Origin of the sequence: Methanobrevibacter sp. (assembly GCF_045646045.1) — an archaeon.
Classification (GTDB): Archaea; Methanobacteriota; Methanobacteria; order Methanobacteriales; family Methanobacteriaceae; genus Methanocatella.
In genome coordinates, this window is the sequence record NZ_JAZRJY010000008.1 from 1 (window position 1) to 53102 (window position 53102).

At 34.1% G+C, this 53102-nt stretch carries 44 protein-coding genes; 18 read left to right on the forward strand and 26 right to left on the reverse strand.

Annotated elements, in window-relative coordinates:
• Positions 1 to 150: 150 nt before the first annotated feature.
• Both ACKI5C_RS00415 and ACKI5C_RS00420 read right to left on the reverse strand, forming a co-directional pair.
• Complete coding sequence (locus ACKI5C_RS00415; protein WP_407430922.1) at positions 151 to 666, reverse strand: flavodoxin family protein; 516 nt, start codon at positions 664 to 666, stop codon at positions 151 to 153.
• A 1-nt stretch (position 667) separates the two neighbouring features.
• On the reverse strand, positions 668 to 1135 hold the full coding sequence (locus ACKI5C_RS00420) for a flavodoxin (protein WP_407430924.1): 468 nt from the start codon (positions 1133 to 1135) through the stop codon (positions 668 to 670).
• A gap of 131 nt (positions 1136 to 1266) precedes the next feature.
• Here ACKI5C_RS00420 and ACKI5C_RS00425 point away from each other — a divergent pair, with 131 nt between their 5' ends.
• The 6 genes from ACKI5C_RS00425 to ACKI5C_RS00450 are packed head-to-tail and all read left to right on the forward strand — an operon-like array spanning position 1267 to position 7037.
• Positions 1267 to 2040, forward strand: a complete 774-nt coding sequence (locus ACKI5C_RS00425) for a uroporphyrinogen-III synthase (RefSeq protein ID WP_407430926.1) — start codon at positions 1267 to 1269, stop codon at positions 2038 to 2040.
• Positions 2030 to 3133: a glycosyltransferase gene (locus ACKI5C_RS00430; RefSeq protein WP_407430928.1), complete on the forward strand. Its 1104-nt coding sequence runs from the start codon at positions 2030 to 2032 to the stop codon at positions 3131 to 3133. The genes ACKI5C_RS00425 and ACKI5C_RS00430 overlap by 11 nt, the downstream gene beginning before the upstream one ends.
• Before the next feature lie 4 nt (positions 3134 to 3137).
• Positions 3138 to 4232, forward strand: a complete 1095-nt coding sequence (gene glf, locus ACKI5C_RS00435; protein WP_407430930.1) for a UDP-galactopyranose mutase — start codon at positions 3138 to 3140, stop codon at positions 4230 to 4232.
• Positions 4232 to 4498: a signal recognition particle subunit SRP19/SEC65 family protein gene (locus tag ACKI5C_RS00440; protein WP_407430932.1), complete on the forward strand. Its 267-nt coding sequence runs from the start codon at positions 4232 to 4234 to the stop codon at positions 4496 to 4498. Before glf ends, ACKI5C_RS00440 begins: the two co-directional genes overlap by 1 nt.
• 5 nt (positions 4499 to 4503) lie before the next feature.
• A complete protein-coding gene (locus ACKI5C_RS00445) occupies positions 4504 to 6183 on the forward strand; it encodes a DHHA1 domain-containing protein (RefSeq protein ID WP_407430934.1) in 1680 nt (559 codons plus the stop codon).
• Between the two features lie 50 nt (positions 6184 to 6233).
• A complete protein-coding gene (locus tag ACKI5C_RS00450) occupies positions 6234 to 7037 on the forward strand; it encodes a winged helix-turn-helix transcriptional regulator (RefSeq protein ID WP_407430936.1) in 804 nt (267 codons plus the stop codon).
• Here the strand turns inward: ACKI5C_RS00450 and ACKI5C_RS00455 are convergent, their stop codons facing one another.
• Complete coding sequence (locus ACKI5C_RS00455) at positions 7038 to 8309, reverse strand: DEAD/DEAH box helicase (protein ID WP_407430938.1); 1272 nt, start codon at positions 8307 to 8309, stop codon at positions 7038 to 7040. It lies immediately after the preceding gene.
• An 85-nt stretch (positions 8310 to 8394) separates the two neighbouring features.
• Here ACKI5C_RS00455 and ACKI5C_RS00460 point away from each other — a divergent pair, with 85 nt between their 5' ends.
• Both ACKI5C_RS00460 and ACKI5C_RS00465 read left to right on the forward strand, forming a co-directional pair.
• Positions 8395 to 8979, forward strand: a complete 585-nt coding sequence (locus tag ACKI5C_RS00460) for a hypothetical protein (protein ID WP_407430940.1) — start codon at positions 8395 to 8397, stop codon at positions 8977 to 8979.
• An 11-nt stretch (positions 8980 to 8990) separates the two neighbouring features.
• Positions 8991 to 9674 (forward strand): PD-(D/E)XK nuclease family protein, encoded by a 684-nt coding sequence (locus ACKI5C_RS00465; RefSeq protein WP_407430942.1) that lies wholly within the window; start codon positions 8991 to 8993, stop codon positions 9672 to 9674.
• 1 nt (position 9675) lies between these two features.
• Here ACKI5C_RS00465 and ACKI5C_RS00470 read toward each other — a convergent pair whose 3' ends face one another.
• From ACKI5C_RS00470 to hypE, 3 genes are read right to left on the reverse strand one after another with little or no spacing between them, the layout of a single operon-like run.
• Positions 9676 to 10317 carry a hypothetical protein gene (locus ACKI5C_RS00470; protein ID WP_407430944.1) on the reverse strand — a complete coding sequence of 214 codons (642 nt, stop codon included), beginning with the start codon at positions 10315 to 10317 and terminating at the stop codon, positions 9676 to 9678.
• A 9-nt stretch (positions 10318 to 10326) separates the two neighbouring features.
• Entirely contained in the window at positions 10327 to 10731 is a 405-nt protein-coding gene (locus tag ACKI5C_RS00475) for an RDD family protein (protein WP_407430946.1), read from the reverse strand.
• Between the two features lie 11 nt (positions 10732 to 10742).
• Entirely contained in the window at positions 10743 to 11762 is a 1020-nt protein-coding gene (hypE, locus tag ACKI5C_RS00480; RefSeq protein WP_296795187.1) for a hydrogenase expression/formation protein HypE, read from the reverse strand.
• Positions 11763 to 12155: 393 nt separating this feature from the next.
• Between hypE and ACKI5C_RS00485 the strand changes: the two genes are divergently transcribed.
• A complete protein-coding gene (locus tag ACKI5C_RS00485; protein ID WP_407430949.1) occupies positions 12156 to 12989 on the forward strand; it encodes an alpha/beta hydrolase in 834 nt (277 codons plus the stop codon).
• Here ACKI5C_RS00485 and ACKI5C_RS00490 read toward each other — a convergent pair whose 3' ends face one another.
• The 5 genes from ACKI5C_RS00490 to ACKI5C_RS00510 form a co-directional block, all read right to left on the reverse strand.
• The gene (locus ACKI5C_RS00490) at positions 12990 to 14033 is read right to left on the reverse strand and encodes an acyltransferase (RefSeq protein ID WP_407430951.1); all 1044 of its coding nucleotides are present in this window, start codon (positions 14031 to 14033) and stop codon (positions 12990 to 12992) included. It abuts the gene before it with no gap.
• A 304-nt stretch (positions 14034 to 14337) separates the two neighbouring features.
• The gene (locus ACKI5C_RS00495; protein WP_407430953.1) at positions 14338 to 14715 is read right to left on the reverse strand and encodes a 30S ribosomal protein S8e; all 378 of its coding nucleotides are present in this window, start codon (positions 14713 to 14715) and stop codon (positions 14338 to 14340) included.
• Between the two features lie 163 nt (positions 14716 to 14878).
• Positions 14879 to 15250 (reverse strand): hypothetical protein, encoded by a 372-nt coding sequence (locus ACKI5C_RS00500; protein ID WP_407430955.1) that lies wholly within the window; start codon positions 15248 to 15250, stop codon positions 14879 to 14881.
• Between the two features lie 28 nt (positions 15251 to 15278).
• The gene (locus ACKI5C_RS00505; protein ID WP_407430957.1) at positions 15279 to 15539 is read right to left on the reverse strand and encodes a hypothetical protein; all 261 of its coding nucleotides are present in this window, start codon (positions 15537 to 15539) and stop codon (positions 15279 to 15281) included.
• Between the two features lie 10 nt (positions 15540 to 15549).
• Complete coding sequence (locus ACKI5C_RS00510) at positions 15550 to 15894, reverse strand: hypothetical protein (RefSeq protein ID WP_407430959.1); 345 nt, start codon at positions 15892 to 15894, stop codon at positions 15550 to 15552.
• 420 nt (positions 15895 to 16314) lie between these two features.
• Here ACKI5C_RS00510 and ACKI5C_RS00515 point away from each other — a divergent pair, with 420 nt between their 5' ends.
• Together ACKI5C_RS00515 and ACKI5C_RS00520 are read left to right on the forward strand one after the other, a co-directional pair.
• Positions 16315 to 16983 carry an Ig-like domain-containing protein gene (locus tag ACKI5C_RS00515; RefSeq protein ID WP_407430961.1) on the forward strand — a complete coding sequence of 223 codons (669 nt, stop codon included), beginning with the start codon at positions 16315 to 16317 and terminating at the stop codon, positions 16981 to 16983.
• A 256-nt stretch (positions 16984 to 17239) separates the two neighbouring features.
• Positions 17240 to 17920 carry a DNA polymerase domain-containing protein gene (locus tag ACKI5C_RS00520; RefSeq protein WP_407430963.1) on the forward strand — a complete coding sequence of 227 codons (681 nt, stop codon included), beginning with the start codon at positions 17240 to 17242 and terminating at the stop codon, positions 17918 to 17920.
• Here ACKI5C_RS00520 and ACKI5C_RS00525 read toward each other — a convergent pair whose 3' ends face one another.
• Genes ACKI5C_RS00525 through ACKI5C_RS00535 form a run of 3 tightly spaced genes read right to left on the reverse strand, consistent with a single transcriptional unit; the run spans position 17921 to position 20950 of the window.
• Positions 17921 to 18622 carry a TIGR02253 family HAD-type hydrolase gene (locus ACKI5C_RS00525; RefSeq protein ID WP_296795153.1) on the reverse strand — a complete coding sequence of 234 codons (702 nt, stop codon included), beginning with the start codon at positions 18620 to 18622 and terminating at the stop codon, positions 17921 to 17923.
• A 1-nt stretch (position 18623) separates the two neighbouring features.
• Positions 18624 to 19409, reverse strand: coding sequence for an exodeoxyribonuclease III (locus ACKI5C_RS00530; protein WP_407430965.1), 786 nt, complete (start codon positions 19407 to 19409; stop codon positions 18624 to 18626).
• The gene (locus tag ACKI5C_RS00535; protein WP_407430967.1) at positions 19409 to 20950 is read right to left on the reverse strand and encodes a phenylalanine--tRNA ligase subunit alpha; all 1542 of its coding nucleotides are present in this window, start codon (positions 20948 to 20950) and stop codon (positions 19409 to 19411) included. Before ACKI5C_RS00535 ends, ACKI5C_RS00530 begins: the two co-directional genes overlap by 1 nt.
• Before the next feature lie 166 nt (positions 20951 to 21116).
• Here ACKI5C_RS00535 and ACKI5C_RS00540 point away from each other — a divergent pair, with 166 nt between their 5' ends.
• Entirely contained in the window at positions 21117 to 22493 is a 1377-nt protein-coding gene (locus ACKI5C_RS00540) for an MATE family efflux transporter (RefSeq protein ID WP_407430969.1), read from the forward strand.
• A gap of 63 nt (positions 22494 to 22556) precedes the next feature.
• On the opposite strand, the gene ACKI5C_RS00545 is transcribed toward ACKI5C_RS00540, so the two are convergent.
• From ACKI5C_RS00545 to ACKI5C_RS00565, 5 genes are all read right to left on the reverse strand, one after another.
• Positions 22557 to 23111, reverse strand: coding sequence for a manganese efflux pump MntP family protein (locus tag ACKI5C_RS00545; protein WP_407430971.1), 555 nt, complete (start codon positions 23109 to 23111; stop codon positions 22557 to 22559).
• A 72-nt stretch (positions 23112 to 23183) separates the two neighbouring features.
• Positions 23184 to 23912 carry a flavodoxin family protein gene (locus ACKI5C_RS00550; protein WP_407430973.1) on the reverse strand — a complete coding sequence of 243 codons (729 nt, stop codon included), beginning with the start codon at positions 23910 to 23912 and terminating at the stop codon, positions 23184 to 23186.
• Positions 23913 to 24524, reverse strand: a complete 612-nt coding sequence (locus ACKI5C_RS00555) for a GNAT family N-acetyltransferase (RefSeq protein ID WP_407431005.1) — start codon at positions 24522 to 24524, stop codon at positions 23913 to 23915.
• Between the two features lie 13 nt (positions 24525 to 24537).
• Positions 24538 to 25146 (reverse strand): TetR/AcrR family transcriptional regulator, encoded by a 609-nt coding sequence (locus tag ACKI5C_RS00560; protein WP_407430975.1) that lies wholly within the window; start codon positions 25144 to 25146, stop codon positions 24538 to 24540.
• A gap of 90 nt (positions 25147 to 25236) precedes the next feature.
• On the reverse strand, positions 25237 to 32760 hold the full coding sequence (locus tag ACKI5C_RS00565) for a right-handed parallel beta-helix repeat-containing protein (protein WP_407430977.1): 7524 nt from the start codon (positions 32758 to 32760) through the stop codon (positions 25237 to 25239).
• Positions 32761 to 33080: 320 nt separating this feature from the next.
• Between ACKI5C_RS00565 and ACKI5C_RS00570 the strand changes: the two genes are divergently transcribed.
• Together ACKI5C_RS00570 and ACKI5C_RS00575 are read left to right on the forward strand one after the other, a co-directional pair.
• Positions 33081 to 37349, forward strand: a complete 4269-nt coding sequence (locus tag ACKI5C_RS00570; protein ID WP_407430979.1) for an AMP-binding protein — start codon at positions 33081 to 33083, stop codon at positions 37347 to 37349.
• Positions 37346 to 40021, forward strand: a complete 2676-nt coding sequence (locus ACKI5C_RS00575; RefSeq protein ID WP_407430981.1) for a condensation domain-containing protein — start codon at positions 37346 to 37348, stop codon at positions 40019 to 40021. The genes ACKI5C_RS00570 and ACKI5C_RS00575 overlap by 4 nt, the downstream gene beginning before the upstream one ends.
• Positions 40022 to 40094: 73 nt before the next feature.
• Here ACKI5C_RS00575 and ACKI5C_RS00580 read toward each other — a convergent pair whose 3' ends face one another.
• From ACKI5C_RS00580 to ACKI5C_RS00590, 3 genes are read right to left on the reverse strand one after another with little or no spacing between them, the layout of a single operon-like run.
• Positions 40095 to 40967, reverse strand: coding sequence for a triphosphoribosyl-dephospho-CoA synthase (locus tag ACKI5C_RS00580; protein WP_407430983.1), 873 nt, complete (start codon positions 40965 to 40967; stop codon positions 40095 to 40097).
• Complete coding sequence (gene hemB, locus ACKI5C_RS00585) at positions 40964 to 41968, reverse strand: porphobilinogen synthase (protein ID WP_407430985.1); 1005 nt, start codon at positions 41966 to 41968, stop codon at positions 40964 to 40966. Before hemB ends, ACKI5C_RS00580 begins: the two co-directional genes overlap by 4 nt.
• Before the next feature lie 19 nt (positions 41969 to 41987).
• Positions 41988 to 42683, reverse strand: a complete 696-nt coding sequence (locus tag ACKI5C_RS00590; RefSeq protein WP_407430987.1) for an endonuclease III domain-containing protein — start codon at positions 42681 to 42683, stop codon at positions 41988 to 41990.
• A gap of 38 nt (positions 42684 to 42721) precedes the next feature.
• Between ACKI5C_RS00590 and aroC the strand changes: the two genes are divergently transcribed.
• A complete protein-coding gene (gene aroC, locus ACKI5C_RS00595; protein ID WP_407430989.1) occupies positions 42722 to 43816 on the forward strand; it encodes a chorismate synthase in 1095 nt (364 codons plus the stop codon).
• Here the strand turns inward: aroC and ACKI5C_RS00600 are convergent.
• Both ACKI5C_RS00600 and ACKI5C_RS00605 read right to left on the reverse strand, forming a co-directional pair.
• Positions 43813 to 44742: an MBL fold metallo-hydrolase gene (locus ACKI5C_RS00600; protein ID WP_407430991.1), complete on the reverse strand. Its 930-nt coding sequence runs from the start codon at positions 44740 to 44742 to the stop codon at positions 43813 to 43815. The genes aroC and ACKI5C_RS00600 overlap by 4 nt on opposite strands.
• A gap of 10 nt (positions 44743 to 44752) precedes the next feature.
• The gene (locus ACKI5C_RS00605) at positions 44753 to 45667 is read right to left on the reverse strand and encodes a DUF2121 domain-containing protein (RefSeq protein WP_407430993.1); all 915 of its coding nucleotides are present in this window, start codon (positions 45665 to 45667) and stop codon (positions 44753 to 44755) included.
• Between the two features lie 256 nt (positions 45668 to 45923).
• On the opposite strand from ACKI5C_RS00605, the gene acs reads away from it, so the two are divergent.
• The 3 genes from acs to ACKI5C_RS00620 all read left to right on the forward strand — a co-directional run bounded on the left by acs (position 45924) and on the right by ACKI5C_RS00620 (position 50615).
• Complete coding sequence (acs, locus tag ACKI5C_RS00610; protein ID WP_407430995.1) at positions 45924 to 48020, forward strand: acetate--CoA ligase alpha subunit; 2097 nt, start codon at positions 45924 to 45926, stop codon at positions 48018 to 48020.
• A 139-nt stretch (positions 48021 to 48159) separates the two neighbouring features.
• On the forward strand, positions 48160 to 49824 hold the full coding sequence (locus ACKI5C_RS00615; RefSeq protein WP_407430997.1) for an Ig-like domain-containing protein: 1665 nt from the start codon (positions 48160 to 48162) through the stop codon (positions 49822 to 49824).
• 164 nt (positions 49825 to 49988) lie between these two features.
• The gene (locus ACKI5C_RS00620; RefSeq protein WP_407430999.1) at positions 49989 to 50615 is read left to right on the forward strand and encodes a DUF447 domain-containing protein; all 627 of its coding nucleotides are present in this window, start codon (positions 49989 to 49991) and stop codon (positions 50613 to 50615) included.
• 28 nt (positions 50616 to 50643) lie between these two features.
• Here ACKI5C_RS00620 and ACKI5C_RS00625 read toward each other — a convergent pair whose 3' ends face one another.
• A complete protein-coding gene (locus ACKI5C_RS00625) occupies positions 50644 to 51615 on the reverse strand; it encodes an ABC transporter substrate-binding protein (protein WP_407431001.1) in 972 nt (323 codons plus the stop codon).
• 172 nt (positions 51616 to 51787) lie between these two features.
• Positions 51788 to 52729 (reverse strand): ABC transporter substrate-binding protein, encoded by a 942-nt coding sequence (locus tag ACKI5C_RS00630; protein WP_407431003.1) that lies wholly within the window; start codon positions 52727 to 52729, stop codon positions 51788 to 51790.
• Positions 52730 to 53102 lie beyond the last annotated feature (373 nt).

Below are 53102 nucleotides of genomic sequence, written 5' to 3' on the forward strand. Positions count from 1 at the left end.
ACTTATTTAAGTAATTTACTATTTTTTATCAATTTATATTAAAATTAAAGAAAAATTGGAATGAATTTCATCGAAGTAAAACTTCAAGTGTAAAAAAATTAAATTTTAAAAAGCCTATAAAATTTTACAGACTCAAAAAAATAAGAAAAATCAGCAGTTTTTACCTGCCTCATAAACTTCACTGCGGATGTCATCCTGCTGGGTTACATCCCCCACAACAGTAAAGACAGCTTTTTCAGCTGGATTTTGAGAAAATCCTATAAAATCACGAATACCTGTTAAAGCGTTTCCGTTTGATGATCCGACAGCTGTGATGATGTAGTAATCCTTGTTTTCAAGGTGATTGAAAATCGGATAGCATCTGTCAAAGAAGCTTTTCAATGTTCCGGTCATTGAAAAGTAGTAAATAGGTGTTGCATATACAATAACGTCAGCATCCATCATATCATCAAGGATTATGGATATCTCATCTTCCTGGAAGCATTCCCTTTCAGGTGTTTTACAGGCCATACAGGCTTTGCATGAACCGAATTCAATATCTTCCAAAAAGTATTTTACTGCCTCATTTCCACCGTCGATAGCTCCCTTTACAAATTCATCACATAAAGTATCGGAGTTTCCTCCTTTTCTTGGTGAAGAACTTATTACAACAACTTTTTTTGCCATTTTATTCACTAATCCACTCTTTAATTTTTTCACTACTCTCAGCGCCGGTCAGTCTTAAGCCTTTTGCAAAGTTCAAATCGGGATATGTGTCTGCAAGGTCATCTACGCACTTGTCAATGCCTGAACCTCCTGAAGTACAGAATGCCTTAATCGTTTTTCCGCTTAAATCAACACTTTCAATGAATGTGTTGATAATTGTAGGTGCTGTATACCACCATACAGGAAAACCTATTACAACAGTGTCATATCCACTTACATCAGTGCTTTCAACTATTGGCGGCCTGAAAGATTTGTCATTCATCTCTTTGGTTGATCTGGAGTTTTTGTCTGTCCAGTCCAAATCCGCCGGAGTATATATTTCCTGCGGAACAATTTCAAAGATATCATAATCATTTTCGCTGGCTATTTTCTCTGCAAGATTTTTCGTTACTCCACTTGCAGAAAAGTATGCAATTAAAACTTTTGACATTTTTTCACCTATATACTTATTGATTTTAATTATATATAATTGTTTACTTCCGCAACAATTAATACTACACAAATAATATAAGCAAACAAATTCAAAATATATAACATTATAAGTTATTGAAGGTAAATATAATGAAAAAACCCGTTGTTGCAATTACAAGACCTGCCGATAGAGCCAAAAAAGCTTGTGAAATTGTAGAGAAATTAGGTGGAAGCACAGTGCTTGCACCGACACTGGATTTAAAACCTATAAATACCGATTCATTAAAGGATTTGGTAAAAAACAAAGATACTCTTGATTGGATTGTCTTCACATCCCCAACAACAATAGATTCTTTCAACATCTTTTATCCGGACTTTTTTGATGAGCTTAACTGCAAAGTTGCAGTCATCGGAAACAAAACCGGCTCACTTCTTGAAAAGCAGGGCGTTACACCGGATTTGATGCCTGATGATTTTACGGCTGAAGGACTTGTTGAAGAGTTTACAGAAAGAGAAATAAGAAATCAGACCATAGGCATACCAAGAACAGCTTCTGCAAGAGATACACTGCCTAAAGGACTGGAAAAGCTTGACAATAATGTTATAATAGCTGAAGCATACCAGTCACTCTTTCCGATGGATGATGAAAGCGTAAAGGAATTGATTTCAAAGATTGAAAACTCAGAAATTGATGCAATTACATTTACAAGTCCTCTGACAGTACACAATTTCTTTAAAATTTCTGAAAACAATGAAAAACTGGCTGAAATGTTATCAGATAAGTTATTAACAGTTGCAATCGGCCCCATTACAGGCAAGGTCCTTGACGAATACGGAGTTGAATATATTTACCCTGACACTTACACAGTTCCAGACATGATGGAATTATTATTCAGCACATGGAGAGATTCTAATGGAAGATAAAATAAGTATTATCCTACCAATATTCAATGTTGGCGACCACCTTAGGGGAGGAATCGACTCTTTAATCAACCAGACAATAGGAAATGAAAATTTGGAAATTATCATGGTCAATGACTGCTCAACTGACGGATCAGACAAAATCATAGATGAATATGCTCAAAAATATGACTGCTGTATCGCAATTCATCATGAAAAAAACTCAGGAGCAGCATATACGCCACGTAACACAGGAATTGATGCCTGTACAGGTGACTACATAATGTTTCTTGACCCTGACGACAGATACGTGCCTGACTGCTGTGAAACCCTATACAATGCAGTTACCGAAAACAATGCCCAGATGGCTTTTGCAAGGTTCAGGAGAATATTTGAATATGGAGGATATGTCCAAAAGTGCTATTCACCATATGAGGATGATTTGGAACATGCATATCCCGACGAAACCTTTGAAACCGCCAACTTTTTAAACGTTTCCGATTTCGTATGGGACACATTCCTTGAAAGAATGGTTTATGGAAAAGAGGTGAAAGGAACATACAGCAGAAATGGACCTATTGACACAATAATCATAGACAATATTGAAGAAGAGCCTGACCTTTTGAAGATGGCACCTTCCGTATGGAGTAAAATTTTCAGAAGAGATTTGATTATGGACAACAACATCCGTTTCCAGCCGTTCATATCCGGAGATGATTTGGCATTTACCCTGGAAGCCTTCCTAAATTCCAAAGGAATCGTCTATCTGAACAATTACATGTGCTACGATTACTACATAAGAGACCTGCCTGACGACAAGTCAATTACCAATAATGTCAATGTCAGACTGCTTGATGAACTGATGGAGTCCTACATCTACTGCAGCAGAAAAACAAAAGAATTTTCAAAAAATATCCAGAACATTTCAGTAAATCCCCACCTCCTGCACTGGATGAACACATGGAGAACTTCACCGTTTACCAAAGCGGAAAACAGGCTTCTTTTAAAAAAGGTAAATAAACTTAAAAAAATACATCAGACTGATATGAAAACCAAAATGCTGATGTCTTCAATGACAACTGCAATAGAATCTTCAATCTATACTTCAAAAGCGTGATATAATGGAATATGATTATGTAATAGTTGGAGCCGGCTTATCCGGCCTTACAATAGCGGAAAGAATAGCTAACGAACTGGATGAAAAGGTACTTATTATTGAAAAGAGAGACCACATCGGAGGAAATGTATATGACTTCTATGATGACGGCCTTTTAATTCAAAAATACGGACCTCATATATTCCACACAAAAGAAAAAAAGGTTTATGATTACCTATCAAAGTTTACCGAATGGATCGACTATGAACACAGGGTTTTAAGCTATGTTGACGGCAAGCTGGTGCCTATGCCCATATGTATAGATACGTTAAACAAGCTATACGATTTGGATTTGGACGAGGAATCAATGCGCAAATGGATTGATGAAAACAAAGAAGACATTAAAGAAATAAAATCCTCAGAAGATGTTGTTCTTGCAAATGCGGGACGTGACATTTACAATAAACTATTCAAAAACTATACAGAAAAGCAGTGGGGAACATCAGCTGCAAACCTGAGCCCTGCAGTCATTTCAAGAATCCCATTCAGGTTTAATCATGACGACAGGTACTTTGAAGATGCATATCAGGGAATGCCTAAAGATGGCTTTACGAAAATGTGTGAAAGGATGATTGAATCCGACAACATACATGTCGGGCTCAAATCAGACTACAAAAAATACATTAACAGAATCAAATATTCAAAAAAATTAATTTATACAGGTCCTATTGATTACTTTTACGATTATAAATACGGAGAATTGCTTTACAGATGTCTGAATTTTGTTTATGAAATTCTGGATGAGGATTCCTATCAGGAAGTGGCGGTTGTCAACTATCCGAACGACCCTTACTTTACAAGAATTACCGAATTCAAGAAACTTACCGGACAGGACATCAAGGATAAAACTGCAATCATGAGAGAATATCCTGGTTTCAACGGCGAGAAATGTTATCCTTACCCGACACAGGAATATCTTGACAAATTTAAATTGTATGAAGCTGAAATGGAAAAAGAGGAAGACGTTATCTTTGCAGGACGTTTAGCCAAATATAAATATTATAATATGGATTTAGTTGTTAAAGATGCACTTGAAATATTTGAAAAGGAGATTAAATAATGATTACTATCTGGCCACAATACTTAAACAAAAATTTATCCCTGTCACAAGGAAGAAAAATATCAAAAGAAGATGCGGTTTCAGACCCTACACTGTCAGAAATTGAAAAAGCCCTAAAAAGACTTGGCTTAACATATACAGTTGACAAAAACAGAGCATATCCAGGAAAATGGTATGAAAAATCCGGCCGCGTTTTGGTCGAATATGACAAAAGCAAGTTAGAACTCATAAGAGAGGTTAGTTTAAAAATCAAAGAAAGGAGGTAAATCAGATGGAAATTCCTCCTTTAATGTCTGAACTATATAAACAGGCAAAAGAGCTGATTGAAAAGTCATCCGACATCAAGATTTATACTCACATTGACTGTGACGGAATTTGTTCAGGAGCAATCCTTTCAACAATCCTTGACAGGCTTGGAAAACCTCATGAAATCAGCTTTGTCAATCTGGACGTTCTGGACAATATCGATTTAAAACATGAACTTACCATCTTTTCAGATTTGGGTTCAGGACAGTTAATTGACACCAAAGCCACCGGCAAGAATAACATTCTAATCCTTGACCACCACCCCCCATTAAGAGACCTTGACTACGGAAAGGGCAAGGACTATACCTATCTTGAAATCAATCCCATCCACCACAGCATTGACGGATCATACTTTGTCTGCGGCGGAGGACTGTGCTATTTTCTTGCAAAGGAATTCGGATACACTGACCTGAGCTGGATTGGAGTACTTTCAGCAATAGGAGATATGCAGAATACCCACACAGGACATTTTGAAGGATTAAACGACCTTATCCAGTCAGACTCCCTTGAGGAAGGATATCTTGATTTGATAAGAAGTGACCTGAATATTTACGGACGTGAATCCAGACAGCTTTTTATTGCGCTTTCATATTTCAGTGACGTCAAGCTTCCTATAACAAACAATCCAAACAACGCAAAACTCCTTCTTGACAATCTTGGAATCGATTCAACATTGAAAGAGGTACTCCCCGAAGAGCAGGAAGTTCTTGAAAAAATAGGAATCATATGCGAAGCGGGAAAAAGCTTTACATTCGACAGACATGACAGGCGCCTCTTAAGAGAAGAGCTTAAAAGCATTGAAGACAACATGACAAAGGAATACTATTCCCTTAGCCCTGATGAAAGAGATAATGCATCCATCGACATTTCAAAACTGCTGCCGTCATATCTCAACAAAGAGGAATACGAACTTCTCAAAGAAATCAAGGAAGAAAAGATTCAGCGGAAAACACTGTCTGATTTGACCAACGAAGAAAAGGGCAAGCTGTACAATGCATTATATAAAATGATTAAAAAGGAAATTCCTAAAAAATACCACAAGCACATTAACAAGGTTTTAATTGGAGATTCATATACTTTCCTTTTAGAGGATGACGGATTTTTAAGAGACGGTTCTGAATTTTCAACTGCAATGAACGCATGCGGCAGAAATCATCAGGAAAAAATAGCTATGGAAGTTCTCAAAGGCAACCGTGACTGGGCTCTTGCAGAACTTATGGACATAAGCAAAATGCACAGAATGAACCTTTCCAAGGCAATAACAAAAGTTACCGAAGAAAACAAAATCATCGAGCTTGAAAATATGCAGTATTTTGACGGAACAGGCATCAAGCCGGAAATTGTCGGAACGGTTACAGGGATGATTTTAGGCTACTGCAACTGGAAAAAACCTATTATCGGCTTTACAGAGGTTGAAGACAGTGATGATTTAAAGGTATCACTTAGATGTTCACGTTTCCTGACATATGCCGATGATGATGGGGAAGGAATCCATTTCGGAAATATGATTCGCGAGGTATCCCGTGAAATTGGAGGTACCGGAGGTGGACATGCAATGGCATGTGGTGCATATATTCCTCTTGACAAAAAGGATGAATTTATACAAAAGTTTAATATATCATTAAATCAAAAAATATCAATATAATTTTATAAATTTATCAAAAAGAATTTAAAAAATTATAGGGGAATGAAATTATGAAAGCTTTTAAGAAAAGAGGTGCGCTAACACACTTCCAAATCCTCAGTGAAATCTCTAAACAAGACCCGCACCTAAAACAAAAAGATTTGGCTCAGAAATTGGGCATTACTATCCAGGCTGTTTCCGAAAACATCAAAACTTTAATAGAGTTAGGCTACATCACCTCAAAAGACGGAAGATCACCTTATAAAATAACACAAAAAGGTATCGATAAAGTAAAAAGAGATGCAATTAGCTTAAGAAAATATTCAGATTCCGTATTGGAAACAATGAATCATTTCAAAACAATTTGGCCAGCTATTGCTGCTGAAGATTTGGAAAAAGGGAAAATCGTTGGTCTTTATATGGAAGACGGTGTTTTATATGCCCACAAACAGGATGAAAACGCTAACGGTATTGTTCTGGAAGCTGCTGAAGCAGGATCAGATGTTGCTTTGACCAATTTAACAGGTCTTATTGACATGACTGTCGGAGAAGCTACCGTAATTAACCTGCCGACAATCAAGGAAGGCGGATCAAACACTACCAATTTGGAACTTATTAAAGACGTTTATGAAAACGGTACAAAAAGCGGTGTCAAAATAGACAAGGTAGCTGTTGCAGGTACTATTGCAAGAGTAGTTGCATCAAAACTTGCTTTGGATATTGACATTGAATTTGCAGCCCCACAGGCAACTGCAAATGCTGCACGTAAAGGATTGAATGTCCTGGCGTTATGCGTTGGAGACATGACCAAATCATTTGTACGCGAACTCGAAGCTGAAAAAATCAAATACAATATTATAGATGGAAGAAAATAATTATTCTTCCCTTATCATTTTTAACAATGCGGCTGCAATTTCTGCAGCATCCATTTTAGATGATGTTATCACACGGACATAATCGTCCAGGTCATTATTTTCTATAAGGACACGAACATCATCCATTACTTTTTTATTTTTAATTCTCTCAATTTCCTCATGACTTGGAATCTTTTCGTTTTTTATGTTTATGTTATATTTCTTTCTTATCTTAACAAGGTCATGGGATTCATAAGGAGCTACAATGTTAAATGCGTAGCCTGAATCTCCAGCACGGGCAGTGCGGCCGATTCTGTGAATATAGTCTTCAGGATTTTGAGGAATGTCATAATTTACGACAACATCAATTTCGCTGACGTCAATTCCTCTGGCTGCAATGTCGCTTGCAACAAGAATGGAAATATTTCCGTTTCTAAACTTGTTCATTACCTTGTCCCTGACCTTCTGGGTCATGTCACCGTGAATGCTGTCAACCTTATATCCTCTTCTTTTAAGATTGCGGTAGACAAAATCAACACGTCTTCTGGTATTGCAGAATATCAGCCAGAGATTAAAGTCATGATATTCAATCAGCCTGCACAAATCATCGATTTTATCCCGGTCATCGCTTTTGAAATAATACTGCCTGATTTTGGGAATGGTTTTTCTTGAATCGGAAATCTTGATGAACTTTGGATTGTTCTGATAGAGTTTGGTAATTTTCTTGATTTCATCAGGCATTGTTGCTGAAAAGAGCAGGGTCTGTCTTTGCTTTGGAGTGTGTCTTAAAATAAGTTCAATATCATCTCTAAATCCCATGTCAAGCATTTCATCTGCCTCATCCAAAACAACAGTTTCTATGCCAATCAAATCAAGAGTTCCCCTTTCAATGTGATCTATTACACGGCCAGGAGTTCCCACAACAATATGAACTCCCTTGTTCAGCACACGAATCTGCCTTCCGATGGCCTGGCCGCCATAGACAGGAAGAATCTTTACCTTGTCCATATCGCGAGAGAGTTTTTTTATCTCGTCTGCAACCTGAATGCACAGTTCCCTTGTAGGACAAAGTACAATTGCCTGAGGAGATTTGTCCGGCGTAAAGATTTTATTTAATATGGGAATTGAAAAGGCAAGGGTCTTTCCGGAACCTGTCTGAGCCTGTCCTATAATATCCCTTCCAGCCAATGCATCTGGAATAGCTTTTGTTTGAATAGGAGTTAACTTTGAAAAACCCATTTTATCAATAGCACTTTTAATATCATCATTTATTTTTAAATCATCAAAATTCATTAGTTAAATATTTGAAAAAATTATTATTTAAATTTTAAATATTTTAAAAATCTAATAGTATATTACAAAATTGGGAGATATTTTTATGGATAGGACATCACTGGAAAATATTGTAAATGATATAAACACTGAAGAGATGCTCAGACAAAAGTTAGAGGAAAAAATTTCTAAAGAAATAGATGCAAGAATTGCCTCAGGTTCATATGATGCGTATATCAACAGGGAAGTCGAGCGCAGAATGCAGACCGACGAGGTTAAAAAGATAATTCAGAACCAGGTTGAGGAACAAGTTAAAGTCAAACTGGCTGAGGAAATGGCTGAACAGGTTGTTGAAGATGTTGATGAAATTTTATACACTCGTGAAAACGGTGAAACAATAAACGAACGTGGAATCGACATCGGTTTGGCCCAGGGCCGTCAGGAAGGTATTGAAATAGGTTTCAAACAGGGTTTTGAAAAAGGCCGTGAAGAAGGTATTGAAATCGGACGTGAATCAGGCTATGAAAAGGCTCTTGAAGAATCAGGAGAGGGTTCATACCAGAAAGGACTTGAAGACGGAAGAAAACAGGGTCTTGAAAGGGTTGCACGTACAATGTATAAGGACAGCTATCCTCTCGAAGAGATTACAAAACTGACAGGACTCATATTGAAAAGACCTGCCAAAAAATAGAAAGATTATCCATGAAAAATAAACTAATTTTAATGCAAAAGTACTCCCAGCAGAATCATCCTACAATCAAAAGTATTCAAATAATTGAAGGTAAAAACAATTTCCCCATTAGCTGGTTAAACCAGCAGGGATATTGTGAATACCAGATATATCTCGAATACATGAAAGGTATAAAAACACCAGAAACCAAGTCAATGAGAAAGGGAACAGACATCCACAATGAACTTGAAGAGAAATTCATCGAAAGTGCAACACCGGCAACATTTGATGATGTGGTTGAAATGTCAAAAAGCGAAGCGACAATTTCAAGGGAATGCTTTGTGATTTCAGCTGAGGACGGAATAAGAGGATTCATTGATGAAATATGGATGATGCCAAATGAAATTGTAATAATCGATGATAAACCGGGCACAAGAGCATATCCGTCAACCATAAATCAGGTAAGGGCATACTGCCTTGCATTCAAAAACATGACCGATGATGAAAGACCTATCAAAGGAGCTTTAAGAGAAAGAGGAACAGAAAACATTTTCTGGAGCGAAGAATTTGACGAAAATGCTGAAAAAGAAATCAGATATAAAATAAATCGTATGCACGCCCTTCTGGATGGACAAAAGCCTTTCATAGCTACAAAAAACAAAAACAAGTGCAGGCCATGCAGATTCAGTGCCTGCTGTAAAGAGTGCAAACTATAATCTAAATTGCACGGTTCAATCCTAAATACAATTTATTTTTCTTATACATTTTGTCCAGAATTTCATTCCATTCTTCAACACTTATTCTTCCCTTATTTGGAATTAATGAATCAAGTGATGCCTCGTTAATATTTAAAATGTCAGATAAAATATGTGCAAGTGTTCTTCCGGTTAAGGACAGTTCGTACGGATCGTATCCTGTTACCATCAGTACCCATACATTATCCCTTGAAGAACTGTTGTATTCTTTTTTAAGGGTATCATACCAGTGAGTGATTACGTTTTGGCTGTCGCCGATTTCCCCGTCACCTACTGAAATGTAGTATCCCTCTTCAGTAAAATCAATTGTTTTTATTGCATCAGCGATTTTAGAGTTAAGTTCCGGTGAGTCCAGTTCCAGTTCGAACTCGTTGTTTGTAATGTAGTTTCTGAGATAATTTTCCACTTCTTTTCTGCTTATAAAATATCCTACAGGCTCCAGCCTGTCAGGATCCCGGTCACACAAATCATATATCAAATCCTCATCAACGTCACAGATTTCATATCCGTCAAGCTTGTGTGACTGATACGGTTTGAAGTCAAGACAGTAATTTTCCAAATCGTCCTTGTTTAAATACCAAAGAACTTGAACTCTTTTTATCATATGTATCCTTTATTCTATTTCGTTAACTACAACGGTTTTAGTGAAATAACCTAATATTCTATCATTTCTTTTTAAAAGCCTACCTATAGCCCAATCAAAAATAATCGGGAACCAGAATATTTTTGTTAAGTTTCTAATGAATGCCTGAAGCCAGGAAATTCTATATCCATTTCTGGAAAGCACACGCAAATACATTAAAGACTTGCCCACAGTTGAGCCTTTAGTTTTTTCCAGTACAGTGAAATAAAGCATGATTAATATTGGAACTACAAACTGGAAATAATAAAAAATCGTATACATGCTGTATGGATTGACAAACAGTGAAAGTAAATATGAAACAATCCACATGAACGCAGAAACTACAAAAAAATCTATAATATAAGCAATTACTCTTCTTGTAAACACACTAGCCATTTTAAAACACCTCAGCAGACTCTTGGCACTGGATCAGCTATAGGGGCCTCCAAAATACGTTCACCACCAATCGGAGTGTTGACAATTACATATTCGCCTTCAACAACTTCACCGATAATGGCTGCATTTTCACCGTATTTTTCACCTTTGATGGCTTCAAGGACTTCTTCAGCCTTGTCAGGTTTTACACCCATTACGACCTTACCTTCATTGGCAACTTCAAATGGGTCAATACCCAGCATTTCACTGACGGCATGGACTTCTTCCCTTATTGGAATTGCATCCTGTTCGAGAACAATACCGTTACCTGATTTGGAAGCCATTTCATTGATGGCATTGGCAAAACCTCCACGGGTAGGATCCTTCATTGCCGTAACTCCTCCGACATCAAGAGCTTTCTTAATGATATTCCACATTGGAGCCACATCAGATTTCAAATCAGTATCGAATCCGAAACCTTCCCTAAAAGACATTAAACTCATACCGTGGTCACCCAGGCTGCCTGTAACAATAATCTTGTCTCCAACTTCCAGACCACTGTCACGGACTACTTCACCTTTTTTAGCTATTCCAATACCTGTTGTAACCATGACTATACCGTCAAGCTTGTCCTGAGGCATAACTTTTGTATCACCCGTAATGACTGCAACGTCAACCTCTTCACAGGTTTCATTAAGGGATTTCATTATCCTGTCCAGGTCTTCTATAGGAAAACCTTCCTGCATAATGATTGCATTGGAAATAGCTAAAGGTTTAGCTCCCATTACTGAAACGTCATTTATTGTTCCGGCGGCTGAAATTCTACCGATATCTCCACCGGGGAAGAATAACGGGTCTATTGTATGACCGTCTGTAGTCATGACAATTTCATAATCCCCCAATGGAATGGATGCACCATCATCCAAAGCATCTAAACTGATACCGCCATTCACACTTTTTTTAGTAATATTATCTAGTATAGTGGATGCGATTAAATTAGCCATCACTTCTCCACCAGCACCATGATTCATATTAATTTTATCATCTGACATATTTTATCGCCTTAGGAAAATATATATTAAAACAAGTATATTAAATTAGTCATGGCTTTGTAGAAATCCTCATTTTTTTGAATTTGTGCTGATTTGTAAATGTGGTATATTGTGTTTTTGAGTTTTGTTTTTTTATTTATTTTATATTTAAAGACATATGAGGCCTTAATGTGCGGTTTATCCATGGATTAATCTATTGTTGCAAATGGATAAGTGATATTTCAAGCCATTTGGATTTCATCTGATATTGAATATAATATTTATAAATGGTTTGTTAATACATATTAATAGGAAAACAGAAGAATATACCTGATTCATCATAATAAGCACAAGATTATATTTGGGCACAAAACAATATGATTAAGGTTAAAAAATAATTTAAGGAAATGTCAAATGTCATTCATAGCAAAAATAGCTGAAAAAATATTAATGTCTACAAAACCTGCGTACATGGATTCGCAAGAGGCAGTTGATGAATTTTTAGCTACCAAAAAAGATAAGCCACCTAAAAGCATATTTAAAAGCTTTGATTTTAATGGAATGGAAGTATTTAGTTTTGGAAATAAATCCAGCTCAGATAAAACAATCATATTCATGCATGGAGGTGCTTACGTCAATGAAATCAACTACCAGCACTATTTGTACTGCTATATATTGGCCCGTAAACTCAACGCATATGTATTGGCACCTGTTTATCCGCTGGCTCCGAAACATACCTATGAAGAATGCTTTAATCTCATCACTGATTTATATAAGGAATATGCTGAGGATAACATAATACTGATGGGGGATTCAGCCGGTGGAGGATTCGTTTTATCATTTGCACAATATTTAAACACTACTGATCTGGCCCAGCCGAATAATATTGTGGTGTTTTCTCCATGGGTTGATATTTCAATGGCTAATGAATATGATTCTGATTCTGATCCTATCTTAGGTGATGTTGGACTGAGACAAATCGGCAAGTCATGGGCTGGAGATTTAAGCACAGCTGATTATAGGGTAAGTCCATTGTTCGGAGATAATGCAAATCTGACCAAAACACTAATTTTCGTTGGTGAAAATGAGATATTCTATAATGATATTTTAAGATACCATGAAAATCTTGAGAAAAGCAATGTGGAATCACGGCTGATTGTAGGCAAATCTCTTTTTCATATTTATCCTTTGTTTCCGATTCCTGAAGCTAGAGATGCATTAAAAGAAATAAAAAAAGAGCTAATGTAATCATCTCATGTAAAGAATATATTTTCCGAATTTAGGAATTCTATAGATGATTGCTGCAGCGGTGAAACTTAATATTATTAATAGTATCCATAAGATTATGGCTTTTACAGGTTCGCTGAAAGGTAACATGACTACAACCGGAAGCAGCGGCAGTCTAAAAAGGTTATGTATTAAGAATACTGCGAATGAATATTTGGATAATATTTTAACTTGACTATAGAACCTAACGCTTTTCATTCTGGAACACAATTCAAATAATGCAAATGAACCAAGTAAAATGAATGGGAATTCATACCACAGGAAGAAATTATGTCCTCTTATAAATGCATAGTATTGGAAAAGAACACATATTAAAAATGAAACGATTGTAAGTATCCATAATTTGTATTTAGCTATGTTTTTGAACATTCCCCTTTTAACCAGATATCCTAAAAGTATATAAATTCCATAAACTCCTCCACTAAAACCAAGAGAATATTGTATGGTTACATTTTTAATGTTTTCAATTTCGCAAAATGCTGTAATGAAGGGCATTACAAATGCCAAAAGTGAAAATACTAACAATGCCTGGAAAATGATTTTATCATCAAAATGTTTTAGCGCACTTGCAACAAAAGGTATTGAAAGATACATTCCTATAATCATTGGCATATACCACATATGGCTGAAAAATAAAGTTCCAGCTTCTATCGGATTGACAGCAGGACTGGAAACAGTTACTGCTTGAAGAGACAGAATATATATGATTATCCAAATGACAGTAACAATAATTAAGGCTTTACAGTTTTTTGACCAGAATTTTTTGGTATATTCGTTATCATAACTTCTGTCAAGCAACAAATATCCAGTAATCATTAAAAAGAATGGAACTCCAATACGGCCAATGAAAAGAGAAGCGAAATTAAATATTCTGGAGGTTAGAGTATAATTTAAGATAGCATCAGATGAAATAATAAAAATTCCATCGGCAGCATGAATATATAAAACAGTTAAAATAGCTATAGCTCTTACAAGATCAATCCATTCTATTCTAGTTTTAGCCATATTGTTAATTTCTCCCAATTTATGATAACATTTTTATATTTAATTATTATTAAAGTTAATGTGAAAATTTCATCACATCTTTAATTTTCTAAGATTTATCTGCAAAGATTGTTTTTTAAATCTATTTTCTGAGAGTTTAATACTTATTCGTTATATTTTTCAATAATTAAATGTGTTATTTCAAATTTAAAAAAAAATTAAAGTAATTAAATCGCAAAGATTTAAAATCCAAGCATTTATGAAAAAATTTTTTGCGAAAGTAAAAAAAAAATAGTAAAAAAAGAGTAAAGATAAATTAATATCTTTAGATTAAAATTCCGTTAACAACACCATCTTGACCAGGTCTAGATGTTACTTTTGCATTACCTTCAGGAGTTTCTACAACTGCACCTTTAGTAATAATATTCCTTCTTACGTAGTTAGGGTTTGCGTCGTTTTCGATTACTCCTAAAATATCGGTAACTTGAGTTTTACCGGATTTAACATCAGTTAAATTGATTTTATTAGCAGTAGCTAATCTGAGTTTTTCGTTTCCGCCACGAGTACGGATTTTTCTTAATCTTTTTTCGTCTACTCTAGTTTCAGCAGGATCTCTTCCTAATTCTGATTTTCTTTTTCCACGGTTTGCAACATTTCTTGCACCGGATGGACTTCTAGTTGATTTTCCTTGAGAAATTGCCATTATTTCACCTAATAAATATAATAAATAATACAATAATCGCTGTCAATAAGTCTCTTTTCTGTAAACTGCAGGACAAGAAAAATAACAATTTACATTATGAGAGCAAAAAAGAGTCTTAATGAATAATGATAATAAAATATTACTTTTTCATTATATATAAACTTTATTTTTTTAGGGATTTTTCATCATCATTGGAGACAAAGGAAAATTTTAGATTACAAACCGGACAGTAATCCTCATCTATCAGCGTACCTCCACAAACGGGACACTTGTCCTGTGATGAAGACACATATACAAACTCCTGCTCATCAGAGATTTCAGAAGGAAATATCGGTTCCATATTTCTGGATATTTCTTCAGTTTTAGATTTAGCAAGTATTTCATCAACAAGAAAGTCAAAATCATCTTCACTGATATTGTCATCACCGCTTGCAGCCAAAATCCTGTCAATATCCTCATCAGTGATTTTATCGCCCAAAACATCCTTAAGCAAAACGATTAAATCATTGTCTTCTATATAGTATTCCTCTTCCATAAAAATAGTATGTGGATAATAACTTATATTATTTATCCACAAAATCGAAAAGTTTGTCTTTAGGCTCCAGTTTTTCCAGTACCTCATCAGGAATCTGAACATCATTGAAATCATAGTCCATATCCTCAACAGGTTCATTGGGAAGCATGTCTTCAGGATTTTCAAAGATATAGTCTGAAATATTGTTCTTTAGATTGGCTATTATTTCATCAACATCCACCTCTTCATCCTCATACTCATATGCAAACTCTTCCTTTAGCTCCTCATCCAGCTCGTTTAAGTAACACATTTTATCACCTTTAATTAGCTTTGATTTCATAGCTGACTTCAGGCATTTCAAATATGTTAAAAGACTTATTGGAAAAGATCTCCCTATCGGCTATAGAAAGCCTGAAACAGATTTTATCCTCTCTGCATTCAATCAGTATTGACACATCAGGATTTTTCAAAATTCCTTTTTCAACGTTTAAAACATTGGATGCATTGTTAATATGAACAGAAACCGGAAATCGGTTTTTATCGATGTTTAAAAATATTCCATCAGCTATGTCATAATTTGCATAGTATCCATTTTTGTCAGATATCTTTGCAACAAAGGTATCGTTTATCTCATCATAACTTGAAATCATTTGTTTAGTTTCCATAATATCAAACCTCTAACCAATATTATATTATAAAAAAGATATAAATCAATTCCAAGAGCATTTGAAGAGTAATAATGTAATTTTTCAGGGAAATATTTCCATATCAGGAGATAAATATTTCCCCCAAGTGGAAAAAATTGTCTTTAAAAAAATCTGTTAAAATTTTTAATTCTGTTAAAGAGTGCTGTCATGAATTATTTTATTTTGAATAATTTTCATTTTTGATTTAAAAAATTATCAAATAATTTCTAAAAAAAAACAGCAATATATTCTGTGATTAATGAATAAAAATATATGAATATCCTAAAACTTGAACATACAAATATGATTAAATAGATTGTTACCTAAAAAATATAATTGAATAATAATAATAATATTTATATATTAAACTATCTAAACTACACATTAGAGGTGAATATTATGAATAAAAATATAATAATTGCTATCTTGGTTGTCATCATAATCGCTGCAGGTGCCGCTTTTATGTTTGGACAAATCGGAAAGACAAAAACCGAAATAAAAATAATAAATAATGAAACTTTTCAAAATGGGGAAGCAGTACAGTTTGAACTGAAAGATGATAAAGGTAATGCAATTGCGGGTCAAACTTTAAATATTACATATAATAACGGTACTGAAAAATATTCCGTAACTACTGACGATAAAGGTAAAGGCCATCTGATGATTAGTGGGGAAAAAGCCGGAAAATATGAAATTGAAATAAGTTATGCTGGAAATGACAAATATGCACCATCCACTGCTAAAGATGTCATCACCATTACAGATGATTTAGCAGACAATTTAGCTAAAAAAACCCCTGGAAAATCTGTTGCATCCACTAATGATTACAACAATAAACCTAAAAATAATAATACTGACCAGAATTTAAATAACACTCCAGACAATCCATTCCCTGGAGACCCTGGAACTTACTTCATACCACAGCTTGAACTGTGGGTAAGATCTTCCGATAATGTAGTTATTGATGCGCCTAACGGTAAAGGAATAGGCTTAACCGTTACCGAATGGATTGCAACCTACGGACCAGGCTCAACCAACAGTACTAACCATAACAATAGTACAAAGTAGAGATGATTCATTAAGCAATCATCTTTTTTTCTTTTTTTCTATGATTTTAGTTATTATACATACATCACAACACAAAACCAAGTCTGATTTTCAAAGTGCTGTCAGTTAATGTAAATGTCACACAATTAAATTAAAAATAGAAAAGTAACTATCAATTTAATTGAGCCAGAATTTCATTATTTCATAGGCAAATGATGTGCAGAAAATCGTTGCCTTTAAAAAACTATTTTAAATACTTTTATCAAAAATATTCACAATGAAAGAAACACCGGAACAGCTCCAACTGGAAGCGGAAATAAAATCTCAAGCACAAGTCTTTTTAAAGGATTTCAATGCAGCATTGCCTGAAAGTATGGAACTTGAATACGAAGGATTTTACAGAAGAGGATTCTTTGTAACTAAAAAAAGATATGCTGTTATTGAAGACGGAGAGATAATAGCTAAAGGACTGGAATTAGTTAGAAGAGACTGGGCGCCGATTGTTAAGGAAACTCAGGAAGCTGTGCTTATGGCACTGCTCAGTGAAGGGAATGCCGAAAAAGCAATCGAAGAGGTTAAAAAAGTGCTTAAAAGAATCAGAAAAGGAGATGTTGAAAACAAAGAATTAATCATCCATACCCAAATCAACAAGCCACTGAAAGAATATAAACAGGTGGGGCCTCATGTAGTTGCTGCCCAGATTATAGAGGAACACGGAATCAAGGTAACAAGAGGCACAATCATCCAATACATTATAAAAAAAGGAAAGGGTTCAATAAGCCAGAGAGCTGTTCCATACGAATACAGTGAAGGCGTTACCTATGATAAGGACTATTACATCAACAATCAGATAATTCCTGCTGTCGGACGTATAATGGAACCTTTAGGCTATTCAAAAAAAGATTTGCAGGACTTGGCTGTCGGTGAAAAACAGCAAAGCCTGGATGCGTTCTTTTAACTACAATATAGTATTTACATCACCGATATTTTCAATGACGGTAATGTCCAGTTGTTCTTTTTTAATATATTCCCTGTCTTCTTCAGTAACATCGGAATTTACTAAAATAGCACTCATGCCCGCATTGACTGCACCTAAAGCATCTTCCCTAAACTTGTTTCCAATCATTACTGATTTTTCAGGGTCCCCGTTCATTTTTCTTAGGGCAACATCATAAATCAACCTGTCAGGTTTCTTTTTGCCGACTTCTTCAGAGGTGATTACCTCATCGAAAAATGAATAAACATTCAGACGGACAAGTTTTTCCCATTGTTTGATTGTAATACCATTGGATATTACTGCTAAACGATAGCCCTGACTTTTAAGGTAAATCAATGTATCAATAGTATCAGCAAAAGGTCTTAAAAGTGCCATCTTAACGTTATGATAAGTAATCATTCCCAAAGCAACAAGCATAGGATCTTCATGGCCCAGAACAACTTGTGTCAATACGTTGAAATGCTGTCCATAATTGGAACCTTTTTCACGAATGATTGTTTTTAAAACACCATAAGCTTCATCCTTATCCAAAGGCAATCCATTGTCAACCATCAGTTCAATAGCTGCCTTTCTTGCAGTTTGTGCAAAAGTGGAAGTATCCAATAATGTATCATCTACATCAAAAAATACAACACGGTCATCTTCATTAACTATATCTACCATATTAACCCCCCTTATTGAAATCAAGCTCCAAAGTGACAGGACAATGGTCTGAACCATAGACATCACTTAAAATAGCAGCTGATTTAACATTATCTTTAATTTCCTCATTAACATAAAAATAATCAAGTCTCCATCCGGCGTTTCTTTGCCTGGCACGGGTACGATAACTCCACCAGGTGAAATTGTCCTCACCTTCATCAAACATACGGAACGTATCGACAAAACCCGCTTTCTCAAGTTCATCAAGCCATGCACGCTCTTCGGGAAGATAACCTGATTTTCCTTCACAATTTTTAGGATTATAAACATCAATAGGATTGTGTGCAATATTATAATCACCAGTGATTACAAGGTTTTTGCCCTGACTTTTGAGTTCTTTCAGCTCATCAAGCAAAGCATCACAGAAAGCTACCTTAAAATCAAGTCTTTTAGCTTCCATTCCGCTGTTGGGGAAATATATATTGTAAAGAATAAAGTCTTCAAATTCTACTTTCAAAACTCTTCCTTCATTGTCAAGTTCTTCAATTCCCAATCCGCGGCTGACATCAACAGTTTCAATTTTAGAGTAAGTTGCAACACCGCTGTATCCTTTCTTTTCGGCCTCATTAAAGTAAGAGTCATATTCATCAACATCAGCTAATTTCTTAGGAATATCCTTTTTGGTTGCTCTTACTTCCTGAAAATTGATAATATCTGCATCAGTATTATCAAACCAATCCCAAAATTCATCTTTTTTAGATACTGCCCTGATTCCGTTAACGTTCCAAGAAATTAACTTGATTGACATTATAATTTCACTCCATCATCTAGGTTAAGCTCACGCAACCATTTAATATCACTTTTATAAAGCATACGAATGTCAGACACATCGTATCTAATCATTGCCAGCCTTTCAATACCTAAACCGAATGCAAGAGCAGGTTTGTCAATTCCCAAAGGTTTCAATACTTCAGGTCTGAACATTCCGGCTCCACCGAGCTCAATCCAGCTTTCTTTTTCCTCCAAATAAATTTCGGTTTCAGTAGACAAATAAGTATAAGGGAAATATGCAGGTCTGAACCTTACTTCAAATCCTAATTTTTTATAAAATTCTTTCAGAGTACCTAAAAGATTTTGGAAACTGATTCCTTCATCGCAGACTAATCCTTCAACCTGATGGAACTCAGGAAGGTGCTTATAATCGAAAGTTTCTCTTCTAAATACTCTGCCAACAGAAAACATTTTGATTGGCGGTTCGAATTCATATAAATGTTTGGTTGAAATTCCGGTAGTGTGTGTTCTTAAAACACTTTGGCGTGCAATGTCTTCACTCCAGTCATATTGCCAGCCGATTGAACCTGTTCCCCCACCGTTTTCATGAGTTTCAGCAGTTAATTTAACCAGATCAGCATCCGGCAAGTCACATGTCAGAGGATTTTTCAGATAAAACGTATCCTGCATTTCACGGGCTGCGTGGTCCTGAGGCTGGAAGAGTGAATCGAAGTTCCAGAATGCAGATTCAACATAGTCTCCCTTGTCTTCAGAAAATCCCATATTCAAAAAGATTTCACGAATTTCATCAATGATTACTCTTAAAGGATGTTTTTTTCCTGCAAATACTACTGGAGCTTCAGCATTAATATCATATGGACGGTACTGGAGATTTTTCCATTCCCCATCTTTTAACTGCTGGTGTGTTAATTGAGTAGCCTGTTCCTGTATGGTGAATCCGTGCTTAAGTATTTCTTCACCTTTAGGTAATATTTTAAAAGAATGTGAGGTTTCTTTTTGAACATTTAAGATATTTTTCCTACCTGTAAGTTTTAAAAAACCATCCCTTAAATCATCAGTGAAAAGTTTAACTCCATCTGCATTTGATTTAAGATAATCCAAAACTTTTTCATCAGCACCGAGCTTATCTGCAAACTCCATACCAAAATCTGTGATGTTAACTACACCTTTATCAATTTGAGCCCAATCCTTACGGCGTAACCATCCGAGAGCAATATTTGCCTCTTTTTTATCAATTCCTGTTTCATTGGCCAAATCTTTCATATGAATTTGATTTTTTTGGGCTAAAACATCCAATATTTTTCTTTCAGGAAGACCATGTTCTGCATAATTAAGACCATCTTCGGTTAAGGAATATATTTCCTGAACTTCCTTGTCAACTTCAATTATATCTTTAGATGCAAGAGAACCTGCAGCACTCATAACAGATTTAATATCCATACCGCTGCTTTCAGAAATTTCTTCAGGAGTTGCTTTGGGATTTGCCTCCAGCTCTTTTAAAAGTTTCTTTTCATAAATATGTAATTCGTTAATGGTTTTTTCAATATCCTCACTCATTTAAACACCATAGTAATTATCATTAATAATATTATAATATCTATTTTAATTTATTAATAAAGATATTGTAAAAATATGTAAAAAGTTAATTTTAAAAAAAAATTATAATTATTACCAAATAATTTTTAAAGTTCAAATACAAAAAGTCCATATGCAGATGATTATTATGGAAGCGAATGAAGATATAGATTTAATTGTAAATCACCCCAAAAAGGCAATTAACAAGTTGGCAGTCCCGATTATTATAAGTAATCTGTTTATGATGATGAACAATATTATTGATGGTGTATGGGTTGGAGGACTTGGTTCCGGTGCATTAGCTGCAGTCGGATTTGTAACACCACTTTTTTTAACCTTAGTTGGATTTGCAAATGGTCTTGGGGCAGGTTCCAATAGTCTAATCGCAAGATGCATCGGAGCTAAAAAATATGAAGCTGCAGGAAACGGCGCAATCCACTCAATGATGCTGAGCATAATAGTGACCATAATAACAACAATACTTCTATTAATAATTATAAAGCCGTTACTGCTTCAGATGGGAGCCGGGGAAGTAATTGAAGATGCTTCAAATTACGGATATATCATAATGACAGGAAGCTTTTCTATCTTCATACCTGCAATGATGTCTGCAATATTCAGATCACAGGGTGAAATCAAAAGGGCATCATATCCGCTGATGTATACGGCAATAATCAACATGATTTTTGATCCGATATTTATTTATGTCCTGAAATTAGGTGTCAGCGGAGCTGCAATAGCTACAGTAATATCTGCAGCAATTCCAATGTTTCTGATGATGTACTGGATGTTCGTCAAAAAAGACAGCTTTTTAAAAATAAGCATGAAAGAGTATAAAAGAGACTTAAACATATATAAGGACATTCTGGTTGTGGGAATTCCTGCAAGCATCGAACAATTTATTTTGTCATTCGTATCTATTTTAATGAATTACTGGCTAACATTGCTTTCAGGAACAATTGCCGTTGCATCATATACTGCAACATGGAGGCTGATTTCAATCGGAATTGCACCACTAATCGGTATTGGAGTAGCAACATTAACAGTGGGCGGTGCCGCATATGGTGCCAGAAATTATAAGAACATGAAAATAGCTAGAAATTATGGTATTAAGCTAGGTTTAATATCTTCCATCATAATCTGTGCTTTCTGCTTTATTTTTGCAGAGCCCCTATCCCACATATTTGCATATTCCGCAAGCAGTGAAATCCTATCTTTAAGAATAACCGAAGCAATTCGAATCCTATGTTTCTTCTTATTGGCGATGCCTTTAGGTGTAATAGCTGGAAACCTATTCCAGAGTATGGGAAAAGGAACAATAGCTTTAGTCTTTACAATTTTAAGGTCATTAATTCTTGAAATCCTATTTGCAGGGTTATTCGGATTTGTTTTAGGATGGAATGATGTTGGAATATATTTCGGTTTAGTCTGTGGAATGGCTGTAGGTTCCATTCTTTCATTCGGATATCTTAACTATTATCTTGTAAAAATAGAAAGTTACTTTAATCCAGTTAAGAATGATTAAAAAATTAGATTTGATTTGAATGGAGTAAATTAAAAATTAATCACTCCAATATTGGGGAAATAATCACCATCCAAGAAGAATCTTTATTCCAATGATGATAAGAATCACACCGCCTATTATCTGGAACTTGTCTCCCAGCCAATTGCCGAGAATGCGGCCAATATATATGCCGACAATGCTGAATGCAAATGCAACTGCACCGATTATCAATGATGAAATCCATATCGGAACATTTAAAAGGGCAAAGGTGATTCCTACAGCAAATGCATCTATACTTGTTGCTATTGCAAGCAGCGTCACTTCCTTGAATGAGAAATTGTCAGTTATTTCATCATCATCTCCTGAAAGACTTTCACGAATCATGTTAAGCCCGACAGCAAGAAGCAAAATAAATCCTATTATCGGTGCAAATGATTGAACAATATCAGATATTGTGCTTACACAGAAATATCCTAAAATAGGCATTATACATTGAAATCCTCCAAAGAACAATCCATAATAAAATATTTCTCTATTCTTAAGATTTTTTTGACTGAAACCTTTTGTCAGAGATACACTGAATGCATCCATTGCAAGAGCTACTGCAATTAAAAAAACAGAAACTAAATTAAATGACATCACTATTACATTATAATTTCATATTATTAAACGATATTGATTCATTATCGGCAATTGAATTATCCCATCAGATTAAAAAATTAATTTAAAGAAAGCAAATATTATTTTTGAAAACAGCTTCTTTATAACATTCAGTTTAATTTCAGGGCCGAAATCGTGGTTAATTAAACCGGTATTTTTCCAGAACTTTTTATCCGCTTCAATGGAATTGTTTGAAACTGCCATGGCTCTCCACACATTGAAAAATATAATATCTCCGAATTTAGGATTGTGCAGCTTATTTGATTCAACATCCTTTCCGAATTTCTTTGCCTCTTTATCTATTTTTGACGTTTCAAGATTTTCTTTGCCTCCGCAGGCCATTGCAATTTTATACACCTTGTTTACTCCCCAATGTCTTAATGTTTCATCAATGTAGGTGGCTACCTTTTTTTGACCGGCACCGGCAGTTGTAACGACAACCAATCCTTTTTTCGTGAAGAATTGAGGTCTGTGGTAAAGATAAGCAGTATGGTCTATGAAATTTTTCAAAAGAGAAGATACGTTCATTGCATAGACAGGTGATCCGACAATAACTGCATCGCACTCTTTTATTTTTTCAACAATGGGCTGAACTTTATCGCGATGAGGACAGCTGTCCTCTCCAATCATTATACAATTCGTACAACCCACACACATTGGAATCTGCTTTTCAATCAAATGGATTTCTTCAAAATCCCCTTCCAGATTACTTATAGCTTGTTTTATAACATCATACGTATTTTTTCTTCTTGGAGAACCGTTAATTATTAAATATTTCATCTAAACACCTAATTGACCTTTCAATACTAGTTTTTCTCTATATTCAAATTTTTTGTCAAATTCATCAACATCATTTTCATCAACATCAAATACATAAGGATTGAAAAATATTCCCCTTTTATTTTTAACTTTGCTTTCATCAAATATTTTTATCATAAAAAAAGGACATTCTTCAGACGTATCTGTTCCATCCAGATACAGATCATAATTTGATGCAGATACAAAATCAAATCTGTGATAATAGTTTTCATCACCAATGACAACAATGAAAGGAATTCCTTTCTTTTCAGCAAGGTTTAAAGTATATTCTATTAGTTTAGACCCCAAACCCAGATTCTGATAATCTTTATGAATAGCAATAGGACCCAATACCACCGCATCTGTTTTTTCATCCCCATAATCCATTGAACCTACAGAATAGTTAATATGGCCTATAATCCTGCCATCACATTCAATAACATAATCCAAATCAGGAATGAAAGAATCATCATCTCTTAAATTATGTACAATATAATGCTCATATGCTCCCGGACGATATACGTTCCAAAAGGAGTCCCTTACAAGATTTTCAACTTCCAGATAATCCTCTTGTGATTCCAGTCTTATCTTAATGTTATTTCCCCCATCATATTTTTACAGAATCGTAAAGCAGCTTAATATGAATTTGTGTCTTTTTGCCAAATTCCACTAGAAATTCTTCATCATCCTGAGGATAATTGACTATAAAATGCTCTATCAACAGAAAGAGACCATAATAATAGAAGGATTCGGCAAGCTGTCTTGAATTGCAATCTGATTTAATCAGTCCTTTTTCTTTCATCAAATCAAAAAGTACAATCCATCCATTAATCGGACCTTCAATTATTGCCTGCTTTACAAATGTTCTGATTTTTTCATTGTGATATGCTTCAACCAAAATGATTCTTGTTATTTTCATCATGTCCTCTTCTTTCAGCCGGTCAATATAAAATTCCAGTCCGAAACTATAGAAATAATCAAAGCCCACATCAAGATTTTCACTTGCCTGAGCTACAGGAATTTCCTCTTTTGTCATTACCCCAATATAATAATTCAATATTGAATCCAAAATTGATTCTTTACTTTTATAATGATTGTAAATCGAACTTTCCTTTATTCCGACTTCTGAAGCAATTTTACGGACAGATACACCATCATATCCATATTTTGAAAACAAATCAATTGAAACGTGAAAAATTTTTTCTTTATTATTCATAACTAACACTTGTTAGTTAAATATTGAACTTAATAGAATATAAAAGTATTGCAAAAAAAATAAAAAAAAGAAGTTAAGGAAATTAAATCCTTAACCTGAAATTGTAACTTTATTTCCAACAGAATAGCCATTATAGGATGAAGTAATGATGTAATTGCCAGGCATTAAGTTGATATTAAGCTTAGCTATACCATCAGCTCCACTTGTACGGGAATATAACACACCATTAATGTTAAATTCTACTTTTTGGCCCGGTAAAGGTTTACCTTGGCCATCCAATACTGTTGCATTGAATGTTGATCCATCCCTATATTTCATAGTCAGATCTTTTGTTACCAAAGTAGACAATACAGTAATGTTGTTTGAAACCATACATCCGTTATAAGTAGCTGTAATTACGTATTTACCAGGTTGTAAGTTAATATTTAATTTAACTTCTCCTGATGCATTGGTTTGTCTGGTGTAGAATACACCATTAATGTTGAATGTTACGTTTTTACCAGCACCGACAGGATTACCAGCATCATCAAGGATTTTAACTACATATTGAGAAGCGTTTCTATAATATTTAGTTAAATCACTGTTGTCAACAATGGAAGATAAAACGGTAATGTTATTAGCTGCTTGTTCACCGGTTTTTGTGTTATATGCAGTAATGACATATTTACCAGGGTTTAAATTAATATTTAATCTAGCAGTACCGTTTTCGTTTGTTTTTCTGGTATATAATACTCCATTGATGTTGAAGTTTACATCAGTATTAGTAAGCGGGTTACCTTCACTGTCAGTGAAAGTTGCATAGTACTGAGTACCGTTTCTATAAATTTTAGTAATATCCTTACCTTCAATAGTACTTAAAATTGTAACATCAGCAGTTTCAGTTAAATTATAACCGTCACCGAGATAGGTTGCGTTAACCACATAATTACCAGCATTTAAATTAATGTTAATTCTTGCTGTACCATTTGCATCAGTAGTTCTTGTGTAGTTTCTACCGTTTATTGTAAAGATAATTGTTTTATTGGAAACAGGATTGCCTAAAGCATCAGTCAATATGAATTCCAATGGTTTTGCATTACCATAGTATTTTTCTAAACCTTCACTTGTAAGGAAGTATTTTTCCATTTTAGGAGTGTTGTTGTAAACTAATGAAGTATCAGGATCATAATCAACGGATGCATCACCTTTTAAATCATTAGCTATTAAGTAGTTATCTTTTACTACAGCTTCAATAGCAGTTACATCAATAGTGTATTCACCCATTACTGAAATGGTATTGTCGGTTATTGTTGCATTACCTAATTTACCTAAAAATGCAGTGGAAGAAGTGTCATTTGATATAATATACATTGTATTATTGTTTACATTTACATCTTTAGAGAATGAGTAAATACCAATTGCAGTATTACCGCCAATTAATATTTTATTTCCTTCAACATTTTCTTCTAATCCAGCTAATTCCATAGCATAAGCATTTTCTGCATAAGCAATAATAGTGTTGTTCACATAATCAGCTGTTACATCACCATTTGACATTGCAGAATAAATTGGATATACAGCACCATTCGCATTAGTTACGAATATATTGTCTTTGACAACACCGCTAGCAGGTCCTTCAATATCAATACCATTAGCATAGAAGTCATCTGACACTACAGTAACAGTATTGTTTTCAACAGCGAAATCTTCACCGGAAATCAATAATCCATAAATATAGGAGTGTCCGTTTGCATTGATTTTATTATTTTTAACACTAGAATTATCTGACTTAATATCTATTGCATAAATGGTATCATAATCTCCAACAACACCATTATATTTTAAATCAATGACGTTACCTTCCATATATAATTCATCAGAATCTACGACAATACCTTCACTTATAGGACTGCTTACCCAGCTTCCATCAGGATTTTGTTTCCAATCAACATAACATGATGGAATAGTAATATTGAAGTTATTACTCTGCACTAATGGTTCAATACAGTCTTTTAAGTTAATCACATTGTTTACAGTATCACCACTGGTGTTACCGACATAAGTGATGTTGTTTTTATATAAACCAATGTCCACACCTTCAGCTAAAACAGCATAGGAATCATCCATACCATTATCTACAACATTTATTTCATTTGTGTTAATTTTAGCAAAACCGTTTTCAGCAACAATACCTCTGGAATTAGAGATAATTTCATTACGTTCAATATCTGCAACAGATCCAATTACATGAATAGCCACAGTCATTGGTTCAAATGAATCGGTAGTTGTGGAGTTTCCTAAGTTTTCACCTAAAGCATTAATCCTATTAATAAAGATATTAAGGTCTTTTGATTTAGCGGCAATACCTGTAGTCTTATTACCCATTACGGTGATAAGATTATTTTGAACATTTTCAGAAGTTCCGCATAACTCCATACCATAAACAATGTCAGACTTAGCAAAAATAGTGTTGTTTAAGTATTCAACTTCCAAGTCTCCACCGTTCATACCGGAGTATATTCCATAAACAACAGAAGGAGATTCAACATCAAAGTAATTATTGCTGACTACAGTATTGGTTGATGCTTCAATTTCAATACCGTTAGCATAATTATCAGATTGGATGATGAAAGTATTGTTATCTACAGCTGAGTCATTAGCCTCAATATATAATCCGTAGATGTAGGAACATCCTACACCAGTAATAAAGTTATCTGAGACATCAACATTTTCTGAATCTTTAATATCAATACAATAAATGGTATCAAATGCACCAATAACACGATTGACTTCAACACCGATTTCATTTCCAATTAACTCTAAATCAGAACAGTTAGTGAATACTAAACCTTCAGAAACAGGGAATTTGACCCAGTTACCGCTTCCTGCAGGAACTTCTTTCCAATCAACAGGACATGATGAGAGAGTAATATTAAAGTCATTATCCAGCACTACCGGTTCAATACAGTCTATTAAGTTAACCGCATTGTTAATAGTATCACCCTCACTGCTACCGATATAGGTTATGTTGTTATCATAAATAGAAATGTCTGAACCTTCAGCTAAAATTCCGTAGGAATCATCCATACCATTATCGAGGACATTTATTTCATTAAGTTCCATAACTAATAAACCGTCTTCAATAACAACACCTCTGGAATTAGAGATAATTTTATTACGTTCCATAAGTGTTTCAGATCCAATTAAATGAATAGCTGCAGTCATTGGAGCGAATGAATCAGTAGTTGTGGAGTTTCCTAAGTTTTCACCTAAAGCATTGATAGTATTATCAAAGATGTTTATATTTTCTGATTTAGCAGCAATACCTGTAGTCTTATTACCCATTACGGTGATAAGATTATTTTGAACATTTTCACTAGTTCCGCATAATTCCATACCATAGACAATGTCAGACTTAGCAAAAATAGTGTTGTTAAGGTATTTAACTTCCAAGTCTCCACCGTTCATACCTGAGTATATTCCATAAACAACAGAAGGAGATTCAACATCAAAGTAATTATTGCTGACTACAGTATTGGTTGATGCTTCAATTTCAATAGCGTTAGCATAATTATCAGATCCAATAATGAAAGTATTGTTATCTACAAGTGAGTCATTAGCCTCAATATATAATCCGTAGATGTAGGAACATCCTACACCAGTAATAAAGTTATCTGAGACATCAACATTTTCTGAATCTTTAATATCAATACAATAAATGGTATCGAATGCACCAATAACACGATTGACTTCTACACCAATTTCATTTCCCCTTAATTCTAAATCAGAACAGTTAGTGAATACCAAACCTTCAGAAACTGGGAACTTGACCCAATTACCGCTTGAAGGAGGAACTTCTTTCCAATCAACCGGACATGATGGTATAAAGATATCAAAGATATTATAATCCACTGCCGGTTCAATACAGTCTATTAAGTTAACCGCATTGTTAATAGTATCACCCTCACTGCTACCTATATAGGTTATGTTGTTATTATAGATACCAATGTCTGAACCTTCAGCCAATATTCCGTAGGAATCATCCAAACCGTTATCAGTAACATTAATCTCATTGTTCGAAACAATAGAAAATGCATTTTCAACAACAATACCTCTGGAATTGGAGTTGATTATATTATACTCAATTAATGAACGAGGAGAGCCAACCAAGTGAATACCGACAGTCATCGGTTCGAATGATTCAGTAGTTGTGGAGTTTCCTAAGTTATCACCTAAAGCATAGATGAAATTATCAAAGATGTTTACGCTTTCTGATTTAGCAGCAATACCAGTAGTCTTATTACCGACTACAGTAATTGTATTCATACCCACATTTTCGTCACTTCCGCATAACTCCATACCATAAGCAATATCTGAATTAACATAAATATTATTTTCTATATATTTGGCCAACAAGTCTCCACCGTTCATGCCGGAGTAAATTCCATAAGCAACAACAGGAGATTCCACATCAATGTAATTATTGCTGATTGCAGCATTGGTTGATGCTTCAATTTCAATACCGTTAGCATAGTTCTCTGATTCTAAGAGGAAGATATTGTTTTCAACATTTGACTCATCAGCTTCAATATATAATCCGTAGATGTATGATAAACCATTACCAAAAATATTATTATTAGTTACATTTACATTTTCTGATTCCTTAATATCAATACAATAAATGGTATCAAAATCACCGACAGCAGAACTGGCGTTAACAGTTACATTATTATTATTTAATATTAAGTCGGAACAGTTAGTGAATACTAAACCTTCAGAAATAGGGAATTTAACCCAGTTACCGCTTGCAGCAGGAATTTCTCTCCAATCAACAGGACATGATGGTATATAAATATCAAAGACATTACCATCCACTGCTGAATCAATACAGTCAATTAAGTTAACTGCATTGTTAATAGTATCGCCAGCAGTGTTACCTGCATAAGTGACATTGTTAAAGAATATACCAATGTCTGAACCTTCAGCTAATATTCCATAGGAATCAGCCAAACCATTATCAATAATATCAATTGTATTACGGTCAATTACAGCCTCAGCTCCTTCAGCAACAATACCGCTGGAATAGGAGTAGATTGTATTACCAAATATGAATGCATTAGAGCCAATTAAATGAATAGCAGTAGTCATTGGAACAAATACATCTGTGGTTGTGGAGTTTCCTAAGTTTTCACCTAAAGCATTGATGATATTATCCTGGATAGCGAGTTCTTTTGATTTAGCGGCAATAGCTGTAGTCTGATTACCTTTAACAATGATTGTGTTTCCAGATACAAATTCATCTGTACCGCATAACTCCATACCATAAACAATGTCTGCAAATGCATTAATTGTGTTGTTGATATATTCAACTTGCAAGTCTCCGCCGTTCATACCGGAATAAATAGAGTATGTAAGATTTGGTGCGCTAGCATAAATTATATTATTGCTGAGAGTAGCATTTTGTGATGCTTCAATTTCAATTGCATTTGCATAATTTTCCTTAGATTCTATCTGGAAACTATTATCATCAATTAACAAACCGTCAGCTTCGACATATAATCCGTAAATGTAGCTATTACCTATAGCAATAATATCATTTCCTACAAATTTAACGTTTTCTGAATCTGTAATATCAACTGCATATAATGTATCATAATCTCCAACGACATCATTAAATGAAATTAAAAGTTCATTATTGGACATAGTAACGTCAGAACATCTATCAATAACTACTCCTTCACTTCTAGGAGATTTAACCCAGTTACCGCTTGCAGGAGGAACTTCTTTCCAGTCAACGTAGCATGATGGGAGGTGTCCATAGATTTCATTATCTTCAATCAATACATCTGATGATGCAGTAACAAAAATAATGTTATTTATTTCCTTACCTGTTGTTTTACCCTCTAAGAAAAATTCACTATCTACTATAGTTAAATTGTTAGCATTTGCTGCGTAAATAACATAAGCATAATTTGGTTCATCTAAAGAATAATCAATATTCATGTTTTCAATAAGGATGTTTGTTACATTGTCCATTAAAATAGCTGAACCCGTAGTTATTTCAGGAGCAACTTCAAGATTCATTTCAAAACCATCTATAGTAACATTATCTGAACTAATGAAAAATGTCATGTCATTTAAAGTTGCATCAATAGCTATAAGAGATAATGGTCTATCAATCATAATTGCATCTACCAAATTATTAAATTCGCCATAAAAGTACAATTCAGTAAAACTGAGGTTTCTGTAATGACCATAGTCATCAAAGAAATTGAAGAAATTTAAAGGAGTGACAATATTGTCCATTGCACTATTGTCGTGTACAGAGTTATTACCATCTGTTTTAACTGCAGCATCTCCTGCGAAGTTAGTAGATTTCAAATTATTTTCTGAAACTTCATTGCCAGTACTTGTTGTTAAATCAATTGCATATTCATCATCAGTTTCAATAACATTCTTTTTAATAGTGTTGTTATTTGATTTAACAGTCATAGAAGATTCTACAACATTATTAGTAAATATAGTGTTTGTAGCACCAGAATTAAGAGTTACTCCACCTGTAGCAATATAATTCTCTGTAAAGACCACATTTGGCTTGGATAATGATAAGGACATCATTTTATTATCTATTACAAGACTGTCTGAGCCTGCAGTAAATGTACCTGTAACCTGATTTCCAGCAACATATGAATTTTCACCGGCAGTGAATGAACATCCTCCTTTTAAAATATTGCCAGTATAGGTGTTATTATATTGGGTAGAAAATGACTGGCCTGCAATACCGCTTCCGCTATAATCAATAGTATTGTCTAAAATTTCATTTTCATTACCTGCAACAACCAATGCCATACACAAAGAGGAATATGTACCGTGAATATAATTGTTTGAAATTATGTTTCCGGTAGGTTCACTACCTGAGTATTTTGCCGGAACATAAGTGGTTATATATACTGCATTTCCACTGTTTCCATTAATGAAAACTTCATTATTTTCAATAGTACAGTAATCTGAATAACCGATGACAAGTATACTTGAACCGGTACCTCCGTTTTCAAAATAGCTGTCTTTAACTGTTACATATCTTGAACCTGCCTGAATACACATGAAACCGGTACCTGATCCGACACCGGACATGTTAGCGACCATATTGATGTTTTCAATTGAAACATCTGAAGCACCGGTCACATAAAAAGCAGAGTTTATAAAATTAATGTCACTTACGTTGGTACCAGATCCGCCAGCTGAAATGTGGAAACATCCGCCAGTAGAATCTTTTTTACCAATTTCATTAAATAACGCATCCTTAGTACTTGAAATGATGTTTACTGGTTTGGTTATGTTTACTTTATAAGCTTCACCAGTGAAAGTACCTTGGAAGTCCAAAGTAGATCCTGCACTGACATTGCTATTCAACTCACCATCAGCAGTGAAATAATTGCTGAATGTTTGATTTGTAATAACAAATGTATCTGCAGCACCTAGGCTTTCATCAATTCCTTGAGAAAGACCAATTTCAGAGACTGATGCATCACTTGCAACAATATCTGAAGTATTATCTGCTGCACTTACTGCATTAACAGCCAAAAGTGCCACCAATACAATAAATAAGCATAAAATTTTTTTATTCAATTTCATGATATCACATCAAATTAGTAAAGAATACTTTAATAAATATTAAATATTCTTTACACTATTATATTTATTTAAAGAAATATATAAAAATTTTGAAAAACCTAAAAAAATTTAGGAAAAATTACCCCATTTCAAAATTTTGTTTTTAAAAAAAATTTAAAACATTAAATAAATAATTTCAAAATCATAATCAACAGAAATGATAAGAACAATTAAAAAAATAGGTAAATTTATTAATTCATCATACCACATATTTAACCATATTATTATCAAAGTTATAATTATTTTTATATTTGTTATATAATTTTCAAATAGGTGATTTAATGAAATCTGAAAGTATTAAATTCAAATTGGATAATATTTACAACTTATCCAATAATTCAAATTCATCCACAGAAAATATTGAAAATGATTATTTATCTCCACAGGAGTTAGAAAAAGAAGCTGATTACTGGAAAAATTATCTTTCAGATATTGAAAATTATGTCATATTTCACAATATCAAATCAGAGGATTATAAAAGTATAAAAATTCAATTAAAAAACGAAAAAAACATTGATTTTTTAAAAAAACATTCCATTTCCCAATTTGAGTTTATAACTGCAATATTTTCATTATATTTATCCAGAATTGACAGAACAGAAGGGTGCCTTTTAAAAACAATAATTTCAGACGATTTATCTTATAAAAATACCCTATTAAAAATCAAATATACTAAAGACACCACATTTATTGATTATTTAAACAAAGTAAAAGAAGTCCTGAATGATGCTGCCAAACATACTAAAATTGATATTGACAAATATGTTGAAGACATATTATCCTATTATTCCATTTATGATTTTGGCGATATGGCAGATATCAGCATTTTAACAGGTAGAGATTCTGCCCTAACGTTGAACATGTACGCCGATTCATTGGAGCTGATTTATAATTGCGATTTGTTTTCAGACATTTACATGAAACACATGGCAGCCAATATTGAATCTTTAATAGCTAATGTGGTAAAGGATTCCGGCCAACATATAAATGAGATAAACATTCTTTCCAGTGATGAGGTCTCATTACTTTCCAAGTACAGCAAAGGAAAGACATTTGAGGTCGATGAAGATAAAACATTATCAAGAGCATTTCGTGAAAATGCAATAGCCAGACCCGAATCAGTTGCAGTTGATGATGGGGTTAATAAAATAACCTACGGCGAACTGGAATACTCAAGCAATTCCATTGCTCATGATTTAAAAAATAATTACAATCTCGGTTTGGGAAGCCACGTTGCTTTGATGCTTCCCCGCAATTATCATTATCCCGAATTGATTTTGGCACTGAATAAAATTGGATCCTGCTTTATTCCAATTGACAGTTCATATCCAGATAAACGCATTGAACACATGCTGGATATCAGTGAAGCAGAATGCATCATTACAACTAAAGAACTTGGAAAATCCCGTGATTTTAAAATCACCACAATCTGCATTGAAGATTTAAGCAATGACAAGGATGTTGAACTGGATATTGTAGGCAATGGTGATGATTTATTAACAATCATGTTTACTTCAGGAACATCCGGCCTTCCCAAAGGAGTACCTTTTTCAAACAAACAATGTATATGGTCTTCTTTTTCCTTTAAACATCTTTTTAATCTGTCACATGACGATGTTTTAGGATGTTATCTCAGTTTCAGTTTCATTGCATCCGTTGTAATCAATGCTTCATTAGTATTGGGAGTCTGTATAAGAATATTCAATGAAAAAGAACAAAAAGACAGCTTATTGCTGATTAAAGAACTTAAAGAAAATCCCATCAATAGTTTAATCTTACCTCCAAGCCTTGGTATTCCAATCATTGAAAATGAAGATTTAAAACTGGATTATCTTGTTTTGGCAGGTGCAAAATTAAACAAACTAATCGAAAAAGAAAGGCACACAAAAATAGTTAATTTTTATGGAACAACAGAAATCGTATTTGCCATTACCAAAATTTATGATTTGAAGGATATTCAAAGCAATAATGTGCCTATAGGAAGGCCGATTACAAATACATGGGTTTATATTTTAGATAAAGATGGAAATCAGATGCCATTAAATGTTCCTGGAGAAATTTGTGTTTCAAGCAGACATATAAGCCATGGATACTACAATAATCCTGAAATGACAAATGAAGTCTTTGTTGATAACCCCCATTGCACATGCCAGGCAAATGAAAGAATGTATCGAACAGGAGATATAGGATTTTATAATTATGACGGTGAAATCGAAATTATCGGACGTGAAGATGACCAGTTATCAGTTAGGGGTTTTCGTATTGAATCTGATGAAATTTTAAGCATAATGAAACAATACGACGAAATTTGCGATATTTATCTTGATGTTGACTATGATAATCTTATAGCATACTACACAGTCAATGACGCATTTGATATTAATACGGTTAAAGAGAAACTGAAAGCTGAATTGCCAAATTATATGATTCCTTCACTTTTTATTGAATTAACAGAAATTCCATTAAATCCAAATGGTAAAATAGACAAATTTTCACTTAAGGAAAATAATGTTGAAATCATTATCGGCGACGATGTAATGAATGTTGTGGCAAATGCTTTCAAAAAAGTTTTACACAGAGATTATGTTTTAATAGATGACGATTTCGTCGCATTGGGAGGAAATTCACTCTCTGCAATGAACCTGCAGATTCTATTGAAGGAAAAATTGGGCGTTGATATATATTCCCAAGACATAATGGAGTTAAGAACACCGGTCAACATTACCAACCACATCAAATATAATCTTGATGCTGACTCATCAGCTGATATCGATTACAGCTTTGATGACTATTGTCCATTATCCGAGTCTCAGCTGAACGTTTATCTGGATGAAATGGTTAATGACATGGGCACTGCTTACAACAATCCGTTCATGATTGAATTCAATAAGCATTATTCCGGTGATGAAATCCGAAAAGCTATTGAAAAATTAGCGGATGCATATCCTGTTTTATCTGCCCGAGTAATACAGAATAATGAAATTTTATCATTTAGTTTTGATGCAAAACCGCAAATCATCAATCAATTTGAAAATGATATTGAATCTTTTGTTCAGCCCTTTGAACTGGAAAAATCCTTATCCCGATTCATGATAGTGGAAAATGATAAAACAAATTATCTGTGTGTTGATTTTCACCATTTAATCGTTGACGGAAGCTCTTCAAACATCATATTAAATAGCTTAGTATCAATTCTGGAAGGCAATGACGTTGATTTTATTGACAATGGTATTTTAAGGCAAATTTCATTTGAAGAACATATTGATTCCGATTATATGGAAAATGCTCATGAATTCTTTGATTTGATGTTGAGTGATGTTGATGAGACATATGAATTATTGCCGTGTGTAAAAACTGATGATGAGAATGATTTCAAGTATAGTGAGACTTTCAACATTGACAATGACAAACTGAACTCTTTTATCAATAATCATTCCATTACTCCAAACCAGTTTTTCTCAAGCGTTTTTGCCTACACATTATCAAGATTTACTGGCTTTTCTAAAGTTTTATTCAATCTTATTGATGACGGAAGAGGTCATATTGATTTATCCAAGTCCGCAGGAATGTTTGTTCGAACATTGCCATTACTTATCGACTGTAAAAATCAAAAAATCGATTCTTTTTTAGATTATTCAAGTAATCTGATTAACTCAGTCATGAAATATGATTTATATCCTTTCAGGATTCTTGCCGGAGAATATGATTTAAACTCAGACATCACATTCCAATATTCCCATGACCTTTTTTACAGTTTAATAAATGAAGAAAAACCGAATTATAAAGTCAGTGAGTTAAAGCATGACGTAATAGGTGATTTGTCATTTTATATCTTCAATGTGGAAAAGGACAAAATGGGAATCCGGATTTTATATAGTGAAAAATTCTCAAAAGACTTTATCGAGCATTTTGCAGAGTCCTATAAATTGATTTTAAAAGAGATAATGGATGCAGATGTTTTATCAGATATTAACTACACTCCAAAATCCGATTTGGATATTTTAAATAGCTATAATCAGACTGAAAATGATTTAAATTATCCTGATGTTTTGGATGCATTCAACGATAATCTGGCTAAATATCCAGACAATACACTTGTATCCTTCAAGGACAAATCATATTCATACAGCGAAGGAGCATTTATTGCAGATAAACTGGCCAAAAGATTAATAGAATTAGGAGTTAATTTACAAGATGCTGTTTCCTTTTTAGTTGAGCGTTCTGAATTATATATGTTTTGTACAATGGGGATTTTATCCATAGGTTGTATCTATGTTCCTTTAGACGATAATTTACCTGATGAACGCATTAAATTCATGTTAAAGGATAGCGGCACCAGTGTTGTTATTGTCAGCGACGAAACTCTTGAACGTGTACAGGATTTAACTGATGAACAAACCATTCTTTTAAATATTTCAGATATTGTCAATGGTGATATTGCTATATTAGATGAATTACCTGTTGTTTATGGTGATTTAGCTTCTATTTTATACACTAGTGGTACTACTGGTCTTCCAAAAGGTGTTAAATCACTAGAAAATCTATTTTGAATGTTTCTGAGTCTTATGTTGGGAGATATGAATTCAATAGTAATGATGTTTTTGGTTTGTTCTCTAATATTGGTTTTGATGCATCTAGTTTCATAATGGGTGCTGTTATAGTTAGTGGTGGTTGTCTTTGTGTAGTTCCAGAGAATATTCTTTTGAATATGAATAAAATGAATGAATATTTCATTGAACATGGTGTAACTCATGCATATATCACTACTCAGGTAGGTAAACTTTATATGCAAACTGTTGAGAATGTTGATTTAGATCTTTTACTTGTTGCTGGTGAAAAATTAGGTGAAGTTAATAGTCCTGAAGATTATTTATTAGTTGATTCATATGGTCCTACTGAAACATTTGCATACGTATCTTCAATTAAGAATTCAGATAAATTGGATTCAAGTTCAATTGGTACATTAAATTATAATATGAAATCTTATGTTTTGGATAGTGAGAGTAGGCGTGTTCCTATTGGTGCTGTTGGTGAGCTGTGTTTAGCAGGATATCAAATTGCTGACGGTTACTTGAATCGTGATGAGGAAACTGCTCATGCATTTATAATCAATCCATTTGATACTGAAGAGTATGGCGTTATGTATCGTACTGGTGATTTAGTGCGCATGTTGCCTGATGGTTCATTGGCTATTTTGGGTCGTTTAGATAACCAGGTTAAAATTAGGGGAAATCGTGTTGAATTGTCTGAGGTTGAATCTGTAATTCGTGATATTGATTATGTTGAGGATGTTACTGTTCAAACTATTAAAAATGGATATAATTATGAATTAGTGGCTTATATTGTAATTTCCGAGGATATTGATGATAATGAGCTTACAAATAATGTTCAAAGACATGTTGGTGAAAATAAACCAGATTATATGGTTCCTTCATTTGTCGTTAAACTGGACAAGATTCCTTTAACAGTTAACGGTAAAGTTGACAAACGTGCTTTGCCTGATGTTGACAGGGAGAGTTTGCATGCAGAATATGCTGCTCCAAGGAATAAAAAAGAAAAAGACATTGTAAATGCCTTTGAAAAAATATTTAACAGAGAAAAAATCAGCATTCATGATGATTTCATCCGTTTGGGAGGAGATTCATTAATTGCCATTAAGCTGTTGTCTTATCTTGAAGAATATGATATTACTACCTCAGAAATTTTTAATTTACGTACTCCAGCAGCTATTGCAGAAAATATTGATGATATTACTTTAGATTTAGACATTTATTCTGTAGATGAAGGATGTCCTTTGAATGGTAATCAGGCCAATCTCTTTGCAGACTGCATAATCAATGACAATTTTGATTTCTACCGAATCCCAAATTACATAAATATTCCTAAAAAATACAGTCTTGAAAAGATACTTGAAGTATTGGATGAAATGTTAAAAGTCCATCCGATTTTAAATATGCATTTAAGTGATTATTATGGAATAAGAGATAAAAAAAGCCTATATACAAGAATTCAGGATAATATAAATGTAATAAAGGAATTGGGAAATTCGGATAGTGATAAAAACGGAAAGGATGAAATTATAAAAATACTTCAAAATAAAGGATGGAACATTAAAAGCATTATTGAAATGATTCCCATTGTGCTGAGACTATTCAAGGGAGAATATCCATACATGGTGAAAGGAACAAAACCTCCTATTTCCATTGAACATAGCTATAATGAAGATACTGTTAAAAATTTCCTTGATGAACCTCTTGATTTATATAACTATTTATCCAGATTCAAAATTGTTGAATTGGATGATTGCTACATGTTGTTAGCCAAATTTCATCATATTATTTATGACGGAATATCATCAAATGTATTTAAACATGATTTTCAGGTTTTACTTGATGGAGGTCGCGTTGATATTGATGATTCCTTTTTAAGATTATCTGCCTTTGATCAGCAGATTAAAGATACAGACAAATATGTCGAAGCGGTTAACTTTTATGATTCAATGCTCAGTGACATCAGTGATGTAAAGGGCCTGATTAAAGATAATTCCTCAGAAGGATTTAGTATTACCACATTTGATTTTGAATTTAACTCTGATGCCATCAAATCATTTTTAAACAAAACAGGACTAAGTGAAAATGCATTATTCACCACCGTTTTTGCATATACATTATCCAGATTTTCAGCAAGCGATAAAGTCTCATTTTCCATGATTGATAATGGCCGCGACAGATTTAATGATTATGATTCCATAGGATTGTATGCGGGCGTTGTGCCTTTATTGATAGAGTGCAAAGACCAGGAAATTGATTCATTCCTGGAATATTCATCAGATATTGTTTATAATGTGTTAAAGTATAATTATTATCCTCTTTTTTTAATTGCACAGAGGTACGGTTTTGATGTTAATGTAATATTCCAGTATGTGCCTAAATGGATTAGCTATGATGTAATTGATGATGAAAACATCGGAATTAACTCTTCAGAAGGCACTGGTGAGCTTATCAATGATTTGCTGGAAAGTACGGACAAACTGATTGCAGAATTTATTGTTCAGATGTTAGAAAATGATGAAAATTATAGCTTAATGTTTGTTTATTCAAATGAATATTCCGATAAAATGGTTAAAGATTTTGCAGACACATATAATTTGGTTTTATCAAATATCCTTAATGCAGATATGTCATCTAAATTAAGCAGCATCTCAAAAAAAGATTTTAATTAATCAAATCCAATATTGTCAAGACTTATCAGATGTTGGATCCAAAATGTGATAAAAAAAATATAAAAAAAAGAAATTAGAAGTGATCTTTTAGATTACTTACTAAAATGGAAGCTGCAGTCAAATCAGCAGTTGTTCCTGGATTATAACCATTATCATATAGATAATCATCAAATTCAGCAAGTTTTTCGGCAAAATCACTTTCATCCTTAAGTTTTAGAAGATCTTTTGTCATCATGGAGACTTTTAAAGCGGCATCTTCCCCCTCTTCCCTATAAATCAGGGTATCAGGAACCTGAGAGAGAATTGTCAAAAAGGTCATGACACATGCTTCATTTAAAGATTTTTTCTTAAGCTCATGATAGGTCGGATAACCCATCTCGAAAACAATAGGCATGTCTGAAGTCATTTCCCTTCCCAGCATGTCAAATGAAGCTGAAATCTTTAAAACATCATACATTGTCTGGTTATTCTTTCTTAGCTCATCCTTAGCGGAGTCTGATGTAACGTCATATTCGTCCACTTCACCCATACCTCCGGCAGCCGCTATATTGATTGCATCATACAAATCACATGCATCATCTACAGTGGTATTTGCCATCAGCTTAACAATGTTTGGACGCAATTCATCAAAGCTGTCACTTATAGCTGCTGCAACTGCAATAGGAGTGGTCATCATTACAATACCCAAATTGGTGTTGTTGTGTATCCACCTGTCGGTTTCCGCTACTGCATCCAAAATGTATTTTCCCAATCTAGGGTTTTCAACATCAACATCAGTACATGCTTCACGAACAGCATCTCCAATTACTATTCCACTAATTACAAAGTCTTCAAAGACCATATCATCATAATCACGGGTTCTGTGAACATTTCCCGGTTTAGGGTATCCGCTGACTTCCAATGCGGAAGCTATCTGGGTCAGTTTTACAATATCATCTACATTCATTCTATCATATCCTCCAACAATACTTTTGGTGCAAAGTTTGTTATAATCAAATCAGCCCCTGCTCTTTTAATTGAAAGCAAGCTTTCCATTATTGCCCTTTCAGTTAGATAGCCCTTTTCAATAGCTGCCATAATCATTGAATATTCACCGCTCACATTATATGCAACAAGAGGCAACATGAATTCATCCCTTACTGATTTTACAACATCAAGATACGGCAAAGCAGGCTTAACCATTAAAAAGTCACAGCCTTCAATTACATCCAATTCACATTCTCGTATTGCCTCAACGGCATTTGCAGGATCCATCTGATAGCTTTTTCTGTCTCCTTTATGTGGTGATGAACAGGCTGCCTGACGGAACGGTTCATAAAATGCAGAAGCATATTTTGCTGAATAGGACATTATCATTACATTATAATATCCATTCTCATCCAAAGCCTGCCTGATGGCTCCAACTCTTCCGTCCATCATGTCTGACGGCGCTACGATATCTGCACCTGCACGGGCATGTGAAAGAGCCACTTTGGCAATGTATTCAAGTGATTCATCGTTCAATATTTCGATTCCATCATCAGTATCCTCATTTTCCACTATCAAACCGCAGTGGCCATGTGAAGTGTACTGACATAAACAGACATCACTTATAACAACAAGATTTGTCTGCTTTTTAAGTTCACGGATTGCCTTTTGAACAATACCAGTATCAGCATAATCAGGAGTTGCAATTTCATCCTTTTCATCTTCAGGAGGAATTCCAAAAACAATAATGGATTTCAATCCTTTTTCTTCCAATTTTTTTGCAAATTCCACTCCGCTTTTTAAGGAGTATCTGTATTCGCCGGGAAGTGATGAAATTTCTTCCTTTTCATCCCCTTGCAAATCCTGTTTAAAATAAATAGGATAGATTAAATCTTCCTTTTGAAGCTTGGTTTCACATACAATATCACGTATTTTAGAATTTTTTCTCAATCTTCTCATTCTGGTAATAGGAAACTGCATTTTATTTCACCTTCATATATTACTTTACTTTAAAATTATTTAAAACATTATCATTATCCCCATAAGGTTTTTTCACATAGAAATTTTTGGCATGCTCTACAATAAGTGCATGGTATTCCTGATAGTCATTGACGCTGCCTTCAAAATCGTCTTCAAATAGCTTTTTGATTTTATTATATGAATCATTTTTACCAATAATACCCAAATGGGAAAATATCCTTCGGGTATATGCATCAACGACAAATTCTTTTTCACCATATCCATAAAGCAAAATTGAATCACATGTTTCAGGTCCGATTCCCTTGACTGAAAGCAATTCGCTTCTTTCGGGAGTCCTGCCTTCCAGAGAAATGTGGAACTGTGAAATGTTTCTTAGATAGTTATACTTTTGATTGAAGTATCCTGATGGCTTAATGGCTGATTTAAATTCATCTTCATCCAAATCCAAAATCTCAAAAGGAGTCAAATCAACAAGTTCTTTAAGATTGATTATGGATTTTTCAACCTGAGGCCATGATGTGTTCTGGGTTAAAACCGCCCCCACAATTATTTCAAACCTTTCAGATGAATTTCTTGGAAAGGAATAATCTGCCGGATGATAACCCTGTGTTGAACCTGTTTTTGTAGGGTTTGAACCTTCATAGTCTGTTATTGGCCACCAACCCTGATAAGAATAAGTATTCAAAAGTTTTTGAAATATTTCATTCAAAGTCATATTCAAGTATTAATACTTTAAATTAAATATAAATTACTATGTCAAACAAAATTGGGGAAAAATTTCAAATAACTAGTTTCGGTTCAAGTCACGGAGTTGCTGTAGGTGCTGTTGTTGACGGCTGTCCTGCAAATCTTGAACTGACACAATCAGATATTCAAAAAGAACTGGATAAAAGAAAACCTGGGACCAGCAGTGTTACCACACCAAGAAAAGAGGAAGATGAAGTTCAAATATTATCCGGAATTTTTGAAGGTAAAACGGATGGAACACCCATAACGGGAGTTGTTTTCAATAAAAATCAGCATTCCAAAGATTATTCCATGTTCAAATCAACACCACGTCCTTCCCATGGAGACTTCGGATGGATGATGAAATATGGAAATTATGACTACAATGGAGGAGGCCGCGGAAGCGGAAGAGTTACCATAGGTCATGTCATCGGCGGAGCAATAGCTAAAAAACTTTTAAAAACACAAAATATTGAAATAATTTCTCATGTAACTCAAATAGGCGATATTAAAGCCGAAAAACTTGAATTTAATGAAATAAAAGAAAATATCGAAAAAAATCCTGTTCGCTGTGGAGATTTGAATGCTGCAAAGAAAATGGAAGAACTGATTTTGGCTAAAAAGGCCGAAGGCGATTCCGTCGGAGGTATTGTGGAAACCATAGCTGTCAATGTACCTGCAGGTCTTGGCGAACCTGTATTTGAAAGACTTGATGGAGACCTCGCCAGAATACTGATGAATATCGGTGCCGTAAAAGGAGTTGAAATCGGTTTAGGCTTTGACGTTGCCAAAAAAAGCGGATCAGAAATTAATGATGAATACTTTATTGAAAATGATACAATTAAAACCAGAAGCAATAACTCCGGAGGTATCATCGGTGGAATGAGCAATTCAATGCCAATAATATCCAGAATTGCAGTAAAGCCAACCCCATCCATTTCCAAATGTCAGGATACTATAGATTTGGAAAATATGGAAAATAAAAAAATAGAAATAAAAGGAAGACACGACCCCTGCATCTGTCCAAGAGTAACTGTTGTAGCCGAATCATCAACTGCAATCGTTCTTGCAGACCACATGATACGCTCAGGATTCATTCATCCAAGCAATTTGAATTATTAAAATCTGTGATTATGCATAGGAACAAATTCATTAGTTTCCCCATTTTTTAATGCAAGTTTATCTGTATTTTTCCTTTCATAAGCAGATAATTTACTGTTTGAACCATGATAAGGTGCATCAACATCCTTTAGTGACAGAATACGTGCCCTTGCAGGATTGTTGTAATTAACATCAAGAGACATTCCATCAAATGCCGCCAAAGTTTTAACGCCGGTTAATTTAGTTATTCTTTTAGCCTCAGCAATCGGATTGTTTGAAATCATTTTAAGACCCAAATGAGTCATAATAGCTAATTTAGGTTTAATCTCACTAATCAGCTTTATAAAACCTGACGTTGACAAATGCCCTTTAATAGCCTTTCGGCCAGGACGCAAAACACTGGCTATGAATATGTCTGCACCCTTATGGGCTTCAGCCAATTCCGGAAAATAAGAAGTATCTGAAGTATAGGATATTTTAAAATCCTTATACTCAATCTGAAAACCGATGCCCATAGGGTCACCGTGGTTTGTAGGAGTAGCCCTGATTAAACAGCTGTCGAAATATCTTATATCCCCAGCTTCAAGTTCCAGAACCCCTGAATTGGACTGATGGTATTTTGAAATGCACGGTCCCCAGTTTTCAAAACCTGACAGAACACTTTTTCCGCCTATGATATGACCCTGTTTAAGTGTCATTCCCCGAGTCATTGCCTCAATTAATATTTCAGCATCATTATAATGATCAGTATGTGCATGTGAAACAAAAACCCCATCAATATTTCTCGGATCAAGCCCGAACTGATATGTCCGAACTAAAGCGCCAGGTCCGGGGTCGATATGATAGTTTTTTCCACCCAAATTATTTATTCTAAATCCACCGGTCATTCTTCTTTGGTTGATAGCAGAAAATCTTCCGCCACCAGTTCCCAAGAATATAAGTTTCATTTAAATTTCCTCATAGTGAACATAGGATAATATTACATGACAGCGGTGAACTGTTTTTCTTGAGACATAAAACTTCATCTTTAATTACGACTTCATCACCTATCTCAATATCGTCAGTGTCCTTAAACATGATTACATTATCATTAGGACCAGCCAAAGGCTTCCAATTAAAGTTAAATGCCTGTGTTTTATTATTCAATTTAACTTCAATCATATTTCCGTCAATTGATTCAACATTACCGACAGAGCCTTCACTAATAATCTTATTAGCCAGTTCAATTTCTCTAGTCTTTTGAATCAATTCTTCAGTTAACTGTTGACGATATTTTGTTAAAACTTTTATATCAGCATCAATTGTTATATTAAGATGTTTTTGAGCTTCAGATGGATTGAAATTAGGTTGCTGAATTAAAACATCAAATTCCTTACCTATTGACGGTGTTTTTTGAGCAATAGTTGTTAATATTTCTTCAAAAATATCGCCCATCAGTCTTAAACTATGTGAAGCCTTCCATCTTTTCTGAATTAAAGTTTCGGCCTGTTTTTTAGCAAAATCATTTCCAAATAGGATAATGCCTTTTTCACCTGCCTGACGTGATTTAGTCTCTGAACCAATTAATTCTACAATCTGGTAACCGTTAGTTGTTCCGTAAATTCTTTTACGCTTAGTTTCATGTGTTCCCTTTGTACTAACTTCGCCCCTAATGGTGTTACCAACAATTCGCAATTTATCCGCATCATCAGTTATTTTAATTGGAACATTGAGTTCATTTGATCTTATATAAAGTTCTTCATCGCTTGTAATACTTCCGTTATACAATTCATCTTCCAATTCTTGTCTATTGTTGCCAAAATATGCAATTCGCCTTTTATCACTGGCCATTACACAGCCTTTTTTCCCAACATATGCTATGATTAAACTCATAATCCTCCTCGCTTTAATCAACTTTTATAAATTATTTATATATATGTTTATTAATTCTAATATAAATCATTTTCATTATTAATAACATTTTCAAATTAAAAATGGTTAAAAATTTTTTAATTGATTTATAAAGGTTTAAAATTAATTATTTAAACAATATCTTTATATATAAATAAATCAAAATATAACAATATAAATAATTGTTAATTATTTATCATTATAAATGTAATGTTAAATAAAAATAGGAGAAAATTTTATGAAAGACCTCAATAAAATGTTCAAGCCTGAATCTGTGGCAGTTATTGGTGCCTCAAACACACCAGGAAAAGTTGGATACATTATTGTAGACAACCTAATAAATGATGGATTCGAAGGTGAAATCTATCCTGTAAATCCTAAAGGTGGAGAAATTTTAGGCAAAAAAGCATACGCAAGCATAAAAGACATCCCTGGAAAAGTAGATTTGGCGATAATCACAATTCCATCAGTCTTTGTAAACGATACAGTAAAAGACTGTGGTGAAGTTGGCGTAGAAAATATGGTTGTAATTACTGCTGGTTTTAAAGAAGTTGGTGAAGAAGGAGCCAAAATGGAAGCTGAACTAACTGCACTTGGTGAAAAATACGGTATCAATATTATCGGACCAAACAGTTTAGGAATCACCGATTCACATACACCGTTAAACGGATCATTCTCACAAATGATGCCTCCAAAAGGAAACATGGCATTCATCTCACAAAGTGGAGCGATGATGGTGGCAATTATCGACTGGAGTGTAACTTCAGGAATCGGATTCAGTAAAGTTATCAGTCTTGGAAACAAAGCCGGAGTAAACGAAATAGAATTACTACAATACCTTGCAGACGATGACGAAACCAATGTAATTATCTGTTATCTCGAATCCATTTCAGACGATGACGACTTCGTTAGAACCATGAGAGAAACTGCAGTTAAAAAACCTATTATTGTTCTCAAATCAGGATCAAGCAGTGCCGGAGCAGAAGCAGCATCTTCACACACTGGTGCTCTTGCCGGAAGTGACTTGGCATTTGATACTGCATTCGGACAATCAGGAATTATGCGTGTAGAAACCATGGCAGAATTATTCGATTTAGGTTTAGCATTTTCCAAAGCACCTCTCCCAGAAGGCAGTAATGTAGCTATCATTACCAATGCAGGTGGAGGAGGAGTTTTAACCGTAGATGCTATGGAAAAAGTAGGTTTAGACCTTGTTAAATTCGATGAAGAAACCACCGCTAAATTAAAAGATTGCATTCCTGACGAAGGTAGTGCAAACAACCCTATTGACGTATTGGGTGATGCACCAGTACAAAGATACCAAGAATCACTCGATATCGTATTGCATGATGAGAGCGTTGACAGTTTAATTGTTATGGTATGTCCTACAGCTTCAGCAGACCCAGACGGAATTGCACAGGCAATATTGGACGGTAGAAGAGACTCCAAAAAACCAATTATTGTAGTTAACATGGGCGGACCATCATTTGTAGATGCAAATGAAGTCTTAAGAGAAAATGGTATTCCAACTTATGTTTTCCCTGAAACTGCTGTAGATGCACTTGCTGCAATGACCAAATTCGCCAGATTAGGCGACAAAAAATATGATGACGTTGTTGACAAGATTACAGATGTTGACAAAGATGCAGTACAGGCAATATTTGATAAAGTAAAAGCAGACGGAAGAGACACCTTGCTTGGAAGCGAAGCTTACGCTGTTGCAGAAGCATATGGAATTTCAGCAGCACCTATTAAATTATCAACAAGTGCTGATGAAGCTGCACAATTGGCTGAAGAAATGGAATTCCCTGTTGTACTTAAAATAGCATCAGACAAAATCCTGCACAAATCAGATATCGGCGGAGTAAAAGTCGGAATTTCAACTCCTGAAGAAGCAAAAGAAACTTATGAAGAAATCATAGCTAATGCGAAAAAAGCTCATCCGGACATTGTACCTGACGGTGTGGAAGTACAGAAAATGATGGATTCCGGTGAAGAAGTCATTGTAGGAATGATTAGAGACAAACAGTTCGGACCAATGATTGCTTTCGGTATGGGTGGAATCTACGTTAACCTTATTGAAGACGTTTCATTCAAATTGGCTAAAGGTTTATCATCTCAGGAAATTGATGAACAAATCGAAGCTACCAAAGTTTCAAAATTACTCGAAGGATACAGAGGAGAAGCTCCTTGTGATGTCGAAGAAGTAAGAGAAGCTATCAAAAGAGTAGCCAGATTAACCTTAGACTTCCCAGAAATATCTGAACTTGATATCAACCCAATATTCGTTTACGAAGAAGGTTCAAGTGCTTTAGATATTAAAATCAAATTATAATTTCTCTTAATTGAGAAAATAAAAATATGAGAGTCTTTAAACTCTCAAAACCTTTCTTTTTTTATATAATTTCCTCAAATAATATATATTATTAAAATCAAAAATTATATACAATATTATATGTTTAAAGGGGATTAAAATGAAAAAAATATTTCTATTACTTATTATAATATTCATTTTCTTTAATTTGTTTGCGGTAAGCGCTCAGGAAAATGAAACAGTTATCAGCGAAAATTCGGAAATTGCAATCCCAGATAATACAATTGGAAGAGTTACTGACGGAACTGCCGTTTCAATTGAAACTTCAATATCCAATAGCTCAATTTACATTGGAAATTCAACTGAAGTTACGGTTACGGTGAAAAATGTCGGAACAAGTGATGTAAACAATCTAAGCATTAAAAATATTCAAACTTTGGATATTATGATTTATGATAGAGAACTGGACGTCATTTTATATTCCAGACCAACTGGTGCACCAGATACAATAAATACATTGCATTTGGATAAATTTGAATCCATTAATGCTTCCTGGAATTATGAAGTGAAATCTGGGGATACCATTTATTTTTATTTACAAGACACACTTAAAGTAAATGAGACATGCGGTTTAAAATTAATTTTCAATACTACCAAATCCGATTTCTATAATTATGTAAACCTTTATTGCTTCGCATATTATAACAACTCCATATTGAACAATACACATAATAACATTAAAATATCCCAAATACCTAGAACTGTTTATATCACTAGAAAAATTGAAAATGACACATTGATTATAGATGCAAATCTATCTTCATTGGACAATTCCGTTTTTTCAGGAACTCTACCTGTTAAAATAGCAGATAATTTATTTTCTCCAGAATATCCGAGAGAAGTATTTGATGATGCTTTAATTAAATTTGTTAATAATACAGGTACCGCTTCCATAAAATTACCTTTATCAACACATCAGGTTTTTGCAACAGGTCTTCTTATAGAGGTCGAATGGTATCGTGCCTATTCCTACAACTTTGTATATGATTCATTTGATGAGATGCTTGTCCAGACAAGGAATTTCCCAGGAGCCGATGACCTGGTTAAAATTTATAAAAATGACACTCAGTTTGTTGTGGATGCCAGGAAATTATCCTGCGACAATATAACCTTTAGAATTAACGGAGTTTCCTATGTTCGTGAGGTTAATGAATCAGGTTTTGCCAAATTAAACATTAACCTGAATCCTGGAATCTATACTATCGAATCATTTACCCACAATTATCAGTTTAACAAGACAATAACCGTTTTACCAACAATAATTGCAGACAATTTAGTAAAATATTATAAAAATGACTCTCAATTCTATGTTAAACTGGTGGATTTCAACAATAATTCAGCTGCATCACAAAATGTCACATTCAATATAAACGGAGTCTTTTATACTCGCCAGACAAATGATGAGGGTATTGCCTGTTTAAACATCAATTTAAACCCTGGCGAATATGTCATAACCGTTATCGATCCATTGACAGGACTTCAAATGGCATATAACATTACCGTACTGCCTATATTATATGGAAAGGACGTGACCTCCAAGTATGGTGATTCATATGACTACACCGTTAAATTGGTTGATGGGAAAGGAGATGCATTATCTAATCAAACAATCAGTTTTAATATAAACGGATTCATTTACAGCAGCACAACTGATGCAAACGGCGAGGCCAGATTATTTGTCAATCTAATGCCAGGCCAATATATTGTTACTGCAAAATATTTGTCATCTGAAATATCAAACAATATTGTAATTCTAGAAAAATAGTTTTCGGGAAGTGTTTAACACTCCCAAATTTCATTTTTTAATTAACCGAAAAACACCAAAAATATAGATACCATTATAAACAAAATAATGATTAATTAAAATAAGATTTTTAATGAAACATATAAAATAATCAATTGTTAATCAAAAAATAATGGCGATATATTATGAAATATGATTTGACAAGCGTCGGCATACATACCAATTTGCAATATGAGTGCATTATTACAACAATTAACTCAAAAAAGGAAAAGAATTCTGCTGCATTTGCATTCATCTATCTTGGAGAGGACAAGGTGATGTGTCGAATCTTTGAAGGATCCGAAAGTCTCGAAAATATCCAAAAAACAAAACAGTATGTTGTCAATATTACACAGGACCCATTAGTATTTACCATTTCAACAATTGACAAACTTCCGGATGAGTATTATACTGATGATGAGGATATTGCCATTCTAAAGGACAGCGGCGCATATATGATAATTGATGTGGACGAAATAGAAATGAAAACGCCGGAAGATTTTCCAATAAAGAATGACACCAACATCTATTTCATCACAGGAACAATTAAGGATTTTGTCATAAGAGATGAAAGCGTTCAGGCATTCAACAGAGGATTTTCAGGCCTAATCGAGTCACTGGTAAACTGCAGCCGCTACAAAATAGTTGACGGTGAAAAAAGAAAATACTACAAGGACCGCTTAGACGAAAACAGAAGAATAATTGAAAAAGTCTCTGATGAAAAAACCAAAAGGGCTATGGAAATACTCACTAAAGAGTATGAAAAAAACTGATTTTAAAAAAAATAATAATAGGGAGGAATTATTTTCCTTCCCAGTATAATTTATCTTGTGAAATAGGTTGTTTTAAAATACCTAACTCTACTTCAATTTGCATGAAAGCATCAACATTAGCTTTGTAAGTGTCATTCAATCCTGAGAGGAATGGGAAACTGGCCAATGATTTTGCTTCAACAGTTTCATTGGAAACAATGTCTTTAGGTAATAATTTTACTACAGCACTAGCATTGTTTTTAGCATTGTCGTTAATGAATTTAGTAGCATTTTTGTGGATTTCTACAATATCTTTAACGGTATCAGGTTTTTTGTTAATAATGTCCTGAGATGCTACAACAACACAGCATGGGTGATTTGGTAAAATTTCTTTGGAAGTCATTAAAACTTTGTTTCCGTCTGCTTCAGAAGAACTTACAAATGGTTGGAAAGTTACACCCGCATCAATAGTATTAGATTTGATTGCATCGTTTATTGAAGGAGTTTTCATTGCAGATGCATTAACCTTATCTATTGATAATCCATTGGTTTTCAAGAGAAGGTTTAATAAAACATACTGAATACTTGCTTCACCAGGAGTTGCAACATTTTTGCCGTTTAAATCAGCAGGAGTGTTAATTCCGGAATTGTTTGAAACAATAACTCCACTACCCTCATTTTGAGCAGCAGAAATAATCTTTACAGGAACATCTTTTTCAACTGATGACAATACAGGAGAAATACCGACATATCCAATATCGACTTTTCCACTTGCCATAGCAGTCATTAAATCCCCACCATTATTAAATTGTACAAGTTCCACTTCTATACCTTTTTGCTTATATAAACCTTGCTGGTCAGCTACAAACAATGCAGCATCGTGATCAGAAGGCAAATAACCTATAGTTACTTTATTGGAGTTTCCACCGCCTAAAAAATCAAAAAGACCTGCACTAACAGTTCCCATAGCAATTAGAGCGATAAAAACTACTGCCAAGATAATACCTATCTTTTTATTCATTGAATCACCATATATTTTATAACAATAGTTATATTTTCTCCCATATATAACCCATTGATGGATAGATATGAAAAAAAATAAGGTTTGAATCCCTAATCATAGTTTATGAAAAGGAATATATAAATTTATATGACTTGAAAATTTAGATTTTTTAAAAATTAAGGGCAGTTGTTCAACTGCCTTGCCAAAAAATCTTTTCTTGTGGAACAGGTTGTTTCAAAAATCCAATATCAACCATAATCTTCATAAAATCATCGACATTATGTTTAAAATCATCATCAATACCGTAAACTAATGAAACATTATCGAAATAATATTTTTTCAAATCCGGATTTTTAACTGAATCTATTGGAACCTTATTATAAACCCAACCGGTACTGTTATTAATGTATTTGGTTGCATTTTCATGAACTTGAACAACCTTTCGAGTCTCATTAGGATGTTTGGAGATGAAATCGTCAGTTGCCACCACAACACAATTCGGATGATTAGGATACAAAGTATCTGAGTTGAGAAGAAGTTTGCTTCCCTCATTCTGATTAATGGTAACATAAGGTTCATAAATCACCGCAACATCAACTTTTCCTTTTTGAATTGATTTGTTTACTGAAGATACGGAGTGTGATGAAACATTCAAATCATCGATTGAAATGCCATTCTTTTTTAAATAGTTATTGAACAATATGTATTGAATTGAATCCTCACCAGGAGTTACAATTACTTTTCCCTGCAGATCATTGATGGAATTAACACCTGAATGATTTGAAACAATAACACCGCTTCCACCATTTTGAGAAGATGAAATTATCTTAATCGGAACATCTTTTTCAATGTACCTCAATACATTTGCAACATCCATATATGCAACATCAACTTTACCCGAAGCCATATCCGTTATTAACTCCCTGTCATCATTATATGAAGTAATTTTCACATTAATGCCCTCTGATTTATACATGCCGGTAACATTAGCCACAATCAATGCAGCATCATAATCACCTGCAAGATAACCAATATTAACAACCCCATCATCAGGAGTAGTTAAAAAATATGCTCCAACAGCTATTACAGCAACTATTACAATAGCACTAATTCCAATGATTTTCTTATCCATTCGCTCACCAATTTATTATATGTTGCTAATCTTATTTAACAATTAATTTATTGGAAAAATTGCAATGAAATCCTATGCAATATAATGGAAAATACGTTAAATAATTTTAATAGAAAGTGAAAAAGTATATCAAATAATGTATCAAAGATTGATAATTTAAATAGAATATTGTGAAAACAAGAAAAAATATTCTGTGTGATGTAGATGAAACGATGAGAAAATAAAAAATTTTAAAAAAAATATGGAATAGAAGCGGTTAAGCTTCTATTTTAACTGTGTTTGCATGGGTTTCGAACAGATATGTTGAAGTCATCAAATATTCACCAGGCTGCAAGTTAATAGAAATACCCGCTTCACCAGTACTGTTGGTTGT

Excerpts from the sequence above, each read along its gene's own strand:
- ACKI5C_RS00415 (WP_407430922.1), bottom strand. The coding sequence starts at position 666 with ATGGCAAAAAAAGTTGTTGTAATAAGTTCTTCACCAAGAAAAGGAGGA.
- ACKI5C_RS00420 (WP_407430924.1), bottom strand. The coding sequence starts at position 1,135 with ATGTCAAAAGTTTTAATTGCATACTTTTCTGCAAGTGGAGTAACGAAA.
- ACKI5C_RS00425 (WP_407430926.1), top strand. The coding sequence starts at position 1,267 with ATGAAAAAACCCGTTGTTGCAATTACAAGACCTGCCGATAGAGCCAAA.
- ACKI5C_RS00430 (WP_407430928.1), top strand. The coding sequence starts at position 2,030 with ATGGAAGATAAAATAAGTATTATCCTACCAATATTCAATGTTGGCGAC.
- glf (WP_407430930.1), top strand. The coding sequence starts at position 3,138 with ATGGAATATGATTATGTAATAGTTGGAGCCGGCTTATCCGGCCTTACA.
- ACKI5C_RS00440 (WP_407430932.1), top strand. The coding sequence starts at position 4,232 with ATGATTACTATCTGGCCACAATACTTAAACAAAAATTTATCCCTGTCA.
- ACKI5C_RS00445 (WP_407430934.1), top strand. The coding sequence starts at position 4,504 with ATGGAAATTCCTCCTTTAATGTCTGAACTATATAAACAGGCAAAAGAG.
- ACKI5C_RS00450 (WP_407430936.1), top strand. The coding sequence starts at position 6,234 with ATGAAAGCTTTTAAGAAAAGAGGTGCGCTAACACACTTCCAAATCCTC.
- ACKI5C_RS00455 (WP_407430938.1), bottom strand. The coding sequence starts at position 8,309 with ATGAATTTTGATGATTTAAAAATAAATGATGATATTAAAAGTGCTATT.
- ACKI5C_RS00460 (WP_407430940.1), top strand. The coding sequence starts at position 8,395 with ATGGATAGGACATCACTGGAAAATATTGTAAATGATATAAACACTGAA.
- ACKI5C_RS00465 (WP_407430942.1), top strand. The coding sequence starts at position 8,991 with ATGAAAAATAAACTAATTTTAATGCAAAAGTACTCCCAGCAGAATCAT.
- ACKI5C_RS00470 (WP_407430944.1), bottom strand. The coding sequence starts at position 10,317 with ATGATAAAAAGAGTTCAAGTTCTTTGGTATTTAAACAAGGACGATTTG.
- ACKI5C_RS00475 (WP_407430946.1), bottom strand. The coding sequence starts at position 10,731 with ATGGCTAGTGTGTTTACAAGAAGAGTAATTGCTTATATTATAGATTTT.
- hypE (WP_296795187.1), bottom strand. The coding sequence starts at position 11,762 with ATGTCAGATGATAAAATTAATATGAATCATGGTGCTGGTGGAGAAGTG.
- ACKI5C_RS00485 (WP_407430949.1), top strand. The coding sequence starts at position 12,156 with ATGTCATTCATAGCAAAAATAGCTGAAAAAATATTAATGTCTACAAAA.
- ACKI5C_RS00490 (WP_407430951.1), bottom strand. The coding sequence starts at position 14,033 with ATGGCTAAAACTAGAATAGAATGGATTGATCTTGTAAGAGCTATAGCT.
- ACKI5C_RS00495 (WP_407430953.1), bottom strand. The coding sequence starts at position 14,715 with ATGGCAATTTCTCAAGGAAAATCAACTAGAAGTCCATCCGGTGCAAGA.
- ACKI5C_RS00500 (WP_407430955.1), bottom strand. The coding sequence starts at position 15,250 with ATGGAAGAGGAATACTATATAGAAGACAATGATTTAATCGTTTTGCTT.
- ACKI5C_RS00505 (WP_407430957.1), bottom strand. The coding sequence starts at position 15,539 with ATGTGTTACTTAAACGAGCTGGATGAGGAGCTAAAGGAAGAGTTTGCA.
- ACKI5C_RS00510 (WP_407430959.1), bottom strand. The coding sequence starts at position 15,894 with ATGGAAACTAAACAAATGATTTCAAGTTATGATGAGATAAACGATACC.
- ACKI5C_RS00515 (WP_407430961.1), top strand. The coding sequence starts at position 16,315 with ATGAATAAAAATATAATAATTGCTATCTTGGTTGTCATCATAATCGCT.
- ACKI5C_RS00520 (WP_407430963.1), top strand. The coding sequence starts at position 17,240 with ATGAAAGAAACACCGGAACAGCTCCAACTGGAAGCGGAAATAAAATCT.
- ACKI5C_RS00525 (WP_296795153.1), bottom strand. The coding sequence starts at position 18,622 with ATGGTAGATATAGTTAATGAAGATGACCGTGTTGTATTTTTTGATGTA.
- ACKI5C_RS00530 (WP_407430965.1), bottom strand. The coding sequence starts at position 19,409 with ATGTCAATCAAGTTAATTTCTTGGAACGTTAACGGAATCAGGGCAGTA.
- ACKI5C_RS00535 (WP_407430967.1), bottom strand. The coding sequence starts at position 20,950 with ATGAGTGAGGATATTGAAAAAACCATTAACGAATTACATATTTATGAA.
- ACKI5C_RS00540 (WP_407430969.1), top strand. The coding sequence starts at position 21,117 with ATGGAAGCGAATGAAGATATAGATTTAATTGTAAATCACCCCAAAAAG.
- ACKI5C_RS00545 (WP_407430971.1), bottom strand. The coding sequence starts at position 23,111 with ATGTCATTTAATTTAGTTTCTGTTTTTTTAATTGCAGTAGCTCTTGCA.
- ACKI5C_RS00550 (WP_407430973.1), bottom strand. The coding sequence starts at position 23,912 with ATGAAATATTTAATAATTAACGGTTCTCCAAGAAGAAAAAATACGTAT.
- ACKI5C_RS00560 (WP_407430975.1), bottom strand. The coding sequence starts at position 25,146 with ATGAATAATAAAGAAAAAATTTTTCACGTTTCAATTGATTTGTTTTCA.
- ACKI5C_RS00565 (WP_407430977.1), bottom strand. The coding sequence starts at position 32,760 with ATGAAATTGAATAAAAAAATTTTATGCTTATTTATTGTATTGGTGGCA.
- ACKI5C_RS00570 (WP_407430979.1), top strand. The coding sequence starts at position 33,081 with ATGAAATCTGAAAGTATTAAATTCAAATTGGATAATATTTACAACTTA.
- ACKI5C_RS00580 (WP_407430983.1), bottom strand. The coding sequence starts at position 40,967 with ATGAATGTAGATGATATTGTAAAACTGACCCAGATAGCTTCCGCATTG.
- hemB (WP_407430985.1), bottom strand. The coding sequence starts at position 41,968 with ATGCAGTTTCCTATTACCAGAATGAGAAGATTGAGAAAAAATTCTAAA.
- ACKI5C_RS00590 (WP_407430987.1), bottom strand. The coding sequence starts at position 42,683 with ATGACTTTGAATGAAATATTTCAAAAACTTTTGAATACTTATTCTTAT.
- aroC (WP_407430989.1), top strand. The coding sequence starts at position 42,722 with ATGTCAAACAAAATTGGGGAAAAATTTCAAATAACTAGTTTCGGTTCA.
- ACKI5C_RS00600 (WP_407430991.1), bottom strand. The coding sequence starts at position 44,742 with ATGAAACTTATATTCTTGGGAACTGGTGGCGGAAGATTTTCTGCTATC.
- ACKI5C_RS00605 (WP_407430993.1), bottom strand. The coding sequence starts at position 45,667 with ATGAGTTTAATCATAGCATATGTTGGGAAAAAAGGCTGTGTAATGGCC.
- acs (WP_407430995.1), top strand. The coding sequence starts at position 45,924 with ATGAAAGACCTCAATAAAATGTTCAAGCCTGAATCTGTGGCAGTTATT.
- ACKI5C_RS00615 (WP_407430997.1), top strand. The coding sequence starts at position 48,160 with ATGAAAAAAATATTTCTATTACTTATTATAATATTCATTTTCTTTAAT.
- ACKI5C_RS00620 (WP_407430999.1), top strand. The coding sequence starts at position 49,989 with ATGAAATATGATTTGACAAGCGTCGGCATACATACCAATTTGCAATAT.
- ACKI5C_RS00625 (WP_407431001.1), bottom strand. The coding sequence starts at position 51,615 with ATGAATAAAAAGATAGGTATTATCTTGGCAGTAGTTTTTATCGCTCTA.
- ACKI5C_RS00630 (WP_407431003.1), bottom strand. The coding sequence starts at position 52,729 with ATGGATAAGAAAATCATTGGAATTAGTGCTATTGTAATAGTTGCTGTA.